Raw genomic sequence first — 56,523 nt, 5'->3', positions numbered from 1 at the left:
CGGCGGGCCAAGCGCACCAACCAGCTGGTGATCGTGTCGATCTTCGTGAACCCGCTGCAGTTCGGCGCCGGCGAGGACCTGGACAAGTACCCGCGCACCCTGGACGCCGACGTGGAGTTGCTGCGCGCCGAGGGTGTCGAGATCGTGTTCGCGCCCAGCGCATCCGAGATGTACCCGGACGGTCCGCGCACCACCGTGCAGCCGGGCCCGCTGGGCGCCGAACTCGAAGGCGCCGTTCGACCGGGGCATTTCGCGGGCATGCTGACCGTGGTCGCCAAGCTGCTGCAGATCGCGCAGCCGCACGAGGCGTTCTTCGGCGAAAAGGATTACCAGCAGCTGACTTTGATCCGTCAGATGGTGCGGGACCTGAACTTCGACGTCGATATCGTTCCGGTCGCCACGGTCCGCGAACCCGACGGGTTGGCGCTGTCGTCGCGCAACCGCTACCTGGGCCCGGAGCAGCGGGAGCTGTCCACGGTGCTGTCCGCGGCCCTGGTGGCCGGCCGGCACGCCGGCGGTCTGGGCCCCGACGGTGTGCTCGCCGCCGCGCGCGCGGTGCTGTCCGCGGCGCCCGACATCGACGTCGACTACCTGGAGCTGCGCGCCTCGGACCTGGGTCCGGTGCGTCCCGACGGCGGCAACGCCCGCCTGCTGATCGCGGCCCGTGTCGGCAGCACCCGCCTGATCGACAATATGGCGATCTCCCTGGCCTCCGGCATCCCCGGCCATCCGACCACTCCCGATACCGCCGCTACCGCGGTCGATTCCCGTTCCGCCGCCACCGCGGCCGACAGCCAGTAGAGGTGACGCGATGTTTCGCACCATGATGAAGTCGAAGATCCACCGCGCCACGGTGACCCACGCGGATCTGCACTACGTCGGCTCGGTCACGGTCGACCAGGATCTGCTCGACGCCGCCGACCTGCTCGAGGGCGAGCAGGTGTGCATCGTCGACATCGACAACGGCGCCCGGCTCGAGACCTATGTCATCGCCGGCGAGCGTGGTTCCGGTGTGATCGGGATCAACGGTGCCGCAGCACATCTCGTGCACCCGGGCGACCTGGTGATCCTGATCGCCTACGGCATGATGAACGAGGCCGAGGTGGCCGCCTACGAGCCGAAGGTCGTGTTCGTCGACGAGGCCAACCGGCCGATCCAGTTGGGCGCGGATCCGGCGCACGCGCCGGAGGGCTCCGGACTGACCTCGCCGCGTAACCTGCGCGCGACCGCCTGAGCCCGCGATGCTGCTGACCATCGACGTCCGCAACACGAGCATCGATCTGGGCCTGTTCAGTGGCAGCGGCACGAACGCCACGCTGGAGCAGACCTGGCGGATCCACACCAATCCGCTGCTGACCGCCGACGAATTCGCCATGCAGGTGCGGGGTTTGGTGGGTGAGCGGCTGGAACAGGTGGTCGGCGTCTCGGCCTTGTCGACGGTGCCGCCGGTGCTGCGTGAGCTGCGCACCATGCTGGGCCGGTACTGGTCCGCGGTACCGCACGTGCTGGTGGAACCCGGTGTGCGGACCGGGATTCCGCTGCTGGTCGACAATCCCAAGGAGGTGGGTGCGGACCGGATCGTCAACTGCCTGGCCGCTTTCCACCGTTTCGCCGCGCCGTCGATCGTGGTCGACTTCGGGACCGCGATCTGTGTGGACCTGGTATCGGCCAAGGGCGAGTTCCTCGGCGGCATCATCGCGCCCGGTGTGGAGATCTCCACCGAGGCGCTGGTCGAGCGCAGTGCGCTGCGTCGCGCCGAGCTGGCCCGGCCGCGATCGGTGGTCGGCAAGAACAGCATGGAATGCATGCAGTCGGGCGCGGTCTACGGTTTCGCCGGGCTCGTCGACGGCCTGATCGACCGGATCCGCGACGAGATGTCCGCCTTCGCCGGCGACGACGTGGTGGTGGTGGCGACCGGTGCGACCGCGCCGCTGATCGTGCCGGAGTCGGAGACCATCGACCAGCACGAACCGCATCTGACCCTGGACGGCCTGCGGCTGGTCTACGAGCGCAACCAGCAGCGCCGTCGCTGACGTTTCGTGTGGCGCGCGCAACAGTGGGTTGTGCGCGCCGCGCTCTTTGCTAGACTTTCCGCGTGTCCTTCCGTGTGAGCACCCAGGAGTGTTGTCGAGGCTGATTCGCCTCGGCTGTTCGAGGCATACGTTCTGCCCTCGACCGATTCACTTCTCCTGGAGTCTCGCTCATGCGTACTTCCGTTCTTTCCCCTTCCGTTGCCGCCGCGCCGTCGCCTGTGCGCCTGCCGCTCGAATTGACCGAGCGCGCAACGGCTTCCGCGCTGCCGACCCGGTTGCGGCCGGCCGATCTGCTGCGGCTCACCGACGAGGGTGCCGAGGACGTGCTGTCCGGCCGCTACGACCATCTGCTGCCCGCGGGCGGCCGCTGGCCGGTCGACGAGCGCTGGCACGTGCGGTTGCACGCGGACGACGAGGTCGACATCTGGCTGATCAGCTGGGTCGCCGAGGCCGCCACCGACCTGCACGACCACGCCGGATCGCTGGGCGCGCTCACCGTGCTCAGCGGTGCGCTGACCGAGTCGCGCTGGAACGGGACCCGCTTACGAAATCGCACGCTGCTCGCGGGTGATCAGGCCGCATTTCCGCTCGGCTGGGTGCACGACGTCGTGCGCGCACCCGATTCGGCCGTGCATCTGGCCGGACCACTGGATCCGACGCTTTCCGTGCATGCCTATTCACCACCACTGACAGCCATGTCCTATTACGAAGTGAGCGGGCAGGGAACGCTGCGGCGGACCCGGACCGTGCTCACCGACGAGCCCGAAGGCGCCGCGAAATGACTCACATGACGATCGACCGCATGCTCGACGACGCCCGTTCGCGGTTGCGCCGCGTCTATACCTTCGAATTGCCGGAGGCGATCGCGCGCGGTGCGCTGCTGGTCGATATCCGGCCGCAGGCGCAACGGCAGCGGGAGGGCACCCTGCCCGGCGCGTTGGTGATCGAACGCAATGTTCTGGAATGGCGGCTGGATCCGTCGAGTTCCGCGCGGATCGCGCTGGCCGTGGATCACGACGTGGAATGGATCGTGGTCTGCTCGGAGGGTTATACCTCCAGTTTGGCGGCGGCCTCGTTGCAGCAGCTGGGCCTGCACCGGGCGACGGATCTGGTCGGTGGATATCAGGCGGTGAAGGCGGCCGGACTGCTGTCGGTGGCGGCGTCGGCTCCGCACCTGATTCGCGAGGTGGCGGCGCTCGCGTCGCTGTGATCGCCCAGGCGCCGGCGTGCCGTTACGCCGCGCTAGGGTAGTACTCCGTGAGTACACCGAAACCCTCTTCGCCCGCCGCCCCGGAGACCGATCTCCCCGAGCAGATGCGGATTCGCCGGGAGAAGCGGGAACGGCTGCTCGAACAGGGGCAGGAAGCGTATCCGGTGGTGGTGCCCCGGACGCATACGCTCGCCGAGATTCGCGCCACGTATCCGGACCTGGCGGCCGGTACCGAGACCGGTGTGCAAGCCGGTGTCGCCGGCCGGGTCATTTTCTTCCGCAACACCGGCAAGTTGTGTTTCGCGACGCTGCAGGAGGGTGACGGCACCAAGCTGCAGGCGATGATCAGCCTGAACGGTGTCGGCGCGGACGCGCTGGCGGCGTGGAAGGCCGATGTCGACCTCGGCGACTTCGTCTACGTGCACGGTGAGGTGATCGCTTCGCGCACCGGCGAATTGAGCATCATGGCGGATTCGTGGTCGATGGCCGCGAAGTCGTTGCGGCCGCTGCCGGTGGCGCACAAGGAGATGAGCGAGGAGTCGCGGGTCCGGCAGCGTTATGTCGACCTGGTGGTGCGGCCGGAGGCCCGGGAAATGGCGCGCACGCGCGTGGCCGCAGTGCGTGCGCTGCGAAATGCCTTGGAACGCAGGGGATTTCTCGAAGTCGAAACCCCCATGTTGCAGACTCTGCACGGTGGTGCCGCGGCCCGGCCGTTCGTCACGCACTCCAACTCGCTCGACATGGACCTGTTCCTGCGCATTGCGCCGGAGCTGTTCCTGAAGCGTTGTGTTGTCGGCGGGATCGAGAAGGTCTTCGAGATCAACCGAAACTTCCGAAACGAAGGGTCCGACTCGACACATTCGCCCGAGTTCGCGATGTTGGAAACGTATGAGGCCTACGGCACGTACGACGACTCGGCCACAATGATGCGCGAATTGATCCAGGAGGTCGCGCAGGAGGTCTACGGCACCCTCGTGGTAACCCTCGCCGATGGTACGGAATACGACCTGAGTGGCGAGTGGAACACCGTCGAGATGTATCCGTCGCTGTCGGAGTCGATCGGTGTCGAGGTCACACCCGAAACGACGGTCGCCGAATTGCTGGCGCTGGCCGACCGGGTCGGGCTGGAAATTCCGCAGGACAAGGGCTACGGCCACGGCAAGCTGGTCGAGGAGCTGTGGGAGCACATGTACGGCGACAAGCTGTACGCACCTACTTTCGTTCGGGACTTCCCGGTGGAGACCTCGCCGCTGACCCGCCAGCACCGCAGCAAACCCGGGGTCACCGAGAAGTGGGATCTGTACGTGCGCGGCTTCGAGCTGGCTACCGGATATTCCGAACTCGTGGACCCGGTCATTCAGCGGGAACGGTTCGTCGATCAGGCCCGGCTCGCGGCGGCCGGCGACGACGAGGCGATGCGCCTGGACGAGGACTTCTTGGCCGCCATGGAACACGGTATGCCGCCGACCACGGGTACCGGTATGGGAATCGACCGCTTGCTGATGGCACTCACCGGTCACGGAATCCGGGAAACGATACTCTTCCCAATTGTGCGCCCGACCACTCGCTGACTGCGGAGCTGATTGATTTCTTCCGCCCCCCGGTGTTGGAAATCCCGCAATTGGGGGTACTCTCGTGGCGGAACAGGCGTGGTGTGCGCTGAGCAGGAAATATTTTCGAGAGGACGTTCATCTCATGGCGAAGAAGGTCACCGTCAGCCTGATCGACGATGTCGACGGTGAGTCCATCGCGGTCGAGACCATCGAGTTCGCTCTCGACGGTGTGTCGTACGAGATCGACCTGTCGGCCGCAAATGCCGCCAAGCTGCGGGACGGCCTCGAGGAATGGGTGTCGAGCGCTCGTAAGCTGAGCGGCCGGCGCCGCGGCGGTAAGCCGGGAATCGCGGGCACCACGGCCCCCAAGGCGCGCGTCGCGGTCGACCGCGAGCAGACCGCCGCAATTCGGGAATGGGCGCGGCGCAAGGGGCACAAGGTCTCGGCGCGTGGCCGTATCTCGTCCGACATCACCGAGGCGTACAACAAGGAAGTCGGCCGCGCCGACTAGTTTCACCTGTGAATGCGACTGCCGCCGGATTTCGACCGAATCCGGCGGCGGTGGTGCATTTAGGACCCGGTCGTGTTGCTCGGTCGGCGGGTGACACGGCACGATGGACCGGTGCGAGCAATGTCACTGAGACCCGGGGTATCAGCGCAGTGACCGGATTTCGCGGATCGTTCCTGCGATTCACCGACCAGGCGGGTCGCCAGCAGGAATTCCTGCTGATCGCGGATCGGCAGCGGGTCACCGTGGGCCGTTCGCCGCAGGCCGATCTGTCGCTGCCCTGGGACGCGGAGGTCTCGCGGCTGCACGCGGCGATCGAGCATTTCGGCGCGCAGTGGACGATCGTGGACGACGGCCTGTCCCGCAACGGCACCTTCGTCAACGGCGAACGTTTGGTCGGACGCCGGCGGCTGCATCCGGGCGACCGGATCCGGATGGGTACCTCGGTGGTGTCGTTCCACGATTTCTCCGGTGCTCCCGACGACGCCACCCGCACCTCGTCGGCGGTGCTGCCGCCGCTGCGCGCGCTGACCGATACCCAGCGGTCGGTCCTGATCGCGCTGTGCCGCCCGTACAAGAACGGCGCCGGGTTCGCGACGCCGGCTTCCAATCAGGCCATCGCCGAGGAGCTGTTCCTGTCCGTCGACGCGGTCAAGACACATCTGCGGACCCTGTTCTCGAAGTTCGGGGTGGAGGATCTGCCGCAGAATCAGAAGCGGGTGCGGCTGGCCGCGCTGGCGCTGCAGAGCGGGATCGTCTCCGACCGGGACCTCTGAGCCGCAACGGACTGTTCGGTCTGGTGCTGCCGGTTCCGCCCCGGACTGGAACACGTTCTGGTTACCCTCCTGGAACAGGTTACATTTCGGGAGGGTTCATGCGTCGGGTGCTGCATCGGTGGCCGGGAGTCGTCGTGGTCGCGGCCGCGTTGTCCGCACTGTGGATCGGGGCGGGACCGGCGACGGCCGACTACGTGGCCGCGCCGTCGCGCGCCGATCTGCCGGTCGACTACAACTTCTTCAGCGGGATCCCGGGCGAGCTCACCCACCCGGGTGGTTCGCTGCCCGGCTCCAACGACTGGAACTGCCGGCCCACCGCCGAGCACCCGAATCCCGTCGTGCTGGTGCACGGCACCGGCGGCGGCGCCCAGACCAACTGGGGTGTCCAGGTTCCGCTACTGGCGAACGAGGGGTACTGCGTGTACGCCCTGACCTACGGCGCGCTCGACCTGCCCTGGCCGATCTCGGCGATCGGCGGCATGGGCCCGATCGAGCAGAGCGCCCAGCAGGTGTCGGACTTCGTCGACCGCGTGCTGGCCGCCACCGGCGCCGAACGCGTGGACCTGATCGCCCACTCCCAGGGCAACCTGGTCGGCAACTACTTCGTCAAGCGGCTCGGCGGCGACACCAAGGTCGACAAGTTCGTCGCCCTCGCCGCCCCCTGGCTGGGCACCTACGACTCCTCGATCGACCCGGCCCGCGCGTTCGCCCGGCAGCTGGGCGCCGAACCCGCGCTCGAGGGCCTGATCAGCGCCGGACTGTGCCGGTCGTGCTCGGCGATGTTCGGTACCTCCCGGTTCATCCGGGACCTGAACGCCGACGGCGTCTACGACCCGGCCGTCACCTACACCAATATCGAGACCCGCTACGACGAGGGCGTCGTGCCCTACAGCTCGGGGCTGGTGCCGGGCCCGGGCGTGACGAACATCCTGGTCCAGGACGGCTGTGCCGAGGACTACTCCGAGCACGCCGGCATCGTCGGCAGCGACCGGACGGCCGCCTTCACGCTCAACGCCCTCGACCCGGAGCATCCCCGGCCGGTGCCGTGCCATTTCATTCCCCCGTTCGTGGGCTGATTCCGTCGCTGCGGGAGGGCTGATTCACCGGTCTGTCGGACCTCTGGGCTACCGTCGAGGTATCGGGTTCCCCGGGTGCAATCGGCCCGGGTCCCGACGGCCGAGGGTCGCGACGATGCGGCCCCGACCGGGGACTGTTCGCTGTCGGCGTACGTCGTGGGGAAACCTGGGCCGCGTCGGACGCGTTATGACTGAATGACCAAGGTTGTCGCCGGTTCGCAATAGGGTGGACGGACGACGGCCGGGATCCTCGCCAACTAGAGTGGAAGGCGGGGGCATGCAACCCCAGGGCTTCAGGACACCCTGGCGCGCCGCGCGAGCGGCGAGCGGGATGTCGTGACAGCGGAGCAGGAAGTGAGGGAGCGATGTTCGAGAGGTTTACCGACCGTGCGCGGCGGGTCGTAGTTCTGGCTCAAGAAGAGGCCAGGATGCTCAACCACAACTACATCGGTACCGAGCACATCCTGCTGGGCCTGATCCACGAGGGAGAGGGCGTCGCCGCGAAGTCCCTTGAGTCCCTCGGGATTTCGCTCGAGGGTGTGCGCAGTCAGGTCGAGGAGATCATCGGGCAGGGCCAGCAGGCGCCGTCCGGTCACATCCCCTTCACCCCACGGGCCAAGAAGGTGCTCGAGCTGTCGCTGCGTGAGGCACTTCAGCTGGGCCACAACTACATCGGCACCGAGCACATCCTGCTCGGCCTGATCCGCGAGGGTGAGGGCGTCGCCGCCCAGGTCCTCGTGAAGCTGGGCGCCGACCTGAACCGGGTGCGGCAGCAGGTGATTCAGCTGCTGTCGGGTTACCAGGGCAAGGAGCCGGTGGAGCAGGGTTCGCGTGGCGAGTCCGGCACGCCGTCCACCTCGCTGGTGCTCGACCAGTTCGGCCGCAACCTGACCCAGGCCGCCCTCGAGGGCAAGCTCGACCCGGTCATCGGCCGCTCGAAGGAGATCGAGCGCGTCATGCAGGTGCTGAGCCGCCGCACCAAGAACAACCCGGTCCTGATCGGTGAGCCCGGTGTCGGTAAGACCGCCGTGGTCGAGGGCCTGGCACAGGCCATCGTCAACGGTGAGGTGCCGGAGACGCTCAAGGACAAGCAGCTCTACACGCTGGACCTGGGCTCTCTGGTCGCCGGTTCCCGCTACCGCGGTGACTTCGAAGAGCGCCTGAAGAAGGTGCTCAAGGAGATCAACACCCGCGGCGACATCATCCTGTTCATCGACGAGCTGCACACGCTGGTCGGTGCGGGTGCCGCCGAGGGCGCCATCGACGCGGCCTCGATCCTGAAGCCGAAGCTGGCCCGTGGCGAGCTGCAGACCATCGGCGCTACCACCCTCGACGAGTACCGCAAGTACATCGAGAAGGACGCCGCCCTGGAGCGCCGGTTCCAGCCGGTCCAGGTGGGCGAGCCGACCGTCGAGCACACCATCAACATCCTCAAGGGTCTGCGCGACCGGTACGAGGCGCACCACCGCGTGTCCATCACGGACTCCGCGCTGGTCGCCGCGGCCACCCTGGCCGACCGGTACATCAACGACCGCTTCCTGCCGGACAAGGCGATCGACCTGATCGACGAGGCCGGCGCCCGGATGCGCATCCGCCGGATGACCGCGCCGCCGGACCTGCGCGAGTTCGACGACAAGATCGCCGACGCCCGCCGCGAGAAGGAAAGCGCCATCGACGCGCAGGACTTCGAGAAGGCAGCGCGTCTGCGGGACAAGGAGAAGCAGCTCGTCGCCAAGCGCGCCGAGCGCGAGAAGCAGTGGCGTTCCGGTGACCTGGACGTCGTCGCGGAGGTCGACGACGAGCAGATCGCGGAGGTGCTGGCCAACTGGACCGGTATCCCGGTGTTCAAGCTCACCGAGGAGGAGACCACCCGTCTGCTCCGCATGGAGGACGAGCTGCACAAGCGGATCATCGGCCAGGAGGACGCCGTCAAGGCGGTCTCGAAGGCCATCCGCCGTACCCGTGCCGGCCTGAAGGACCCGAAGCGCCCGTCCGGCTCGTTCATCTTCGCCGGTCCGTCCGGTGTCGGTAAGACCGAGCTGTCCAAGGCGCTGGCGAACTTCCTGTTCGGCGACGACGACGCACTCATCCAGATCGACATGGGCGAGTTCCACGACCGCTTCACCGCCTCGCGTCTGTTCGGTGCCCCTCCGGGCTACGTGGGCTACGAGGAGGGCGGCCAGCTCACCGAGAAGGTGCGGCGCAAGCCGTTCTCGGTCGTGCTGTTCGACGAGATCGAGAAGGCCCACCAGGAGATCTACAACACCCTGTTGCAGGTCCTGGAGGACGGCCGCCTCACCGACGGTCAGGGTCGTACGGTCGACTTCAAGAACACCGTGCTGATCTTCACCTCGAACCTCGGTACCTCCGACATCTCGAAGGCGGTCGGCCTCGGCTTCGCCCCGAGCAATGCCGAGGGCTCGAACTACGAGCGGATGAAGCTGAAGGTCAACGACGAGCTGAAGAAGCACTTCCGCCCCGAGTTCCTCAACCGCATCGACGACGTGATCGTCTTCCACCAGCTGACGCAGGACCAGATCATCCAGATGGTGGACCTGATGATCGGCCGCGTCGCCCAGCAGCTGAAGAACAAGGACATGGAGATCGACCTGACCGACCAGGCCAAGGCCCTGCTCGCGAAGCGCGGTTTCGACCCGGTCCTGGGCGCCCGCCCGCTGCGTCGCACGATCCAGCGCGAGATCGAGGACCAGCTGTCGGAGAAGATCCTCTTCGGCGAACTCGGCCCCGGCCAGCACGTGCTGGTGGATGTCGAGGGCTGGGACGGCGAGGGCACCGGCGAGGACGCGAAGTTCACCTTCGCGGCCACCGACCGGCCCAAGGTCGAAGCCCCGGTCGAGGAGGTCGTGGTGGCGGCTGCCGAGAGCGGGCCGGCGTCCGCGGTCGGCGAGTAGTCAGTAGGTAGCGGAAAGCCCCGCTTCCCCGGGTTCGCCTGGGGGAGCGGGGCTTTTTGCTACGAGACCGCCCCGGTATGCGGGGAGAGTCGGTGGCCGGATCAGCCTGCGCACCGAGGTCGACGAAACCCCGACGCGGAGAGCGGTCGAGCTCGCGGCCCAGTTCGCCCTCCGCGGCTACGACGCCGTCCATTGCACGGCGACCGTTGGAAGATGGGGATCTCGTGGCGCGGCCGGTCCGGTACTTGGCGTCTGCGGTCCCCTGACGGCGGACCAGGGCCCAATATCGTTGAAACATGCTGCACGAGAAAAAGCTTCAGAGTTCAGCCCATCGCGCTGTTGCCGCCCCCGCCGATGACGTCGCCGCGGTAGTGGCCGAACTGCGCGACCGGGCCGAAATCGTCGATGCCCTCTACCGATTCGCGTTGGGGCAGGACACCGCGGACCGGGAGATGTTCGCCTCGGCGTTCGCCGAGGACGCCGAACTGGACTTTCGGCCGGCGGCCGCTCGCTGGGGCGGCAGCCCACCCGTGATGGCCGGGCGCGACACGATCGTCACCACCATCCTCACCATGTTCGCCGGCCGAGTGAAGACGACGCACCAGGTCACGAACGCGCGCATCACCATCGACGGCGACACTGCCCGAATGACCGCTCTGGTCGAAGCTCAGCATCTCCTCATCGCGGAACCGGCACGGCATGCTCTGTTGAAGAACCCGTACGAGCTCGACCTGGTGCGCGATGGTGACCGATGGTTGATTCGCCGGATGCGGATCGACAACACCTGGTACACAGGCGAACCGACCGCCATCTTCGGGCCCTGATACGCGGTGAACGGCTGACAGACGGAGATCCGATTGCCGGATCGGGTGACACTCGACTGCACGTAGCGTGGAAGCCGTTGCGGTGAGCGGTGGTGTCGGCGTGGGTGGGCGCTGTCGCGAGACCATTCCGCCAAAGCTGGACACTCGTTCAAATGGTGGATCATACACCCGTGATGAGAATGGTTGTCGTGGCCTGCTGCGTTGCGGTGCTCGGATTGTCGGCTCCGGGAATCGGTTCCGCGGAGCCCGCGGCCACCGCGGTGACCGTGCATCCGGCGCAGCGGACCGGGGTTATCCAGCCCGAGTTGGTGGGCAGCAACGAGCCGGTGGAGGAGCCGGACTCGGTCAAGGATGCGTCGGATCCGCTCATGCGGCAGTTGGCACCGTCGTGGGTTCGCACCTTCGCGCATTTCGATCTGAGCTTCGGCGGTCGTCCGAACTACGACTGCGCCTCGGGCGCTTGGGATTCCGGGCCGCTCGATCGGGAGAACGCGCATATCCGGGCCCAAGGTGCGCAGCCGGTCGTCGTGGTCGGGTACGCGCCGGCCTGCATCAACGGTGCGGGCCCGGGGCAGCCGGTGTTCGCCGCGTCACCGCTGGAGCATGCCGACAAGTGGAACTCGCTGGTCGCGACCATGGCGGTGCACGAGATCGCGGACGGGGTACGGACTTTCGAGATCTGGAACGAGCCGGACACCTCACTGGCCTTCTCGCCGATCACCTATCCACAGTTGTATGCCGACACGGTCGGGGTGCTCGAACATGTCGCTGCCGCCGCTGGGGTCCGCATCGAGGTCGGCGGCCCCGCGCTCGCGGTGGGCACCGACCCGCTGGTCGCGGAACCGTTCCTGGCTTCGGTGGCCGCCCTGGGCCTGCCGCTGGATTTTGTTTCCTGGCATTGGTATTCGGAACTGGTCTGCACGCCCTCGGGGTGTCCGGTACCGGACCCGCACACCTTCGCCGACCAGTCGCGCACGATGCGCGCGGCGGTGGCGAAATATGCCGGCCTGCACCCGAAGCTGTGGATATCGGAATGGAATCTCAGCTCCGCGGGCGACTCTCGGGCCGCCCAGCCGTACGGCGGCGCCTACGTGGCAACCGCGCTGATGGGAATGCAGCAAGCGGGGCTGGATCGTTCGTGCCTGTTCCTCACCGCGAACGACCCGGGATTCGCCCTGATCGAGGACGGCGGAACCCGACCTGGCCCGGAATATGCGGCCATGGCCTTCTGGCGGGCGCTGGCTCCGAATCAGGTCGCCGCCGACATCAGCAGCGGGCCAGCCGATCTCGCTACTATCGCCTCCACCGGTGACGACGGCCGGGTCACGGTGCTGCTGTCGAACTTCTCGGCGAACGGCACATCCGTCACGGGCCCGGTGACCGTACGGGTCCCCGGTGGCGACTACCAGTGGACCGAATCGGTCATCGACACCGCGCACACCGGCGAAGTCGCCGCCGGCGGAACGGGAGAAGCCGCGACAGTCGACTTGGCAGCCGAGACAACGGTCCTGCTCACCTTCACACCGCGGCGATAGCCCATGCCGAGGTTTCCGATTCCGTCCGGCCTGAGCGCACAATCGTGGCCGCTATCGGGCAATTTCTCACGGTAGGGGCCGAACATCGTGCATTGAGGCCGGGTCGCTTCACTCAGTTTTCCTGCGGCGCTCCGGAATCCGCGGCCATGTCGGCGAGCCAGCTCGTGCACAACCACCACGCGTTGATCGCGCCGAAGGTGTCGTTCGGGTCGATGCCGGTCACCTCGGTGAAGCGCTGCACCCGGTTGCGGACGGTGTTGGGGTGGACGAAGAGGCGCTCGGCGGCGGTGGCCGTTTCGCGGCCGGTCTCCAGCCAGGTGCGGACTGCGTGGGCCACCGGCTCGGCGTTGACGCCGAGCGCGGCACGGGCCGGCCGGTGTCGTTCCAGGAGCACGCCGGCGAGATCGCCGCGGTCGGCGGTAGCGGCGAGCACGGCGATATCGGCGACATGCACCAGTCCCGTCCGTCCGATCGCCTCGCCCGCCGTCAGCGCGGCGATCGCCAGCCGCCGCGTTGCGGCCAGTTCCTCCGGCTCGGCCGGTCCCGCCAAACCGGCGACGCCCGCCGAGCCCGCTGTGGTGTGTGTCGCGACCACGCGCGCGGATGGCCGGCGGGCCAGAGCGGCCACCAGCACGCCGTCCACATGCCCGGCCAGCGTCGGAACGTGATGGCGCAGAGCCTGTTCGAGGGCGGTGTTGCCGGGCCGGGCGACCAGGATCCAGAGCCCTTCGCCGACCGGCAATCCGGCTTCGGCGGCGGCGAGGGTCGCCGCGGTGCCGCCCTCCAGGAGGCGGCGCAGGATGGTCAGGTCCCGATCGCCTCGGCCCGCATGCTGTTCCGTATCCGCGGCGCGGTGGGCCCGGATGAGCCGGGTGCGGACCGCCTCGGCCCAATCGCCGTAGAGCTCGCGGGCGTCGAGCAGGAGTGCCGCGTCGATCTCGCCCGCGGCGACGGATTCGCGCGCCCGGGACCAGATCGCCCGTTCGGCAACATGAATCGCGGCCAGGACCGCCTCGACCGGCACGCCCTGCCGGGCTCGGGTCACGCCCAGCTCCTCGACGAAGGATAGTTCCGCCTCGGTCGGACCACGCCGAGCCGCCAGGGCGCGGGTGGCGGCGAACAGCAGTGCTCGGGTGTGGCCTGCGATGTCGGCGGGCGGCAGCACCGCGACCTCCCGGACGATCGCGCGCACGCCGGCGACCACCGACGGCAGCAGGTCGTCCTCGCCCACGACCCGTTCGATCAGGTCGACCACATCGGTCCAGTCGTCGTCACGCACGGCAGCATCCTCGCCCATGATTGTGGCGCGGCACAAGCAAGTGGTCGAATCACGTGGCCGAGTCCATGTTCACGCCCAGAATCGATCCCTAGCATTGGCTGCAGCTACAACGGCGATCGTCGCGAGGGAACAGGATCCAGCGGACGGAAAGCCCCGGGTCCGAGGAGAAGCAGCATGCACCCACCGCGCGTCGCCGTGATCGGCGCGGGAGCGGCCGGCCTGGCCGCCGTGAAGGAACTGCTGGCTGCGGGCGTCGCGGCTGTCGGCTATGAGCAGGGCGATCGGCCCGGCGGTCTGTGGGTGCGGGGCAACACCAGCGGCTTGTCCGCCGCTTACCCCTCGCTGCACCTGAACACCAGCAAGGGCCGCACCCAGTTCGCCGGCTTCCCGATGCCGCGGCACTGGCCGGACTACCCGTCCGCCGACCTGATCGCCTGGTATCTCGCCGACTACTGCGCGACCTTCGGGCTCACCGAGCACATCCGCTTCGGCACCACTGTCACCTCGGTGGAACGCACCGACGACGGGTGGGTGGTCACGGCCGGGGACGACGTGGACCGCTTCGACGCGGTGATCGTCGCCAACGGCCACAACTGGGACCCGCGGCTGCCCGAGCCTGGCTACCCGGGCGAGTTCACCGGCGAGCAGCTGCACGCCCACGACTACCGCGACCCGGAGGTCTTCCGGAATCGCCGCGTACTGGTCGTCGGCATGGGCAACTCGGCGATGGACATCGCGGTGGACGCCTCCTATGTATCGAACGGCCCGGTGCTGCTGTCGGCCCGCCGCGGGGTGCACATCGTGCCCAAGTACCTGTTCGGCCGTCCGGCCGATGCCACCGGTGGGGTGCTGGCCGCCCTGCCCTGGCGGCTGCGGCAGCGGCTCGCCGAGACCATGCTGAAGCTGGCTGTCGGCACCCCGCAGAGCTACGGGTTGCCCGCGCCGGCCGGAGGGCTGTTCCAGAATCACCCGACGATCAGCGACACCATCCTGCACCGACTCACCCACGGTGAGGTCGCGCCCCGCCCCGGCATCGACCGGCTGGACGGGGATCAGGTCGTATTCCGCGACGGCACAACGGAACTCGTGGACGTGATCGTGTGGGCGACCGGCTATCGGGTAACGATCCCGTTCCTGTCGCAGCGTTGGCTGGGCGCCGACCCGGAACAGTTGCCGCTGTACCAGCGGGTCTTCCACCTCGACGATCCGAGCCTCGCCTTCGTAGGGCTCATGCAGTCGACCGGGGCGGCGCTGCCCGTCGTCGAGGCGCAAGCGAAACTGGCCGCGGCCTACTACGCCGGCCGCTACGCCCTGCCCACCGCCGCCGAGCAGCGGCGGGCTGTCGACCGGGCGCTGCGTGCGGCACGGGAACGCTGGGGCGAGCATCGACCGGCGATGCGGATCGATTTCGACAGATACGTCGCCGAGGTGCCGCGCGAGATCACGGCCGGGCGGGCCCGGTTCCGGCGCGGTGCGCGCCCGTTCGCCTCGCACGACCGAACCGATTCCGCCACAACCGAATCGGGCCGGCTCTCCGGTCCGGACCAGGACAGGAGCAACGCATGACCGCCGCCACCGGTAAGGGGCTCCGCGATCCCCACGGCCTGCGCGTCCTGGTGACCGGCGCCTCCGGCACCTTCGGCCGCGCGATCTGCGGCCGGCTGGCGGCGATGGGCGCCCACGTCGTCGGCCTGGATGTGGCGCCGCGCCCCGACGACCCAGTCGAGGTCCTCGCCTGCGACCTCACCGACGACATCGATGTTCCGCGCGCGGTCGCGGCCGCCGTCGAACGGCTCGGTGGTCTCGACCTGCTGATCAACAATGCCGGGATCGGAGGTCCCGCTCCCGCCGCGCTGCCGCCGGGCGCCGAGGTGCGCCGTCAGCTCGACATCAACCTGCTCGGCGCCTGGCGGGTGACCGCTGCCTGCGTGGACGCATTGGTCGAGTCCCGCGGCCGGATCGTCATGGTCTCCTCGCGGATGGCCGTCATGCAGCTGCCGCTCGCCGCCGCTTACGGCGCGTCCAAGCGCGCGCTGGTCGCCTACGCGGACGCGCTGCGCCTGGAACTCGGCACCCACGTCGGCGTGACCTGCGTCTACCCGTCCGCGGTGCGCAGTCCGATCCACGATTCGACTGCCGCGGCAGGACTCTCGCTGGAGGGGATGAGCAGCTACGAGCCGCTGGACGGCGTGATCGACACGGTGCTGCGGGCCGGCTCGAGCAAGCGCGTGCACCGGGACCTGAGCACCACGCGGCGTGGCGCGGTGGAGTTCTTCCTGGCCCGCCACCTGCCGTGGGTGACCGATCGGATCATTGCCCGCACGCTGGCCGCTCGCGCGCGCAACGGTGCGTTCGAAGGCGCCGAACTTGCGGCCGGTGTCGTCCGGCGGCATCGAGACCGGCGGTGAGCGCCACACCGCAGACTTCGGTAGCCGAGACCGAACCTTCTTCCGCCGATCTGTGTCGCTACGGCGCCGGATCGGTCGGGATGGGGCTGTGGGTCACTGTCCCGGGCCTGCTTCTGCTCTACTTCCTCACCCAAATCCTCGGTGTCCCAGCCTTTCTGGCCGGGCTCACCCTACTGCTGCCGAAGCTCCTCGATGTGGTTGTCCATCCGTTGCTCGGGTCGCTCTCGGACCGACAGGCGCGCCGCAGCGGGCACCGGCGGGGCATGCTGTACTGGGGGCTGCTGTTGGCGGTCGCCTGGGTGGCCTTGTTCACCGTGCCGGGCGGCCTCACCGGGACGGGCGCGGCGCTGTGGGTGGGCGGCTGCTACGTCGCCGGCAACCTCCTGTTCGCCTGCTTCCAGGTGCCCTATCTGACCACCCCCTCCGACCTGCGCATCGACTATCACGAGCGCACAAGGGTTTTCACCTTCCGGATGGTCTTCCTGATGCTGGGCCTGCTCGGCGCGGGCGTCGCGGCGCCGGCGCTGGTGGCCGCGGGTGGCAGTGCCGCCTACGCGAGGATGGCGCTGTTGCTGGCCGGGGTGCTGGTGGTCTCGGCACTGCTCGGGCTCGTCGGTGTGCGGCGGCTGACCGAGCGCAGCGGCATCCGGTTGCCGGACGACCATCGGCACTCGGTGCTCGCGGATGTCCGTGCGGCCTGGCGTGATCGGGAGTTCCGGGCGCTGCTGCTCTCCTACCTGTGCACGAATACGACCACGCATCTCTTCCTGGCGGGGGTGCCGTTCTACGCCCGTTATGTGTTGCACGACAAGAGTTTCACCGCGCTGATGATGGGCGCGTTCCTGGTGCCCGCCACGCTGGCGGCGCCGATCTGGTTGCGGGTTTCCCGCCGGATCGGCAAGCAGCGCGGACTTCTACTGTGCCAGTTGGCATTCCTGGCCGGATCACTGACGTTGCCGGTCGGCGGCGTTGCCGGACCGGCCGTCACCGCTGCCGTGGTGGTCGTGATGGGTGCCGCGTTCGCCGGGCTGCAGCTGCTCGCCTTCTCGATGCTGCCCGACGCGGTGGCTGCCGCCGAGGCGCGCGGTGCCGCCCGGGCCGGTGCGTACACCGGCGTGTGGACCGCGACGGAGGCCACCGGCACCGCAGTCGGCCCGTATCTGTATGCGGCCGTCCTGGCTTCGGCCGGATTCGTGTCCACCACCGGTGACGCCGTGGTCGCGCAGTCCGGTACCGCACATGCCGCCTTGCTACTGGGCTTCACCGTGCTACCGGCCGGCCTCATGGCCGTCGCCTGGCTGTTCCAGCGTCGCTACCGGCTAGACCCGGTGGCCGCGTGATGGGGAACCTCGAACTGCTCGCGCTCGCCGGGGTATTGCTCGGCGCGCTGGCGCAATCGGCGACCGGTATGGGCTTCTCGCTGATCGCCGCGCCCGCGATGATCCTCTGGCGCGGACCGCACGAGGGTGTCGCCCTGACCCTGACGCTCGCCACGCTGTGTTCGCTGGTGCCGTTGCTGCGCGACGGCCGGTATGCCCGTCCGGGTGAGGTAGCGCGGCTGCTGGTTCCGACCCTGCTCTGCACCCCTCTGGTCGCCCTCGCGCTGCGCGGAGTGGACGCGCGGTGGCTGGCCCCGGCCGCCGGGATCGGCGTGATCGCCGCTGTCGCGGTACTCGCTTCGGGCGTCCGCTGGACCTGGCTGCGCCGGCCGTCGGGTGCCTTGGCTGCCGGCGCCGCGAGCGCGCTGCTCAACGTGGTGGGCGGCGTCGGCGGACCGCCGATCGGCCTCTACGCCGCCAACGCCGACTGGCCACCCGAGACCACTCGCGGCAACCTGTACGCCTTCTTCGTCCTGCAGAACCTCGTCACTGCCTTCGCCGTCGGTCTCGTCCTCCCCTCGCCGCCGGAGCTGGCCGCCCTCGCCCTCGGCACCGCCGGGATGCTGCTGGCGCCGCGCCTGCCGGCGAAGGCCGCGCGGACCGCGGTGCTCGCCGTCTCGCTGCTGGGCGGAATCGGACTGCTCGGCGGAGCCGTGTAAGGCCGCGCCGCGCGCGAGAAGGAGACAGCGGCGCCGGAATCATGTTCTGCCGCATAGTCGAAGAACGCGGTCAGCAGTGCGCTGCGCGGGTGTCGAGCCGGGTATCGGGGTTCGGAGTAGGTTTCGTGCGGAAGGGAGTTCGCCCTTCGCGACGAGTCTTTCGAAAGGACTGTGATGGCAACACGTACCGCGCGCACCGCTTGGACCGGGGGGCTGCAGGACGGTTCCGGGCAGGTGGAGCTGGCCAGCTCCGGTGTCGGTAAGTACGACGTGTCGTTCCCGAAGCGGGCGGCCGACAACGCCGACGGGACCACCAGCCCGGAAGAGCTGGTCGCGGCGGCGCACTCCTCGTGCTACGCGATGGCGCTGTCGGCCGAGATCGGCAATGCCGGCGGTACGCCGCAGTCGCTGGACGTGACCGCGGACGTCACCCTGGGCCCGGACCCGGCCGGTGGATTCCGGATCAGCAAGATCGTGCTCACCGTGGTCGGGCGCGCCGACGGCATCGACGAGGCCGGTTTCCTGGCTGCCGCGGCCGCCGCGAAGGCCGGCTGCCCGATCAGCAAGGCGCTGGCCGGGGTCGACGTGATCGAGCTCGACGCGTCCTTCGCGGCCTGACGCTACGAAAATGGTCGCCTACCCGCGGAATCCGGGGGTAGACGACCATTTTTTCGTCCGCTGACCGTCGGAGCGGCCGACGGTCGCGGGTTTCAGTTCTCCGTGGCCTTTCCGGCCACGTCCAGCACGACCTCGAACTCCAGCAGCGACGCGCCGGTCGAGACGGGCTTGGGGTTGTGCTGCCCGGCGTGTGCCTCCTTAGCCGGGCCGTTGCGCCACGCGTCGAAGGATTCCTCGGAGTCCCACTGCGTGACCACGAAATAGCGGTTCTCGCCCGCGACCGGGCGGAGCAGCTGGAAGCCCAGGAATCCGGGCGAGTTCTCCACCGCGTGGGCGCGGTGCGCGAACCGCTTCTCCAGCTCGGGTCCGGCGCCCTCGGGCACCTCGATCGCATTGATCTTCACAACAGCCATGACCACAGGCTAGACCCCGCGCGGCCCGGGTCAGAGGCTGCCACCGATCTGACGCAGCAGGGTGACGTCGTCGAAGACCGCCGTGGCGTGGCAGATCTTGCCGTCCTGGCTCACCGACCCCGACACCGAACCGCCGGAGAACCGCGACCCGGCCCTGTTGAAACTGACCTTCATCGACCTCGTCGACGACAGCGACATACGCGCGTTCGCCGCGGCCCGGGCCGCCCAGCACCGCGCCTGGCTGGACGACTACCGCCAGCGCCGGGCCGCGCTCGACCCGGACGACCCCGCGGCCGCCGCCCGGCGCCGCGTGCTCGACCTCGGCGTCCGCTACGAACAGACGTACACCGATTTCTGGGAATCGGTAGTGTCCGAATAGGCGTGCGCGGAAAACGGCCGGGCGCGAGAAACAGCCGCGCATCCGATGCGCCGCGTACCCGAGAGGTGGTCGAGCAGGTGCTCCACGACGAGGGCGGCACCGGGGTGCCGATCCTGCTGCTGCACGGACTGATGGGCAGCGCCCGGACCTGGCGGTCGCAACTGGACTGGCTGCGCGACTTGGGGCACGTGTACACCTTCGACGCCGCCGGACACGGCCGCCCGGCCCCCGACGATCTCACCACCGAGGCGTTCGTCGACGACCTGGCCGCCGCCACCGCCACGATCACCGAACCGATGATCGTGATCGGCCACTCGATGGGCGGCCTGCACGGCTGGGTGCTCACCGCCCGCCACCCGGGTCGGGTGCGGGCGCTGGTGGTGGAGGACATGGCCCCCGACTTCCAGGGCCGCACCGCCGACGACTGGGCCACCCTGGTCGCCGGCTGGCCGCAGCCGTTCCCCGACGCAGACGCCGTCGTGGACTTCTTCGGCCCGGTCGCCGGCCGCTACTTCCTGAACTCGTTCACCCCCGGACCCGACGGCTACCGGCTGCACGGCGAGATCGAGACGTTCCGCCGGATCTCCGAGGAGTGGGGTACCCGCGACTTCTGGACCGAATGGCGTGCGGTGCGGGTGCCCGTCCTGCTGTTGGAGGGCGAACACACCATCACTCCCGCGGGCCAGATGCGGACCATGGGCGAATCGAGCCCGCACGCCCGCCACGTGGTGATCGCCGGGGCCGGGCATCTCGTCCACGACGACCGTCCACAGGAGTACCGGGTGGAGGTGGAGAAGTTCCTGCGCACGGTGACCGCCCCCGGTTCCGGCGCGTAACATTGCGCGCGCAGCCCACGACTCGGGGAGGCCGGGCATGATCGATTTCTCGATTTCCGCTGATTTGGCCGACATGCGCGATCGGATCCGGGAATTCGTGGTCGACCGGATCGTGCCCTACGAACGGGATCCACGCGTCACCGTCCACGGCCCCACCAGCGAACTGCGTCAGGAGCTGGTCGAGATCGCGCGCGGCGAGGGGCTGCTCACCATCCAGGCGCCCGAAGAGCTCGGCGGACTGGGCCTTTCGCACATCGAGCAGGCCGTGCTGTACGAGGCCGCGGGCTGGTCCACACTCGGCCCGGTCGCGATGAACTGCGCGGCACCCGACGAGGGCAACATGTTCCTGCTGTTCGAAGATCGCGGATCCCGACCAGGTCGAGGCACATCTGACCCCGTTGGTCAACGGCCGTCGCCGCTCGGTGTTCGCCATGACCGAACCCGGGGGGGCCGGCTCGGACCCGGCTCAGCTCGCCACCGAGGCGGTCTTCGACGGCGAGACCTTCACGATCAACGGCCGCAAATGGCTGATCACCGGCGCCGACGGTGCGCTGACCTGGATCGTCATGGCCCGGCTGGCCCCGAATCCGTTCCTGCCCGCGGGCCCGACCCTGTTCCTCGCTGAGGGCGACGCGCCCGGCATCGTGATCGAGCGCGTCATGAACACCATGGACCGCAACTATGTGGGCGGGCACGCCGTGGTCCGCTTCGAGAACCTGCGGCTGCCGGCGTCGGCCCTGCTCGGCGAGGCCGGTGCGGCGCTGCGCTACGCCCAGCTGCGGCTGGCGCCCGCCCGACTCACACACTGCATGCGCTGGCTGGGGGCCGCCGGGCGCGCCCAGCACATCGCCACCGAATACGCCAAGACCCGAACGGCTTTCGGCAAGACGCTGGGCGAGCACGAGGGTGTGTCGTTCCTGTTGGCGGACAACGAGATCGCGTTGCACCACTGCCGGCTCGGCATCTGGCACGCCTGCTGGCTGCTGGACAACGGTGAACGGGCCCGGCACGAGAGCTCGATCGCGAAGTCGTTCGTCTCCGAGGAACTGTTCAAGGTCGCCGACCGGTGTGTGCAGATTCTCGGGGGCATCGGGATCAGCGACGAAACCGTCGTCGAGATGATCTTCCGCGATATGCGGGCGTTCCGGTTGTACGACGGCCCGACCGAGGTCCACAAGTGGGCGATCGGGCGCGAGGTGCTGCGCTAGATCCGGGGATGTCGGCGGCGGGTCGGCTTCGAAGCTAGGATTCCGACGTATGAGTTCGGAACTGCACGTCGACGTCTCCGGCGGGATCGCTGTGCTCACCCTCAACCGGCCGGCGCAGCAGAACGCCTTCACCCCGGTGATGGCGGCCGAACTCGGCGCCGCACTGCGCCGCTGCGATACCGAGGACACGATCCGCGCCGTGGTGATCACCGGAACCCCGCCCGCGTTCTGTGCCGGCGCCGACCTGTCGCTGCCCGTCGGTGAGGTCACCGGCGAGGTGGAACCGCCGCCGTGGCAGGTCCGCAAACCGGTGATCGCGGCCGTCAACGGGCATGCGGTCGGGATCGGGCTGGCGCTCGCGTTGCAGTGCGACCTGCGATACATGGCCACCGACGCGGTGTACGGCCTGAACCAGGTGCGGCGGTCGGCGGTGGCCGGCGGGTACGCGCACTGGACGCTGCCGCGGCTGATCGGGATGGCCAATGCCGCCGATATCCTGCTGACCGGCCGCACCTTCGACGGCGAGGAGGCGCAGGCGATGGGCCTGGCCAATGCCGCGCTGCCCTCCTCGGAGGTGCTGCCGACCGCGCTGGCCGTCGCACACGACATCGCCGGCGGTTCGGCGCCGCTTCCCGTCGCGCTGTCCAAGCGGATGCTGTGGGAGGGGCTGGACATGAGCGCCGCCGCGGTCGGCCGCCTCGAACGCGACCTCACCGGCTATGTGGCGGAGAGCGTGGACGGCCGGGAAGGCATGGCCGCGCTACGTGACCGCCGCCCGCCGAAGTGGACCGGCAGCGTCGCGCAGGAGTGGCCCGCGTGGGGTCTCGCGGGCGATCAGGCCGTCACCGACACCGAACGGCCGGTGCTCGACTGATCGTTCAGCGGTGCTCGACTGACCGTTCAGCGGTACTCGACTGACCGTTCAGCGGTACTCGACTGACCGTTCAGCGATGCTCGGCCGGTCCGTTCAGCGGTGCGAGCACCCCATCAGCAGGTACAGCCCGGCGATCGCGACCATCAGGCAGGTGCCGATGATGCCGAGGATGTAACCCGTCATTACCTGGGAGCGCCCACCGTACGCGCCGCCGGACCGCTCGATCTCGTCGAGCGCCCGGCGACCCATCACCCAGGCGACGGGACCCAGTGCGCCACAACAGAACAGGCTCAATGCGCCCACGAGCAACACGGTCGTCGCGTGCGGGTGCTCGATCGGCTGACCGATCGGCTCGTCGTTCAGCGCTTCGAAGTACTCGGGGAACATATCCCGAATTGTAAGGCGATCCGGACGCCGAACGTCGTTGACGCGCAGCGAAAGCCGCGATCACGGGCAACACTCCGAGCGGATCGCCGTAGTGCTTCGGGCGCGTGCGCGTTCCGCGGCGAGCGGTGGTGCGGTGAACGCTCCGAACGCGGCGCCGAGGTCGTTGCCCGCGGCGCCGCGTTGTGGGTCAGCGACGCTGGCGGGCGATGTCGGCGAGCACCACGCCCGCCGCCACCGACGCGTTCAGCGACTCCACCGGTCCGGCCATCGGAATGCTCAGGATGCTGTCGCAGGTCTCGCGCACCAGCCGCGACAGGCCCTTGCCCTCGGAGCCGACGACGATGACCGTCGGTGCGGTGCCGTCGAATTCGTCCAGGCTGGTGTCGCCGCCGGCGTCGAGGCCGACGATCTGCATCCCGGCGTTCGCCCAATCCTTCAGTGTGCGAGTCAAATTCGTGGCACGCGCGACCGGCAGCCGGGCGGCCGCGCCGGCGCTGGTCCGCCAGGCCACCGCGGTGACGCTCGCACTGCGCCGCTGCGGGATCACCACACCGTGCCCGCCGAACGCCGCCACGGAACGGATCACCGCGCCGAGGTTGCGCGGGTCGGTGATGTGGTCCATCGCGACCAGCAGCGCCGGATTCGGTGCCCGCCGAGCGGCTTCCAACAGATCGTCCGGGTGCTCGTAGCGATACGGCGGCACCTGCAGGGCCACGCCCTGGTGCATGCCGTTGGTGCTCATCTTGTCCAGGTCGGTGCGCGGCACCTCCAGGATCGAGATGCCGAGGTCCGCGGCGCGCTGCACGGATTCGCTGAGCCGGTCGTCGTTCTCGGTGCCGACGGCCACGAACAGCGCGGTGGCCGGCACGCCGGCGCGCAGGCACTCCACGACCGGGTTGCGGCCGAGCACCAGCTCCGGGCCGTCCTCGGCGCGCCGGCTGGCTACTCGCGATCGCGAATTGCTTTGACTGGCAGCCGCTTTCGCGGCAGCCTTGGCCCGCTTGGCGGCCGGGTGGTACGGGCGGTCGGTCGCCTTGGGCGTGGCGCCCCGGCCCTCGAGCCCCTTGCGGCGCTGACCGCCGGAGCCGACGACCGCGCCCTTCTTGCCCCCGTTCTTCTTGCGGACGGCCCCTTTGCGCTGTGAGTTACCTGCCATCGGTCAGCCCTTTCCGCTCAGTGACCATTCCGGGCCGGCGGGGGTGTCGGTGACCTCGACCCCGGCCGTGTTCAGGCGGTCGCGGACGGCGTCGGCCGCCGTCCAATCCTTGTCCGCTCGCGCCTGTGCGCGCCGGTCGAGTTCGGCGCGGACCAGGACGTCGAGGGCGTTCGTGGCGGCCGCGGAGTCCCGGCCGCTCGCCCAGTGCGGGTCGAGCGGGTCGACGCCGAGGATCGCGAGCATGGCGCGGGTCCGGCCGGCCAGCTCCCGCGCGGTGTCGGCGTCGCCGGACTCGAGTGCCTTGTTGCCCTCGTGGACCACGCGGTGGATCTCGGCGAGGGCCCGCGGTACCGCGAGGTTGTCGTCGAGCGCCTCGGCGAACGTGTCGGTCCACTTGCCGACCGGAACGTCGCCGTGCCGGTCGGCGACCCGCTGCACGAACGCCTCGAGCCGCCGGTAGGTGGCGGCGGCGTCGGTGAGTGCCTGCTCGGAGTACTCCAGCATCGACGCGAAGTGCGCGCTGCCCAGGTAGTACCGAAGTTCCACGGCGCGAACGGTTTTCAGCATGTTCGGCACGGACAGGGTGTTGCCCAGCGACTTCGACATCTTCTCGCCGCCCAGTGTCACCCAGCCGTTGTGCAGCCAGTAGCGCGCGAAACTGTCGCCCGCCGCCTTGGACTGAGCGATCTCGTTCTCGTGGTGCGGGAACACCAGATCCACACCGCCGCAATGGATGTCGAACTCGGCGCCGAGGAAGTACTCGGCCATGGCCGAGCATTCCAGGTGCCAGCCGGGCCGGCCCGGGCCCCACGGCGACGGCCAGGTCGGCTCACCGGGCTTGGCGGCCTTCCACATGGTGAAGTCGCGCTGGTCGCGCTTGCCGGTGCCGGCGCCCTCACCCTGCTGCACGTCGTCGAGCTTCTGCCCGGACAGTTCGCCGTAGCTGGGGTAGCTGCGCACATCGAAGTAGACGTTGCCGTCGGCGGCGTAGGCGTGCCCGCGATCGATCAACCGCTGCATCAGCTCCACCATCTGGGTGATGAAGCCGGTCGCCCGCGGCTGCGCCGACGGCGGCAGCACCCCGAGCGCGTCGTAGGCGGCGTCGAAGGCGCGCTCGTGCGTGGCCGCCCACTCCCACCAGGGGCGGCCGGCCGCGGCGGCCTTGTTCAGGATCTTGTCGTCGATATCGGTGACGTTGCGGATGAAGGCCACATCGAAGCCGTTGGCGGCGAGCCAGCGCCGCAGCACGTCGAACGCGACGCCGCTGCGGACGTGGCCGATGTGCGGCTCACCCTGCACGGTGGCGCCACAGAGGTAAATCGATGCCTTGCCGGGGACCGACGGCGTGAAGTCACGCAGGGTCCGCGTCTCGGTATCGAACAGGCGCAGAGTCACGACCAGCCATCCTAGCTATCGGAAACGAGTGTGGTGAAAGTGGATGTGTGCAGCGTACGGGCCGTAGGGCCACGGTCCGTGGCGCACTTGGGAACTCACCGCGATCGGCGGACCGCGATGACACGCATCGGAGATGCGGGCGAGGGACGGATCCGCCCGGCCGGCTCAGCTACATCGGTAGAGCAGTGCGGTGGCCACGGCCGCCACACCCTCGCCGCGGCCGGTGAGCCCGAGCCCGTCGGTGGTGGTGCCGGAGACCGAGACGGGCGCGCCGAGCAGTTCGGTGAGCACCTGCTGGGCCTCGTCGCGGCGCGGGCCGATCTTGGGCCGGTTGCCGATGACCTGGACCGAGGCGTTGAGCACGAGGTAGCCGGATCCGGCCAGCAGGTCACGCACCTCGGACAGCATGGCGGCGCCGGTGATGCCGGCGCGTTCCGGGCGGCCGGTGCCGAAGATCTTGCCCAGGTCGCCCAGGCTCGCCGCCGACAGGAGCGCGTCGCACAGCGCGTGCACGGCGACGTCCCCGTCGGAGTGTCCGGCGCAGCCGTTCTCGCCCTCGAACAGCAGCCCGGCCATCCAGCAGGGGCGGCCCGCTTCGATCGGGTGGACGTCGGTGCCGTTGCCGACGCGCAAATTCCGCAGTTCGGCCGGGGCGAGGGTGGTGGGGGCAGTCATGGCCGCTCCATCATGCCTGCCGCGACCCGGTCGTCTGCGAGCAGGCTGGTGGCCAGGTGCAGGTCGAGTGGTGTGGTGATCTTGAAGGCGCGCGGGTCACCGGGCACGACGTGCACCTGCGCACCGAGCAACTCGACCAGACCGGCGTCGTCGGTGGCGGGCACGTCCAGGGCGTAGGCCGCGCGCAGCAGTTCGGCGTCGAAGCCCTGCGGGGTCTGGATCGCGCGCAGCGCGGCACGATCGGGGGTACCGGTGACCACGCCGGAAGCGTCGACCGACTTGATGGTGTCGGCCACCGGCAGGCCCGGCACGACGGCTCGGTGTCCGGCGCGCAGCGCGGCGACGACCTGGGCGACGAGCGCGGGCGGAGTCAGTGCCCGGGCGGCGTCGTGCACCAGGACCAGGGCGGCGTCGGGGGCGGCGGCGAGGCCGGCGCGCACCGAATCGGTGCGTTCGGACCCTCCGGCCACCACGGTGACCGGGATCTCGGGGGCTGCGCTGCTCTGGGCACGGTCGAGCAGGGCTGCGGTGGTCGATACGAGTTCGGCCGGGACCATGATCACCACGTGGTCCACGACCCCCGAGGCAATCAGGCCGTCGACGGCCAGAGTGAGCATGGGACTGCCGCCGACCGGGACGAACGCTTTGGGCATCGAAGCACCCAGACGCACGCCTTGGCCGGCGGCAGGGACCAGCGCGACGACTCGACCCGAGTCGTGCGTAGGCGTCACTGTCAGGAAGCCGCCGCGAGGACCTCGTCGAGCAGCGAGTCGGCGCGGACGTCGTCAGTTCCCTCGGCGAGCGCGAGCTCACCGACGAGGATCTGGCGGGCCTTGGCCAGCATGCGCTTCTCGCCCGCGGACAGGCCGCGGTCCTGTTCGCGACGCCAGAGGTCGCGCACGACCTCGGCAACCTTGTTCACGTCGCCGGAGGCCAACTTCTCGAGGTTGGCCTTGTAGCGACGAGACCAGTTGGTCGGTTCTTCGGTGTGAGGTGCGCGGAGCACCTGGAACACCCGGTCGAGACCTTCCTGGCCGACGACGTCGCGGACGCCGACATATTCCGCGTTCTCGGCGGGAACGCGGACCGTCAGGTCGCCCTGTGCGACCTTCAGGACCAGGTACTCCTTTTGAACTCCCTTGATGGTTCGGGTCTCGATAGCTTCGATCAGCGCCGCTCCGTGGTGGGGGTAAACGACGGTGTCTCCGACCTTAAAAATCATGTGTCCCGTGCCCCTTTCGATGCTCACAGTTTAACATGCGAGTCGGTAACAGTGCGATCAACGGTGCAGGTCAGGGCCACAGTTGGCGCACCCGAGGGCTTGACAGAACAGCAAGCGTGTGCATTCTGTTGTGCCCGAACGGGATTGCGCGCGGCGCAGATGTGCTAAAAGCAGCGCGGCGCGCGGTATGTGAGGCTCGAAGCGGGGACTCCAGGACCGCCGGAGCCGGGCGTGTCGTCCCATTGGTCCCAGTCTCCGCCGGGCGCGCCCCCGTCCGCGCGGCGCGCGAGCGCGGGAACGCGAGCGAAAAAGTCATACCCGACGCGGCGCGCGCATCCGCGACTACTACGCTGCGTAACAACTACTCTCCATCGTGGAGTGAACCCGGTCGACATGGAGGACAACCCGTGACTGCCCTGAATGCCACCACAGCGTCGAAGCGGCCCGTCGTGCGGCGTGCGCTCGCGGTTGCCGCACTCGCCGCCGGTGCGGCGCTCGCGCTGTCGGGATGCGGTGCCGGTCAGATCTCGCAGACCGCCTCGCAGCAGTCGGCAGTGAACGGCAATACCGCTGACATCGGCCAGCTCGCGCTGCGTGACGTCCGGATTCTGACCCCGCAGTCCGCCGACTACACCAACACCTCCGGCGGCAAGGCCGTGCTGGCGTTCACCGTCACCAACCAGAGCGGTTCGGTTGCCGACCAGCTGACCAGCATCAAGAGCGACCTGGGCGACGTCAAGCTCACCCCCGCCACCGTCGACGTGCCGCCGCTCAAGGCCGTCGTCGCCGCGGCGCCCGGCAAGGTCGCCGCCGACACCGGCTCCGGCGACGCCGTCGTCCTGGTGGAGATCAGCGGTCTGCACCGCGACGTCACCCCGGGCCTCACCTACCCGGTGACCTTCAACTTCAAGCAGAACGGCACCGTCGCGGTCAGCGCGCCGGTCGACGCGGGCTCGACACCGGCCAAGTCCTGATCCGTCCCGTGTGATGCCCCGATCCGCCGCGATCGGGGCATCGCCCTTTTCGGGGCGTCAAGTCCCCCTGCGACATGGCACACATCACTCCCCGCGGCGGCGTCTTCGCCGCCGTTGTCGGACCCGGTCTCTAGGCTGCGCTCGTGGCCAAGGTGAAGACTCTGTTCCGCTGCTCGGCGTGCTCGTACGAGGTCGCCAAGTGGGTCGGTCGCTGCCCGGACTGCGGCGCCTGGGGTTCGGTCGACGAGGTGGCGGCCGTCGCCGGACCGGCCGCCGCGGCGATGCCCGGCCGGCGCGCGCTGCTGCCCTCGACCGCGGCGACGCCGATTTCCGCCGTCGACTCGATGGTGACCAGGGCGCGGCCCACCGGCATCGACGAACTGGACCGGGTCCTCGGCGGCGGCCTGGTGCCCGGCTCGGTGGTCCTGCTGTCCGGGGAACCCGGCGTCGGCAAGTCGACCCTGCTGCTCGAGGTGGCCTACCGGTGGGCCCTCGCCCGCGAGGAGCGCTCGCTCTACGTGACCGCCGAGGAATCGGCCGGGCAGGTCCGGCTGCGGGCCGACCGCACCGGCGCGGTGCACGAACGGGTATATCTCGCAGCGGAATCCGATCTGGCCACCATCTTCGGTCACGTCGAGCAGGTGAAACCGACACTGCTCGTGGTCGACTCGGTGCAGACCATGCTCACCGCCGACGCCGACGGGGTGATCGGCGGGGTCACCCAGGTCCGCACCGTCACCGCCGCGCTGACCGCGCTCGCCAAGTCCAGCGGTATCGCGGTACTGCTCGTCGGGCACGTCACCAAGGACGGCGCGGTCGCCGGCCCGCGCACCCTGGAACACCTCGTGGACGTGGTGCTGCACTTCGAGGGCGACAAGCACACCACGCTGCGCATGGTGCGCGGGCTGAAGAACCGGTTCGGCGGCGTCGACGAGGTCGGCTGCTTCGAACTACAGGAGGACGGGATCGCCGGGGTCACCGATCCCTCCGGATTGTTCCTGCACCATCGGGGCGAACAGGTGCCGGGCACCGCGATCACCGTCGCCATGGACGGCAAGCGGCCGCTGCTCGGCGAGGTGCAGGGGCTGACCGTGCCCACTCCGATCCCCTCGCCGCGCCGGGCGGTCAGCGGGCTGGACTACAACCGGGTGGCGATGGTGCTGGCCGTGCTGCAGAGCCACGGCAACCTCCAGCTCGGCAAGTTCGACGTCTACGCGGCCACCGTCGGCGGCATGCGGCTCAGCGAGCCCGCCGCGGATCTCGCGGTGGCGCTGGCCATCGCCGGTTCGGTGCGCCAGGTGGCCTTGCCGCCGGGCATGGTGATCCTCGGCGAGGTGGGGCTGGCCGGCGAGGTGCGGGCCGTTACCGGGGTGCGGCGTCGACTCGCCGAGGCACAGCGGCTAGGTTTCACCCAGGCAGTGGTGCCCCGTGGCGTGGATCGCAGCGGGATCGAGATGAAGGTGCTCGAAGTGTCGGATGTTCGTGCGGCACTACGGCAATGTGTGCGCAAGGAAAGCAAGGCCGACTGAGCGGAGGCTGTCGATGAATGTCGCACGGCTGGTGCCCGGCACCGAACTGCGTGACGGCATCGACCGAATTCTCAAGGCTCGCACCGGAGCTCTGATCGTGCTGGGCTACGACGAAGCGGTGGAAGCGATCTGCGACGGCGGCTTCGAGCTCGACGTCGAATTCTCGGCCACCCGGCTACGGGAACTGTCGAAAATGGACGGGGCAGTGGTGCTCTCGGCCGACGGGTCCCGAATCCACCGCGCCTCGGTACATCTGGTGCCCGACCCCGCGCTACCGACCGGCGAATCCGGCACCCGGCACAAGGCCGCCGAGCGGACCGGGCGTCAGACCGGCCGCCCGGTGATCGCGGTGAGCCGCTCGACCGGCATCGTGACGGTGTTCGCCGGACCCGACCGGCGGGTGCTGCAGTCGTCGGAGACCATCCTGGCGCGGGTCAATCAGGCCCTGACCACCCTGGAGCGCTACCGGACCCGGCTGGACGCCACGGTGCGCCGGCTCACGGCCGTGGAACTGGCCGATGTCGCGACCCTGCGCGACGTGCTGACGGTGCTGCACTGCCTGGAACTGGTACACCGGCTCGCTCGCGAGATCGCCGGGGATATCGAGGAACTCGGGGTGGACGGGCGCCAGGTCGCGTTGCAGCTGGCCGAATTGGTCGGCGACACAGACGAACTACGGAAGCTCGTGGTCGCCGACTACTTGCGGGGCAACGCGACGAGCGACGGCTCGGCCCGGCTCGACGAGGACGTGACCGCGGCGCTGCACAGCCTCGGGGAGCTACCCGAGCTGGCACTGCTGGAATCGGCGAATCTGGCTGCGCCGCTGGGCTTCCCGGCCACCGTCGCCGCACTGGACACCGCCGTGGCGCCGCGCGGGCACCGGGTGCTCGCGGGCCTGCCCCGGGTGTCGCGCGCCCAGGCCCGGGCCCTGGTGACCGCATTCGGTGCCCTGCGGGCGCTGCGCGATGCCTCCACCGCCGAACTGGCCGCGGTCGACGGCGGTGACGCGCAGCTCGCGGCCCGGGTGCACGCCGGGCTGGCCGGGCTCGCCGCCGGCTGACGGACCGGCGACGGGTTCGCTAGAGCAGGTTGAACGGCTCCGGGTTGCTGCGCAGCGAACCGAACTGTGCCACAACGGCATACGGGCCCGCCGGCACCTGGACGCGGTCACCGGCGCAGTTGGGCTGCGAGCTGGTGCCCGACCAGGTCAGGGTGAACGCCGCCTGCTGGCCGCCGGTCAGGGCTCGGACGTCGGCGGGGGCGCCCTTGTCGCAGTCGGTGTTCGACCACAACCGGCGCTGACCGTCCAGCGACTGCACGATGACCTGCTGCAGGCCCGAACCCATGTCCCGCTGACAGGCCTGGGTGGAGATGTTGGTGATCACGATGTTGAACACCGGCTGGTCGCCGACCTTGTAGGAGGGCTGGCCGACGGTCACCTTCACCGCCAGGGACTGGTCCGGGCAGGCGACGTTCGCGCTCACCGCCGAGGCCGAGGCGGCCGCCGACGCCGACGGCGCCCCGCTGTCCGCGGCGCCGGTGGGGGTCACGCCGGCGGAGGACGAGACCGGCGCGGTCGAGGTGGCCGCGGCGGGCGTGGCCTTGTGGTCGTCGCCGCCGGTGAGCAGAATGCCCGCCCCGACCACCAGCACGATCGCCGCGGCGATCACACCGATCGCGAGCAGGCGTCGGCGCCAGTAGATTTCCGGCGGGAGAGGTCCGTTCGGTTCCAGCACGGCACCAACGGTAAGCGCATCGACGGCAGTACTCGGTCAGCGACTCGGTGTGTCGGCCGCGAAAATGCGGTGCCACCCGGTACATTTCGCCGCCTCCGGCCGGATCAGACCGTCTCGCCGAGATTTCCGACGGCGCGGTGCAGGACCACCCGGCCGTCCTCGAGCTTGTAGGTGACGCAGGCGATCGCGCATTCGCCGGTGGCGACGCGCTGCGAGATGATCATCGAGTGCTGCATGAGCATCCGCCCGGTCTCCACCACATGCCGGGCCTCGAGGTCGTCGATCTCGGTAAGCCCTTCCCGCCGGCCCAGCAGGATCGACGGGGTGACCCGCTCGACCAGGCTGCGGATGAATCCACCCGGCACCTCGCCGCCGTCGAGGGCGTTCACCGTGGCGGCGACCGCGCCGCAGCTGTCGTGCCCCAGGACCACGATCAGCGGGACATTGAGGATGTCGACGCCGTACTCGATGGAACCGAGGACCGACGAGTCGAGCACGTGACCCGCGGTGCGGACCACGAACATGTCACCGAGCCCCTGATCGAAGATGATCTCGGCCGCGACCCGGGAATCACCGCACCCGAAGAGAATGGCCCGGGGATGCTGGCCGCCGACGAGCTTGGCCCGGTCGCTGGCGCCCTGGCTAGGATGCTGCAGGGCGCCGCTGACGAACCGTTCGTTGCCCTCGCGCAGGGATTTCCAGGCGCTGACGGGATTGGTGTGAGGCATGGCTCCGATTGTGCACGGCCGACCGCAGTTCGTTGCGTCGGACCGGTTAAACCTCCGAAAAGCGATGCCCGCCGTGACGGCTTCGCGTCGGTGAGGTGCCGGTGATGATCGACACCGATGCCCTTCTCACCTGGTATTCAGCGGCCGCACGGGATCTGCCGTGGCGTCGGCCCGGAGTCAGCGGCTGGCAGATCCTGATCAGTGAGATCATGCTGCAGCAGACCCCGGTCGTGCGCGTGGAACCGATCTGGCGGGAGTGGGTGGCCCGCTGGCCGGTGCCGTCGGCGATGGCCGCCGCCAACCAGGGCGAGGTGCTGCGGGCCTGGGGCAAGCTCGGCTACCCGCGCCGCGCGCTGCGACTGCACGAATGCGCCCGGGTACTGGCCGCCGACCACGGCGATGTGGTGCCGGCCGACGTGGACGTGCTGCTCGGGCTGCCCGGGATCGGCGCCTACACCGCTCGGGCCGTCGCGTGCTTCGCCTACGGACAGCGGGTGCCGGTCGTCGACACCAATGTGCGCCGGGTGGTCGCGCGGGCGGTCCACGGCCGCGCCGAGGCCGGAAACCCGGCCGCCCGGGACCTGGCCGAGACCGAGTCCCTGCTGCCGCGGGACGTCGAACGCGCCTGCGGCGTATCCGCCGCGCTCATGGAACTGGGTGCCCTGGTGTGCACGGCCCGCACGCCGGGCTGCGACCGCTGCCCGCTGCCCGCGTGCGCGTGGGTGAGCGCCGGGCGGCCGCCCTCGGATGTGGTCCGGCGCACCCAGAAGTACGACGGCACCGACCGGCAGGCTCGCGGCCGACTGCTCGATGTGCTGCGCGGCGCGTCCGGGCCGGTGGAACGGGTGGCGTTGGACCTGGCCTGGCCCCGCGATCCGGGCCAGCGGGCCCGCGCGCTGGACTCGCTACTGGTCGACGGACTGGTCGAGCAGACGCGCGACGGATTGTTCGCACTGGCGGGGGAAGCCGGATCGGATCACGACGGCTGAACCGCCGGTCGAAGGACGGGTCGGGGTGAACGGTCGGCTGCGGCGCCGGGACTCGAACGCTTGCCGATCGGCGCTACAGCGGCTCGACACGTGAACTGTCCGGCCCGGCAGCTTCCTCGCCCCCGCAGGGGCCGGGTTTGCGACGAGTTGTCGGAGCACGGGACTCGAACGCTTGCCGATCGGCGCTACAACGGCTCGACTCGCGAACTGTCCGGCCGGGGAGCGTCCCCGCCCGCGCAGGCTTCGAGTCTGCGACGAGTTGTCGGATCGGCGGATCGTGCCCGATCAGGCCGCGATCGGTACCGACTGCTCGGCTGCTGCCGTGTCGCGGTGCCGGGTTCGGGTGCGGCGGCCGACGACTCGGCAGATCAGGTAGATGGTGAACGAGATCGCGGTGACGAAGGTGGAGATGGGGACGCCGGGGGCCAGCGACAGCAGAATGCCGCCGACGGCGGCGGTTTCGGCGAACACGATCGAGAGCACCGTCGCGCGGACCGGACTGGCGGTGAGCTGGGCGGCCGCGGCGGCCGGCGTGATCAGCAGGGACAGGACGAGCAGGGCGCCGACGATCTGGACGCCGAACGCCGCGGTGATGCCCAGTAGGACGGCGAACACGATGGACAGGGCACGGACCGGGACGCCGCGGGCGACCGCGACTTCCGGGTCGGTGCTGGCGAACAGCAGCGGCCGGTAGATCAGGGCCAGCATGGCCAGGACGCCGACCGTGCAGCCGGCCAGCAGGCCCAGCCCGGTGCCGCCGACGCTGACCACCTGACCGGTCAACAGCGAGAACTTCGATCCGGCGCGGGTGGGCCCCAGCCACAGGAACAGCACCGACAGGCCCAGGCCGAAGGACAGGACCGCGGCGATCACCGAATCCCGTTCGCGCGCTTTGGCGCCCAGCGCACCGAACAGCAGCGCCGCCACCACCGAGCCGGCGATGGCACCCACCTCGATGCTGATGCCGGCGAGCAGGGCGGCCGAGGCGCCGGTCAGCGACAGCTCGCTGGTGCCGTGCACCGCGAACGACATCTGCCGCGCCACGATCATCGGGCCGATCGCGCCCGCCAGCAGACCGAGCAGGGCGGCGGCGACCACCGCCTGCTGGACGAAGCCGTAGGACAGCAGGTCCGCGGTGGTGTGGAAGTCGAACATCTCGGTGACGACACCGGACAGTTTGGCGCCCATCAGGATTCTCCCTCGTCGCCGGTGCCCACGACGACCAGCCGGCCGCGCACGCGCAGTACGTCGACCTGGGTGCGATACAGCTCGGAGAGCACCTGCGAGGTCATCACCTCGTCGGGGGTGCCGATCCGGAAGCGGCCGTCGACCAGGTACAGCACCCGATCGACCAGCGGCAGAATCGGATTGATCTCGTGAGTGACGAAAAGTACTGCGGTGCCGTGGGATCGGCGGCGGGCGTCGATCAGTTCCGCCACCCGCTGCTGGTTGGCCAGGTCCAGGCTGAGCAGCGGCTCGTCGCACAGCAGCACTCGCGGATCGCCCACCAGGGCCTGTGCCACCCGCAGCCGCTGCTGTTCGCCGCCGGACATGGACTCCAGGGGCGCGCCGGCGTAGTGCTCGGCACCGACGGCGGCGATGGCCTCGGACACCTTGCGTCGCCGCTCCTTTCGCCCGCGCCAGCCGAATCCCCAACGGTGGCCGTCGACGCCGAGACCGACCAGGTCGACACCGCGCAACGGGGTCCCGGACTCGACGGTCTTCTGCTGCGGGATGTAGCCGACCGCCGGATTGCCCAGTCCCGGTGGGGCGCCGTCGATCTCGATGCTGCCTGCGGTCGGTGCGAGCTGACCCAGCAGCATGCGCAGGAGTGAGGTCTTGCCGGATCCGTTGGGGCCCAGCACCGCGATGAACTCGCCGGGCGCGACGGTCAGATTCAGGTCCGCCCAGAGCGTGCGGTTCCCGTAGGACAGCCGCGCATCGCGCAGGCGCACCGCCGGCACTTGCTGCCCGATTGCTCCTGACGCCGGATCCTGTCGAGCCGCACCACGCTCGGATCCGCCGGCCGTTCTGTGCCCGAGCGCGGGCACCGACTTGCCTGCCTGCGCGGTCCCGGTGGTTCTGCCGGTTGTGGTCGGGTCCCGGTCGAGGATGGAGGTGCCGAGACCGGGTGTGTCGGTGGTGTCCGCCGACGCGGGCCGCGGTGCGGACGGTGCGGTGGCGCACTGTTCGTCCGTGGTCATCGGTACCTCCTCGAGCTCGATCGGTGTGGCACTCAGTTCAGCGCTTTCGCCAGGGCCTGGGCGTTGTCGGTCTGCCACTGCAGATAGTCCAGGCCCTGAGGGAGGGTTTCGGCCACCTCGACCACGGCGACGCCGGCGGACTTCGCGACGGCCGCTATGTCCTTCGTGGTCTTGTCCTCGGTCTGCACGTTGTACACCAGGGCACGAACCTGCTTGGTGGTCAACATGTTCCGCACGGTCGCGACGTCGGCGGGCGCCGGGTCGGTGCCCTGCTCGATCGACTCCTCGAAGGCGTGCGGCGTGCGGTCGTCGGCGTCGGCGGCCTTCAGCAGGTAGTGGCCGATCGGTTCGGTCTGCAGGACCGGCGATTTCGGGTGGGCGGCGGCGATCGCGGCTGTGACGCTGCTGATCTCGTTCAGCTTCGCTCGGAAGTCGTTCGCGCGGTCGGTGTATGCCTGGGCGTGGGCGCTGTCGATGCGGCCGAGGTCGGTGGCGATCTCGGCGGCGACGGCGCCCACGGTGGCCGGGTCGTACCAGATGTGCTCGTTGTCGTCGTTCTTGTCGGCCCGCAGGTCGAAGGCGTCGATGCTGGGCTTGTCGCGATGTCCGGCGGCCTGTTCGGCGAACTGGTCGTATCGGCCGCCGTTGAAGATCACCAGGGCGGCGTCGTGGATGTGGGCCGCGTCGGCGGGGGTGGCGGTGTAGGAGTGCGGGTCGTCGGTCGGGCTGGTGATGATCGACTCGACCCGCATGTCCGGGCCCGCGACAGCGGTGGCGACGCTGCCCCACACGCTGGTGGAGGCGACGATGACCGGCTTGCCGGAGTCGTGCGGGCTGCCGCAGGCGCCGACGGTGGCCGCCACCGCGACTCCCAGGACGACGGCGAGACTACGGGAGGCACGGCGGGTTCTCACTGGTACTCCTACACCCAAAAAACGATAACGGAAACGATTTCCATTTACGGGAAAGGGTACGGCTATCTCCCCGGGCCGTCCAATGCGCTGATGTGCATACCTGCACGCCGACCCGCATCCGATGTCGCCGCAATGCGCCGGATCGGCTGAGCGGGTCGGCGGGACTGTCTGGGGACGATAGCGAGGTCTGGTGGCCCCGACGTATCCCCGTCCCGTCCGGCCGAGTGCTCGCCGCCCTTGTACCGCACACCATCCCACGGAGGCGTCGCACAACGACCGAGGGGCACCCGCACAGCACGGGTGCCCCTCGACCGTCGTCGTGGAATCAGTGCGCCAGCGCCGCCACCGGCTGGCTCAACAGCTGTGCGCAACGCAACAGGCCCAGATGGCTGTAGGCCTGCGGGTGGTTGCCCAGCGAGCGTTCGGCCACCGGGTCGTACTCCTCGCTCAGCAGGCCCGTCGGGCCCGCCACCGTGACCAGCTGCGTGAACAGCGCCTCCGCGTCCGACCGGCGGCCGATCAGCAGGTACGCCTCGACCAGCCAGGCCGCGCACAGATGGAACCCGCCCTCACCGCCGGGCAGGCCGTCGTCGTGGTGGTACCGATACACCGTGGAACCGCTGCGCAGCTCCGCCTCGGTCGCCACCACCGTCGCCTCGAACCGCGGATGCGTCGGATCGATCAGGCCGCTCAAGCCGATGTGCAGGGTGGCCGCGTCCAGGTCGGTGCCGTCGTAGGCCGCGGTGTAGGACTGCACCTGCTCGTTCCAGCCCTTGGTCTTCACCTCGGCGGCGATGGTCTCGCGCAACGGCTCCCACTCCGGGTCCGGGACGCGATCGAACCGCTTCGCCAGCGTGAGCGCCCGATCGACGGTCAGCCAGCCCATCACCTTCGAGTAGACGTGGTGCCGCGGGGCGCCACGCACCTCCCAGATGCCGTGGTCGGGCTCGTGCCAGCGGCGCTGCACCGCCGACACCATGGCCGTGACCAGCTCCCAGTCGCGGTCGGACAGCGCGACCCGGGGGTCGGTGCTGCCCTTGTCCTCGCGGGCGTGCGCGAGCGCCGAGATCAGGTCGACGATCGGGCCGAACACGTCGAGCTGCACCTGCATGTTCGCGGCGTTGCCGACGCGGACCGGGCGCGAACCGGCGTAGCCGGGCAGCTGGTCCAGGACGGCTTCCGGGGGCAGGGTCTCGCCGTAGAGCGTGTACAGCGGGTGCAGGCGCTCGGGTCCGGCCAGGGTCTCCAGCACCCGGTGCGTCCAGTCCAGGAACTCCTCGGCCTCGGACAGCGAGCCGAGCGCGACCAGTGCGTGCGCGGTGAGCGAGGCGTCACGCAGCCAGCAGTAGCGGTAGTCCCAGTTGCGGACGCCGCCGATGTCCTCGGGCAGCGACGTGGTGGCGGCCGCCAGGATCGAACCCGAGGGCGCGTGCACCAGGCCCCGCAGCGTGAGCGCCGAGCGCTTCATCAGGTCCGGCTTCAGCGGCGGCAGCGACAGCTGCTCGGCCCAGGTTCGCCAGTACCGTTCCGCCTCGTCCCGGCGCGCCGGTTCGCTGGTCATGGCAGGGGCCAGATCCGATGTACCGCAGCGCATCTCGAGCACGATCGGGCCCTCGGAGGGATCCACCACCGCGCGGGCGATGTGGTGGACGCCGTCCTCGGTGACGGTCCATTCGACGCCGGGGGAGCGCAGCACGATCGGGTCGTTCGTGCCGGTCACCGTGAGCCCGTTGGGTTCTCGGGTGATGCTCACCGGAACCTGGCCGAACTCCGGGCGGGGCGCGAAGGTCACCACGGCGCGGGCGTCACCGGTGATGACCCGGGTCAGGTCGGTGCGCTCGGCGGGGACGTCGTGCGGAAGATAGTCCAGCACTTGCAGACTCGCCCAGCGGGTCTCGACGGTCATGGTGCCGTCCACGTAGCGCTGCGACAGCGGCAGGCCCGCACGCTCGGGTTCGATCGAGAAGAACCCCGCGGCATGGCCGCCCAGCAGATGCGCGAACACCGCGGCCGAATCCGGTTCCGGGTGGCACAGCCAGGTGATGGTGGCGTCGGGGGTGACGAGGGCTTTGGAGCGGGGGCCGGCCAGCATGGTCAGCCGCTCGATTCGGGGGGCGGAGGCACCGGCCAGCCAGGTGCGCCGCTCTTCGAGCAGATACGCCAGGGCCCGGGCCACCTCCTCGGTGCTGGCCACTCGATGTTTGGCGAGACTGTCGCCGGGTCCCACTTTGATACCGACATCCGGGCCGGAGAGCCGGGCGAAGGCCTTCTCGTCGGTGACGTCGTCACCGATGAAGACCGCCGCCGACGCGCCTTCCTGGCGGCGGATGATGTCGAGGGCCGCGCCCTTGTCGGTCTGGATGACCGCCAGTTCGAGCACTTCCTTGCCCGCGGTCATCTGTACACCGACCCAGCTGGCCGGGCCTTGTTCGGCCTGGGTGAGCGCGCGCCGGCCCACCTCGGGCGTGGCATTGCGCACGTGCAGCGCGACGCTGGCCGGTTTGAGCTCGACGGTGGCGCCGGGGTTCTCCTCGGCGATGTGGGTCAGCGCGGTCTGGATTTCCCGCAGCAGCTGTTTGGCGTTGTTGTCGATTGCGTGGACGAACCCGACATCGAACTCCGAGCCGTGGCTGCCGACGAGTTGTACCTCGACCGGTAACCGGGACAGGGCCGCGAGATCTCGCAGCGCGCGACCGGAGATGACCGCCGCCGTCGTGGAGCTCAGTCCGGCGAGGGCCCGCATCGCGCTCACCGACTCGCGATGGGGGTAGGCCTTCGTCGGATCATTGACGATGGGCGCAATCGTTCCGTCGTAGTCCGAGGCGACGAGTAGCCGCGGAACACGGGCTACTGCCGCCAAGGCGCGGCGAAGTTCTTGGGGGAGATCCTGTGCGCTCACGCATCCGCCTAGTGATCGGGAGGATATTTTTCAGGGCGCGGCAAACTCTACTGGGTAGGGTTTGCTCGCATGTTCGCGCCGGGATACGAAACGTTTACGTTCGCACCGCGGCGCGCACCCTTCGATTGTGAACGTGGAGGTCGTGGGTTCGCCGGTCGGGCTGGGGGAACAGCGGGCGAACTCACTGGTCCTTGAGCAGCAGGTCGACGGTCAGTTCCAGGCGCTCGGTCACGTCGTTGGCCGATGCGCGCCGCGTGAGCCACGCCACCAGGTTCGACAGCCAGACGTCGCTGATCACGCGGGCGATCGCGAGTTCGTGGTCGCTCGGTTCGCCCTCGGCGATGGCCCGGGCGAACACCCGGTCCATGGCCTTGCCGACCGCGTCCACCTCGACCGCCGCGGAGGCGTCGGCGAACATGAACGCGCGGGTCATCGCCTCGGTGAGCAGCGGGTCGCGTTGCATGGCCCGGGTGACCTGTCCGAGCAGCAGGTGCATGCGTTCTCTGGAAGTTTGCCCGGGCACCGGTTTGCGCTTGGTGTCGAACTGGTCGAACTCCCGCGCCAGGGCGGAGACGAGCAGGTGGACCTTGGACGGGAAGTAGCGATAGAGGGTGCCTACCGCCACGTCGGCGCGCTCGGCGACCGCGCGCATCTGGACCGCGTCGTACCCGCCCTTGGAGGCGAGCGCGAGGGTCGCGTCGAGGATGCGCTTGCGTCGGTCGCGCTGTGCGGCGGAACTCAGGTCGTCCTCGCTCAGGGTCGGAATCGGGACCCCGCGCGGACGGCTTCCCGCGGTGGTCGGCGGCTCGGATGCCTGCCCTCGAGACGGACTGCCCATCTACGCATGTCCTTTCACAGCCTCTTGACTTCGACCCGACCGTCACATTAGAACATGTTCTAGGTTTCCAGTCACGCCGTCGAAAAACGCGGGCGCGGTGATCCCCATCGTCGTCGGTGGTGAACGCCCGTTCCCGCAGGTCGGCGGGTTACCGCAGACCCGTGCGGATTGTATTGGACTCGAAGTTGATTCGTAGCACGCAGACACCAACAGGTGATCGGAATCATTCACCTGTGGAGATCGGGGAAGAGTATGGACTTCTCGCCGGATGAGGGCAGGCAGGCCGTCGCGGCGGTCGTCGCCGATGTCCTCGATCGTCACGAAGAGCGGGACGAACGGCTGTGGCCGACCCTGCTCGCGGCCGGTTTGCCCGGACTCGCGGTGCCGGAGGAGTTCGGTGGCGACGGGATGGGCATCGGCGAGGTCGCCACGCTGCTGAGCGAACTCGCCGCCGGCGGCGCCCGCACGCAACTGCTGGCCACCCTCGGCTTCGGCGTGCTGCCCCTGCTGGCCGGACCGGCGCTGCCCGCCAAGCTGGCCGAACAGATCTTCCCTGCCGTGCTGGAAGGCGCAGTGCTCACCGCGGCCTGGCACGAACCCGGCCACCCGCTCACCCTCGAGCCCACCACCCGCGCCGAGGTCACCGGCGACCAGGTCCGTGTCACCGGCCGCAAGGTCGCGGTCCCGTACGCGGACACGGCCGCCTGGCTGCTGGTCCCCACCGGCGCGGGACTCGCGGTGATCCCCGCCGGCGCCCCCGGACTCGAGCTGCGGCCCAGCCCTAGCTCCACCGGCGCCCCCGAGTTCTCGCTGCACCTGGACGGCGTGAGCATCCCCGCCGAGAACCTGCTCGACGGCGACCTGGCCGCCCGGCAGCGCTACGCGACCGCCGCACTCGGCGCCACCGCCGAAGGCCTGCTGCGCGGCGCGCTGACCATCACGGCCGAGCACGTCGCCACCCGACGGCAGTTCGGCCGCCCGCTGGCCGAGTTCCAGGCCGTCGCGCAGCAGATCGCCGACGTCGACATCGCCGCCCGCACGGTGTCGGTCACCGCCACCTCGGCGGCCTGGGCGCTGGCCCAGGACGACCCGTCGCCGGAGCTGCTGGCTCGCATCGACGACGACCTCGCGGTGCTCGCCTATTGGGTCGCGGCGGAACTGTCGCCGGCCCTGCAGACCTGTCATCACCTGCACGGCGGTATCGGTGTGGACGTCACCCACGCCCTGACCCGCTACACCACGCAGGCCAAGGATCTCACTCGCTGGCTCGGCGGCGCCGCGCTGTGCCTCGACCGGCTGGGGGCCGCATGTACATCGATCTGACCCCGGAACAGCGCGCACTGCGCGATGAACTCCGTGCCTACTTCGCCGATCTGGTGACGCCGGAAGAGCACGCCGAAATGCTGGTGGACCGGCACGCCGACGCCTATCAGGCAGTCGTGCGCCGGATGGGCCGCGACGGCCGCCTCGGCGTCGGCTGGCCGAAGGAGTTCGGCGGCCAGGGCTTCGGCGCGGTCGAACAGCAGATCTTCTTCAACGAGGCGGTGCGCGCCGACATTCCGCTGCCGCTGGTCACCATCTTCACCGTCGGCCCGACCCTGCAGTCGTACGGCACCGAGGAGCAGAAGCAGAAGTTCCTGCCCGGAATCCTCGCCGGTGACGTCCATTTCGCGATCGGCTACTCCGAGCCCGAGGCGGGAACCGACCTCGCGGCGCTGCGGACCACCGCGGTCAAGGACGAGGCGACCGGCGACTGGATCGTCAACGGGCAGAAGGTGTTCACCACCGGTGCCCACCACGCCGACTACGTCTGGCTGGCCTGCCGGACCGGTACCACCGAGTCGCGGCACCGCGGGATCTCGATCCTGATCGTGGACACCAAGGACCCCGGCTACTCGTGGACCCCGATCATCACCATCGACGGCGCCCACCACACCAACGCCACCTACTTCGACAATGTGCGCGTCCCCGCGAACATGATGGTCGGCGCGGAGAACGGCGGCTGGAAGCTCATCACCACCCAGCTCAACCACGAGCGGGTCAGCCTCGGACCGGCCGGCAAGCTGGAGCAGCTGTACGACGCGGTCAAGGATTGGGCTGTCGCGCAAGGTGTCACGGGTGAGCCGCAGGTGCGTCGCGCGCTGGGCCGGCTGCACGCCATGGGCCGGGTGAACGAGCTGCTCAACTGGCAGGTCGCCGCCGCGGACACTCACGGGGACGCCGACCAGGGCCGGGTGATCGCCGATGCCGCCGCCACCAAGGTGTTCTCCACCGAGGCGCTGCAGGAGGCGGGCCGGCTGGCCGAGGAGATAGTCGGGCGCTTCGGCGATCCGGCCGACCCCGCGACCGCCGACCTGCTCGAATGGCTGGACCGCCGGACCAAGCAGAACCTGGTCCTCACCTTCGGTGGCGGTATCAACGAGGTGCTGCGCGAGCTGATCGCCTCGGCCGGTCTCAAACTGCCCCGCGTCCCGCGCTAGATTAAGGAAATCTCTTGTCGGAGAACATGACCGAGACCGATCTGGCTCTGCATGCCGAGCGGATCATGGCGGCGGGCGATTGTGCGCCGCGCGTGGCGCCGGACCCGGTGAACCAGCCGATGATCCGGCACTGGATCGAGGCGATCGGCGACGACAACCCCATCTACACCGATGCGGCCGCCGCGATCGCCGCCGGTCACCCCGGCGTCGTCGCGCCGCCGGCCATGGCCCAGGTGTGGACCATGTTCGGGCTCAAGGGTGTTCGACCGGCCGACGACCCGCTGAACCTGGTCAACGAGGCGTTCGACGCCGCCGGGTTCACCTCGGTCGTGGCCACCGACTGCGAGCAGACCTACCACCGGTACCTGCGGCTGGGCGAGACCGTCACGGTCCGCAGCCGGCTCGCCGAGGTGACCGGCCCGAAGCAGACCGGGCTGGGCCTGGGCTGGTTCGCCACCATGCAGACCACCTGGTCGGTGGGCGACGAGGTGGTCACCGAGATGCTGTTCAAGGTGCTGAAGTTCGCGCCCGGCACCGCCAAGAAGAAGGCCGACGCGGTCGACCCGGGCGACCGGGTGCTGCCGGTGATCTCGCGGGACACCGAATTCTTCTGGAACGGAACGGCTCTCGGTGAGCTGCGGATCCAGCAGCTGCCCGACGGCACGCTGCGCCACCCGCCGATTCCGGCGCTGTGGCAGGAGGTCGGCAAGGAGACCGACTACGTGGTCGCGGCGGGCACCGGCACGGTGTTCAGCTTCGTCGTCCATCACGCGCCGGCCGTGCCGGGTCGCAAGCGCCCGTTCGTGATCGCGCTCGTGGAGCTCGACGAGGGTGTGCGCGTGCTCGGTGAGCTGCGCGGCACCCCGCCGAGCGAGGTGCAGATCGGCCAGCCGGTGCGGGTGGCGTTCGAACAGCTCGACGGTGTGGCGCTGCCGTACTGGGTGCCGGCGGACGCGCCGCAGGAGGAGACCGCCCCGGCTCCGGTTGCGGCCGAGCCGGTTCCGGCTCCCGAGCCCGGTGCCCCGGTGCGGGTCGGGACGGTACTGCCCGAGCTGGTGATCGACGCGAGCGCGACGTTCATCGTCAGCACCGCCCTGGCCACCCGGGACTTCCAGGACGTGCACCACGACCGCGACCTCGCCCACCAGCGCGGGTCGGCGGACATCTTCGTCAACATCCTCACCGACACCGGTCTGATGCAGCGCTTCGTCACCGACTGGGCCGGGCCGAAGGCGCGGATCAAGTCGATCGCACTGCGGCTCGGTGTGCCGCTGTACGCGGGTGACACGCTGACCATCAACGGCAAGGTCACCGAGCTCGCCGACGGTGTGGCGCGCGTCGAGGTGATCGGGCGGGACTCACTCGGCGCCCACGTCAAGGCGAATGTTGTTGTCGCACTGGATGAAGAGAAGGTGGGCTGATGACCGGCATCAGTGGACAGGCCGCGATCGTCGGCATCGGCGCGACGGATTTCTCCAAGGACTCCGGGCGCAGTGAACTGCGGCTGGCCGCCGAGGCGGTCACGGCCGCCATCGCGGACGCCGGACTGACCCCGGCCGACGTGGACGGGCTCACCAGCTTCACCATGGACACCTCCACCGAGGCCGCGGTCGCCCGGGCGGCCGGGATCCCGTCGCTGAAGTTCTTCTCCCGCATCGGTTTCGGCGGTGGCGCGGCCTGCGGCACCATCCAGCAGGCCGCCATGGCGGTGGCCACCGGGGTCGCCGACGTCGTGGTCGCCTACCGGGCGTTCAACGAGCGCTCCGGGCAGCGGTTCGGGCAGTTCAACCCCACGCTGGCGTCGCTGGCGACCTCCTCGGGTACCGATACCGCGTGGTCGTACCCGCAGGGCCTGGGCACCCCGGCCGGCCAGGTCGCGCTGGTCGCCCGCCGGTACATGCACGAAACCGGCGCCACCAGTGAGGATTTCGGCCGCATCGCGGTGGTCGACCGCAAGCACGCGGCCACCAACCCGAAGGCCGCGTTCTACGGTCGCCCGATCACCCTGGAAGACCACCAGAATTCGCGCTGGATCGCCGAGCCGCTGCACCTGCTGGACTGCTGCCAGGAGACCGACGGCGGTGTCGCCCTGGTGATCACCAGCGCCGAGCGGGCCCGCGACCTGCCGCACCGGTCGGCCGTGATCGCCGCTGCCGCACAGGGTTCCGGTGAGGACCAGTATGTGATGACCAGCTACTACCGCGACCCGATGGCGAATCTGCCGGAGATGAGCCTGGTCGGCCGCCAGCTGTGGGAGCAGAGCGGACTGAGCCCGGCGGACATGCAGGCCGCCATCCTGTACGACCACTTCACCCCGTACGTGCTCATGCAGCTGGAGGAGCTCGGCTTCTGCGGCCGCGGTGAGGCCAAGGACTTCATCCGCGACGGCGCGCTGGAGATCGGCGGCCGCCTACCGATCAACACCCACGGCGGTCAGCTGGGTGAGGCCTACCTGCACGGCATGAACGGCATCTGCGAGGCGGTGCGGCAGATCCGCGGCGACTCGGTCAACCAGGTCGAGGGGTTGGACCGGATGTTGGTGACTGCCGGTACCGGTGTGCCGACGTCGGGCCTGGTGCTCGTGGGAGCCTGAGCGAGACAACCGAATACGACCAGCGGCACCCCGGAATCCCGGGGTGCCGCTGTCGTTGTGCGTGGCGCCGAACGCACTCGATGCCGCGGCCGGCATATCGACGGTCCGTGATACTTTCCCGCTATGACCAGTGGGCCGAAGAACCCGCACGACACGCTGTTTCGCCGCATCCTGTCCCGACCCGCGAATGCCGCAAGCGAATTGCAGGTCATCCTGCCCGAAGAAGTTGTGGGATGCATCGATTGGTCCACCTTGGAACTGATCCCCGGCGGGTTCGTCTCCGAGCAATTACGGGACCGGTTCACCGACCTGCTGTACCGGGCTCGCCTGATCGGTGGGGACGAGGAGGTCTATCTCTACCTGCTGATCGAGCACCAGGCGCGCGGCGACCGGTTCATGGCGCTACGGATGGCGGAATACGCGACCCAGTTCTGGCGCAAGTTCCTCGACGACTGCGCGGAAGCCAAGGGTATGAAGCAGCCCAAGCTGCTGCCTCCGTTCATCCCGATCGTCGTCCACACCGGACCCGATGGCACCATGTGGACCGACCCCACCGCCTTGGCGGATCTGATCGATCTGCGCATGTTGCCGACGGCGGCGCGAGACCGGCTTGCCCCCTATCTGCCGAACTTCCGGTTCCTCCTCGAGGACGTCGCCGCGATCGACCTCGAGGCGCTACGTCGGCGCCCGGTCCCCGACGTGGTACGGCTGCTGATGATCGTGGAACGAATCGCCTACCACAACCACCAGCTGCACATCGATCTCCGCACCGACATGGACCTGTTCCGCGACCTGACGCCGGGCGATCTGCTGGCGTTCATGGCGTACATTTTGAAGGTAGGTAATACGTCCGGGACCAGCCTCGAGCCGCTCGTAGGAGAGATCGGCCCGTCCGCCAAGGAGGCACTCATGACCGCCGCCGACGAACTCGTTGCGCAGGGTGTGAAGCAGGGCGTTGCGCAGGCTGAAGTCGATACGCTGCTGAAGCAATTGGTGAAGAGGTTCAAGGCGCCGGTTCCGCCCGATGCGGTCGCGACGATTCGCAGTGCGTCCCGGGAGCGGGTTCAGGGTTGGTTGGAAAGTATCTTCGACGCGGGCAGTATCGATGAGCTGCTTGCTTGCTGAGACAGGTCCGGAATTTGTGCGCGATGAGCCAGGACGGAGCCCTGCTTGAATATCGACGATGAGTTCGGTTCCTCGGACGAACTCCGCTATCTGCTCCGCTCATCGGTGAACGCGCAACGGCTCACCGTCGGGATCGCGCAGCTCGCGGCAGGTGAGGTCGTCGAGGTCGACATGGCGGTGCTTGCCACCAAGATCGCACGCTGAGGAGGTCGTGCCGGCGGGCTCGTCGGTCCGGGTCTTCGATCGCCTTGCAAGGTGCTGTGCCCGTGCGGAATCGGTGACGACTGCCTGTACATCCTTCTGATGCCTGTGTTCTCGGTCATGGTCGGCCTGCGCTCACCCGCTGATCCTCTATAAAAGTAGAGGAAGTCAGGAGGTGGGTCATGGAGGCCGGTGCGGTGGTTCTCGACCCGGCGCAGCAGGCGGCGGCGGAGCGGTTGGAGCGGCTGGCGGGGGAGTTGCGGCGGACTCGGTGGTTCGGGCGGACCGCGCCGCGCGGGGTGTACCTGCACGGGCGGGCGGGGCGCGGGAAGACGATGGTGATGGATCGGTTCTGCGCCGGGGTCGGGCGGATGAAGCGGTATCACTTCCACGATCTGCTGGCGCGGCTGCACGACGGGATCCGGGAGCACGGGTCGGTGCCGGCGGCGACCGAGGCGCTGCTGGGTGGGGCGCGGCTGTTGTGTATCGACGAGTTCCATGTGCACGACGTGGGAGACGGGGTGCTGTTGACGCGGCTGCTGGAGACGGTGTTCGCGGGGAAGGTCGCGCTGGTGGTGACCTCGAACTACCCGCCGGAGGGGTTGATGCCGAATCCGTTGTTCCACGACGGGTTCCTGCCCACGATCGCACTGATCCGGGCGAATCTGGACGTGGTCGCGGTGGACGGTCCGCTGGACTACCGCACCCGAGGCGTGGTGTCGGACAAGGGGTTTCGCGCGGGCCGGTACCTGGTCGAGCCCGCGCCGGCGCTCGTGGCGAATGCCGAGCTCGAAATCGGGCATCGAATGGTGCCGGTGGAGATCGACCATGACTGTGTCACCGTCGAATTCGAGGCACTGTGCATGAATCCCCTGGCTGCTTCGGACTTCCTGGCACCGGTGCGCGAATTCCGGCGCTGGACGATCACCGGCGTTCCGGAACTCGGTACGGTGCCGCCGGATGTCGTCATGCGGTGGGTGAATCTGATCGACGTGCTCTATGACGCCGACCGTGAAGTGGTCGTCTACGCGGATGTGCCGCCGGCGGACCAAGGCCGCTCGATTGCCCTGGTTCCGGACCTGTTCCGGACCGTGAGCCGGCTCGGTGAGCTGGCGCAGCCGCTGCCGCGAACTGGACGGGCGACTATGATTTGAGGCACGGGCGACGCGCCATACGCCTGTACCGACTGTGGCCATTTCGGACCTGACGAACCGTTCGGCATGTAACGATGTTGCTGGTTTTGCGGCAGTACCGAAGATTTGGGAGTACCCGGTGGCAGCGGTAGGAACAGTGTTACCGCGCGCGATCGGTTTGATCGCGCTGCTGGCTCTCGCTGTCCTCACCGTGCGGGGCTACATTCCCGGCACCGGCGGTCTCCACGCCACCGCGAATCCGACAATCCTCACCGTAGCCCTGATGCCGGTGTTGTGCTTGGTATCCATTGTGATTCTGCTGGCCGGCATCGTCACCAGCCAGCATCGGTTGCCGCTGGCCCTGCCGGTCGGCCAGGAGCGCACCGCGCGGCCGGTCGGCAGCAGCCGGGGTGCCCTGTTCGCGGTGATCGCGGTCGCCGCGGTCGCCGTCCTGACCGCCATCGGCTGGGCCGTCTACGGCATCTCCGGCAGCAACACCACGCCCCCCGCGCGGGTCCCGGCACCCACCTCGACGCCCACACCGACCGGTGAAGCACCGGTACCGACCCAGAATCCGCTGGCCGGAGCGCCCCCGCTGGCCGGTCAGGCACTGCTGATCGCGGGCGTGTCCGCGGCCGCGCTGATCCTGGTGGCGATCGCCGGGCTGGTCGTGGTCGCGGTGAGCACCCGCAAGGCCCCGGTGCCGGAGGTCGAGAGCGAACTGGTGCACCCCGAGGCCCCGACCACCCTGGCCGAGGTCGCGGAAATGGGCCTGGCGGCCATGATCGCCTCCGGCGACGACCCGCGCACCGCCATCATCGCCTGCTACGTCGCGGTCGAACGCGGTCTCTCGCAGATCCGCGCCACCGCGCCGCTGGTCTCCGACACCCCCGCCGAGGTCCTCGCGCGGGCCTTCGACCTGGGCGCGCTGCGCGACGGGTCCGCCCGCGAACTGGTCACCCTGTTCGAGGAAGCGCGGTTCAGCCCGCACTCCATCCTGGAATGGCAGCGGATGCGCGCGGAGCAGCTGCTTCGCATCGTGCTCGCCGACCTGCAGCAACGGGAGGCCCTCCGCGTATGAACCGGACTGCGATAGCGATCGGCGCGGTGGCGGTGGTCGGAGCGCTCGAATTCGCCGCCTTCGCCGCACGCCGCGAGCTGCTGCCGGTCGTCGCGGGTATCCCGGTCGCGGTCGCGCTGGTCACGCTGGTGTGGGCGCTGGCCTACCGGCCCGGCGTGCGGGACGACGACTACGGCGACAACGAGATCGACAACGGCCCGACCGAAATGCTGCACCGCTGGCATGCCCGGGCCGCCATGCTGGCCGACCGCGCCGACGGATCCCGGGCCGACTGGGACCGGCACCTGCGGCCGTTGCTGGCCAAGGAATTCGAGCTGTCCAGTGGACACCGGATCACCAAGGATCGCCGCGCCACCGAGGCGGCCGGCGTGCTGCAGTTCGGACCCGAACTGTGGAAGTGGGTCGATCCGGCCAATTCGCAACTGCGAGACCAGAGTACGCGTGCACCAGGCCGGGCAGCGTTGGAGGAGATTCTGCGCCGGCTGCAGGCCCTGTAGTGCTGCACCGCAGTAGTACCGGGATTGCGAGAACTGTCGAAGTGGGGAAGGTCGAGAGAGTGCGAGTTCAGTTATGACGTCACCGATGAGCGTGACCATCAAGCGCACCGAGGCGGTGTTGCGGGAGATCTCGCGGGTCGTCGTCGGTAAGCACGAAGAGCTGCAGCTGATCATGATCGCGGTGCTCGCCGGGGGACACATCCTCATCGAGGACCTACCGGGCCTGGGCAAGACGCTGATCGCGCGGTCGTTCGCGACCGCGCTCGGCCTGAACTTCACGCGCGTGCAGTTCACTCCGGACCTGCTGCCGGCCGACCTGATCGGCTCGACCATCTACGACATGTCCTCGGGCCGGTTCAATTTCCGGCGCGGCCCGGTGTTCACCAATGTCCTGCTGGCCGACGAGATCAACCGCACTCCGCCCAAGACCCAGGCTGCGCTGCTCGAGGCGATGGCCGAGGGCCAGGTCAGCATCGACGGCGAAACCTTCATGCTGCCCGACCCATTCATCGTGCTCGCTACCGACAACCCGATCGAGTACGAGGGCACCTACCCGCTGCCCGAGGCGCAGCTGGACCGGTTCGCGCTGCAGATGCGGCTGGGCTACCTGTCCGAGCAGGACGAGACGCACATGATCCGCCGGCGGCTGGAACGCGGCGCGGTCGCGCCGCAGGTCGGCCAGGTGGTGGACGCGCAGGGTCTGATCGAGATGCGGCAGTCCGTCGAATTCGTGACCGTGCACCCGGATGTGGTGTCGTACGTGGTCGCGATCGCGGCGGCCACCCGGAACCATCCGCAGGTGGAGGTCGGCGCCAGCCCGCGCGCCGAACTCGATCTGGTGCAGATGTCGCGAGCCCGTGCCATGTTGCTCGGCCGCGACTACGTGATCCCCGAGGACGTGAAGGCGCTCGCGGTTCCCGCTGTGGCGCACCGCATTACGCTGCGTCCGGAGATGTGGGTGCGGCGGATCCGCGGCGAGGACGTGGTCAACGAGCTGTTGCGGCGGCTGCCGGTACCGCGGGCCACCCCCGCGTGAACGGACACGTGTCCCCATGAAACATCGGGATACCTCGAAATCGACCGAAACCGAATTGCGGTGGCGGCCAGCGGCTCTGGTCTTCATGCTGGGGACCGTGGCGGCGCTGGCGCTCGGCGCGGCGATCCTGACCCAGCGTTGGCAGCTGCTGGTGTTCGCCGCGCCCATGATCGGCGTGCTGGCCACCGCGCCGCTGCAGGTTTCGCGGACCCGGATCGTCGTCGACAGCGCGGGTGAGTTGCGCTGCTTCGAATCCGAGGAAGTGATCGTCAGCGCCGCCGCGTCGGTGGAGTCCGGGCACGCGCTGCTGCGGATGAGCCCGGAACCGATGGCGGGCGTGGACATTCGGGTCGAGGAGACCGTCGATTCCGGGCTGACGCCCGCCGGTATGCAGGTGGTGGCCTCGACCGGGCGGTGGGGCCGCTATCCGTTGCGGACCCGGGTGACGGCGTTGAGTCCCGCGGGGCTGGCGGTCGCGTCGGCGAGCCTGCCCGCCGGTGAGGTGTACGTCTACCCGCTCGCGGATCCACAGCGAATGCGATTGCCGCGCACCGAACTTCCTGAACGCATCGGTACCCATCTGACCAACCGGCACGGGCCGGGTGTGGAGTACGCGGACATCCGCCCCTACACGGCGGGCGACCAGCTGCGCACGGTGAACTGGCCGGTGAGCGCGCGCCGCGGCCGGCTCTACGTGACCGAGCGGCTCACTCAGCGCGCCGCGGATGTCGTTGTGCTGGTGGACACTTCGATGCAGGCGCCCGGGCCGGCGTCCGATTCGCTGGAACTGTCGGTGCGTGGTGCCGCGCAGGTGGCGCAGTCGGCGCTGCAGGCCGGTGACCGGACGGCCATCGTCTGCCTCGGTGGCGAACCACGCTGGCTGCGGCCCGATATCGGTCGCCGCCAGTTCTATCGCATCGTCGACACCGTGCTGGCCGTCGGTGACGGGTACGTCTCGGCGCCGGGCACGCTGGCACCGCATTCGGCCGTGCCGCTGGGCGCGGTGGTGGTGGCGTTCTCGACGCTGCTGGACACCCAGTTCGCGCTGGCCCTCATCGATCTGCGCAAGCGCGGGCACGCGGTGGTCGTGGTGGACGTGCTGCGCGGCACCCCGTTCGTCGAGCAGTTGGATCCGACCATGGCCCGCATGTGGCAGCTGGAGCGAACCGCGATGTACCGCGACATGGGCGTGGTCGGGGTCGACGTGGTGGCGTGGCCGGAGGAGACCCGGCTGGACCAGACGATGCGGCTGATTCCGGAACGGCGGCGAATGATGCGGGTGCGGCGATGATCCGATTCCTCGCGGTGCTGTCCGGTCTGGTGCTGACCCTGGCCGTCGCGATCCTGTTGCCCTGGGCGGGGATTCCGGCGGCGGTGCTGGTGGTGCTGGGCTGGCGGTACCGGATCTGTGCGGTACTGGCGGTGCTGGTGGCGGTCGGCGTGCTGTCGTTCGTCGGCACCGGCGCCATGGAGGCCGCGGCGACCGGTCTGGTGGCGACCACCTATCTGCTCAACACCGCCACGGTGCACGCACCGGCCGGTGTGGTGCCGACCACGGTGCCGTCGGTGGTGGGTGCCGTGCTCTTCACCGGGGCGGCCGTCGCGGCCTCGGCGGCGCCGGCGCATTGGGCGTGGGCGCCGCTCGCCACGCCGATTCTGGTGATCGTGTTGTACGCGTGGGTGATTCGCGGGCTGGCATCCCCGGTGTCGGACGAGGAGACCGCCTGATCCGTCGTCCGGCTGCCCGGACGCAGCTCAGCGCGGCGAACCGATGTATACCAGCCGGTCCGCTCCGGTGATCCTCCCCACAGGGCTCGCCCGAGACGTACTACTGTTCGTAGTATCGGCCTCTATGACCTCCATGTGGATTATTCCGATCATCTCCATTGTCAGTTCGCTCGCCATCGCGGTGCTGTTCGCGACCGGGTTCCCGGCCGAGGACTGAGTACCGCACCGCGGTGAACAAGCACCGCGCTGAACCGACTACTGCCCGCGTGAGGACTCCTCACGGCGGGCAGTAGTCGTATACGGCGGGGCATACGGCAGGCTCGTCGACCTCGGGGCAGCGCCTACGCCGAAACGACACCGCCCGCGGTGAGGAATCCTCACCGCGGGCGGCTCCACGTTCACGGCAGGCTCACCAGCCGTGGGTCAGCACCACATCGCCGAGAACCGGGGCGTCGTCCCGATCCGGTGCGGTGGCGACCACGGTGATCTCACCGTCGCCCGCCCACATCCGCAGCCGCAGCGCCTCGCCCGGGTACAGCACACCGGCGAACCGGGCGCGGAAACCGGTGACCCGGCTCGGGTCCGCGTCGAGCAGCGTGTCGGTGACCGCCTTGCAGGTCAGGCCGTAGGTGCACAGCCCGTGCAGGATCGGCGCCGGGTAGCCGGCCCGCTGAGCGAACTCCGGGTCGGAGTGCAGCGGGTTGCGGTCGCCGAGCATCCGGTACAGCAGCGCCTGCTGCGGCAGCGTCGCCACGACCACGTCCGCGTCTGGCTCCCGCTCGGGCAGCTCGGTCTTGTTCGACGGGCCGCGCTCGCCACCGAAACCGCCCTCGCCCTTGGCGAAGATGGAAGACCTTGCGGTCCAAAGCTTTTCGCCCGACGCGTCGGTGAATGTGGTCTCCTGCACGATCACGGCGGCCGAGCCCTTGTCCCACAGCTCGGCGATCTTGCCGCTGCTGTGCACGGTGCCGTGCGCCGGGATCGGCCGGTGCAGGCGGATCTCCTGCGAGCCGTGCACGACCTTGGCCAGGTCGATGTCGATGCCGGTGAACTTCACCTTCGGCGCCTCGGTGTCGCCCAGGGTCGGCACGACGGTCGCGAAACTCGGCAGGGTGCCGGGCTTCTCGTCGTCGAGGTAGCCGAGCTCGCCGGCGTCGAGCGGGTCCTTCCCGGCACCCAGCGCCAGGTTGTAGAGCTGGATGTCGCTCGGGGTCCACGTGAAGTCGGCCTCGGGAAGGGCCGAGCCCAGCGCGATGGCGGGATCGATCACGGTGTCACTCCTGCGTGGTCGTGCCGGCGGTGGGCCGCTCGGCGATGTCGAGTACGGCCGGACGATAACCGCCGGGCCGGGTGTAGCGCCGGGGCCGTCCCATGGACCGGGCACCCGGCGCGGGGGTTCCTGCGTGGCCCGGCCCGCGGACATCCGCTCGGCCGGGCCGGGACCGGCCGGGCACCCGAAGGTGGTCTCCGGGCCGGTCCCGCTGCTGGGGCTCGCACATGTGCGGGGTACCCGTCGGCAGTGCGGGCATGTGCCCTACTCCGCCGTCGCCTTGCCGGCGGTGGCCCGCTCGGCGATGTCGAGGACGGCCAGGTAGCCGAAGGTGATCGCGGGGCCGATGGTCGCGCCGGGGCCGGCACATGGGCTGAGCGCCCATTCTCGGACGATCATGTGCCTACTCCTGCGTGGCCTTGCCGGCGGCGGCCCGCTCGGCGATGTCGAGGACGGCCAGGTAGCCGAAGGTGATCGCGGGGCCGATGGTCGCGCCGGGGCCTGCATAGGTGTGGCCCATCACCGGCGACGAGCAGTTACCGGAGGCGTAGAGACCCGGGATCACGCTGTCGTCCTCGCGCAGCACGCGCCCGACGGTGTCGGTGATCAGGCCGCCCTTGGTGCCCAGGTCGCCGGGGACCATCTTGGCCGCGTAGAACGGGCCCTGGACCAGCGCCGACAGGCACGGGTTGGGCTTGACGGTCGGGTCGCCGTAGTAGCGGTCGTAATGGCTCTTGCCGCGGCCGAAGTCGGCGTCCTCGCCGGCGTCGACGAAGGAGTTGAACCGGGTCACGGTCGCGGTCAGGTTCTCCGCGGGCACACCGATCTTGTCGGCGAGCTCGGCCACGGTCCCGGCCTTGACGATGTTGTCGTTCTCCATCCAGCGCGACGGGATCTTCTGGCCCGGCTGCAGACCGGCGAAGATGTAGCGGTCGCGGTAGCGCTGGTCGAACACCAGCCAGCACGGGATGTTCGCGCCCGGGCCGGGGCCCTGGCCGTACTCGCCGCCGTACATGGTGTGCACGGCCTCGACATAGGGCGCGGACTCGTTACCGAACCGCTTGCCCTCGGCGTTGACCATGATGCTGCCGGGCAGGTTGCGCTCGGCGAGCGCGAACCACGGCTTGCCGCCCTTGAAAATGGTCGGGCCCCACCAGGAGTCCTCCATGAAGCCGATCGCGCCGCCGGCCGCCATGCCCGCGACGATGCCGTCGCCGGTGTTGGCCGCGGCACCGGTGGTCCACTCGGTGGTGATCGGCTGGCGCTGGTACTTGGCGCGCATCTCGGCGTTGTGCTCGAAACCGCCGCTGCCCAGGACGACGCCGTAGCGGGCGCGGATGGTGACCGGCTTGCCTTCGTGCTCGGCCTCGACGCCGACGATGCGGTCGTTCTCCACGACCAGCCCGGTGAGCGGGGTGTTCAGCAGCACCGGGACGTTCGCGTCGAGCAGGCCCTTGCGCATGGCGGCGATGATCGCGCGGCCCATGACGAGCAGGTGCTGGCCGGTCCACTTGGCCTTGTAGGTGCGGGCGCCGACGCGCAGGGCGCGCAGCATGCCCTTGGGGTGGCGCTTGATCAGGTTGAGGCGGACGAAGTCGGCCTGCATGACCGCGACGTTGAGCGGGGCCTTGGCGTAGGGCGGTTCGAGGTTGGCGAGTTCGGCGCCGAGGATCTTGCCGTTGAACGGCTTGGGCTCGCAGGAGCGGCCTTCGGGCTTGCCGCCGGTGGCTTCCGGGTAGTAGTCGGAGTAGCCCTTGACCCAGGTCATCTTGAGCGGGCTGTGGTCGAGGACGAAGTCGAAGGCCTCGGCGCCGCGGTCGATGTAGGTGTCGATGCGCTCCTTGGGGACCACCGGTCCGATGATCTCGTGCAGGTAGGTGCGCGCCTGCTCGGTGTCGGCCTGGTCGCCGCGACCTGCGGCTTTGAGTGCCTTGTTGCCCGGGATCCAGACTCCGCCGCCGCTGCGGGCGGTGGACCCACCGTAGTGCGCGGCCTTCTCGATGAGCACAACGCTCAGGCCCTTGTGTGCGGCAGTCAGTGCCGCGGTCATCCCGGCAGCACCGCTGCCGACGACCACCACGTCGTATTCCCGATCAATCATGTAGAACACGTTATAGAATTCTGGGTGGTTGAACAATCGCTTTGGGGTCAACCTCTGGGTTTGTCGCAGGTGAACACCGGTGGTTGTGTCCAGTTTGGTGGGGATCCTCACGGTCCCTGCGGTGATATTTCTTCGGTGATAAGGTCCGCGTACCGGATTGGAACCGGTTACAGTTCTGTGGTGGATAGAGTGCTGGAGGAGTGCGCGTGCTGAGCGACGAGGTACGTAGCGAGCTGGCGGGTGAACTGGCCGCCGCCGAACGGGACCGGGTGCCGCTGGCGCCGCTGGTGAACCGGCATCCCGAGATCGACGTGGTCGATGCCTACGAGATCCAGCTCATCAACATCCGGCAGCGGCTCGCCGCCGGCGCGAAGGTCGTGGGCCACAAGGTCGGGCTGTCATCCAAGGCTATGCAGCAGATGATGGGCGTCGACGAACCCGACTACGGCCACCTGCTCGCCGACATGCAGGTCTTCGAGGACGTGCCGGTCGAAACGTCGAAGTACCTCTTCCCACGGGTCGAGGTCGAGGTCGGGTTCGTGCTCGGCAAGGACCTGCCGGGCGAGGACTGCACCGAGGAAGACGTGCTCGACGCCACCGTCGCCTACGCACCCTCCATCGAGCTGATCGACACCCGGATCAAGAACTGGAAGATCGCGCTCTGCGACACCATCGCCGACAACGCCTCCTCGGCCGGCTGGGTGCTGGGCCCGGAACGCGTCGCGCCCGGCGACATCGACATCAAGAAGATCGAGGCCGTGCTCACCCGCAACGGTGAGGTGATCGCCGAGGGCCGCAGCGACGCGGTCCTGGGCGACCCCACCATCGCGGTCGCGTGGCTGGCCCGCAAGGTCGCCTCGTTCGGGGTGCGGCTCAAGGCCGGCGACATCGTGCTCCCCGGGTCGTGCACGCGGGCGATCGACGCCCGCCCGGGTGACGAATTCCATGCCGAGTTCGCTGGACTCGGTTCTGTCCGTTTGAATTTCGGCTAGGAGAAACAAGTGACTGGCAACGGTAAAGTCACCGCCGCGATTGTCGGCTCCGGCAATATCTCGACGGATCTGCTGTACAAGCTGCTCCGCTCGGAGAAGATCGAACCGCGGTGGATGGTCGGGATCGACCCCGACAGTGAAGGTTTGAAGCGCGCGCGGG

The 56,523-nt window shown here is 69.2% G+C and carries 54 protein-coding genes and 3 pseudogenes (1 of these 57 only partly in view); 39 read left to right on the top strand and 18 right to left on the bottom strand.

Annotation, left to right across the window (positions count from 1 at the left end):
• From panC to EBN03_RS26290, 12 genes are all read left to right on the top strand, one after another.
• Positions 1-801, top strand: the 3' portion of a protein-coding gene (gene panC, locus EBN03_RS26345; protein ID WP_122190833.1) for a pantoate--beta-alanine ligase. The gene continues 168 nt to the left of window position 1, outside the view; 801 of the gene's 969 nt are visible here — the last part of the coding sequence; its start codon lies beyond the left edge, outside the window; it ends in the stop codon at positions 799-801.
• A 10-nt stretch (positions 802-811) separates the two neighbouring features.
• Positions 812-1,234, top strand: coding sequence for an aspartate 1-decarboxylase (gene panD, locus EBN03_RS26340; protein WP_122190832.1), 423 nt, complete (start codon positions 812-814; stop codon positions 1,232-1,234).
• A 7-nt stretch (positions 1,235-1,241) separates the two neighbouring features.
• Positions 1,242-2,033: a type III pantothenate kinase gene (locus tag EBN03_RS26335; RefSeq protein ID WP_122190831.1), complete on the top strand. Its 792-nt coding sequence runs from the start codon at positions 1,242-1,244 to the stop codon at positions 2,031-2,033.
• A gap of 170 nt (positions 2,034-2,203) precedes the next feature.
• Positions 2,204-2,815 carry a cysteine dioxygenase gene (locus tag EBN03_RS26330; RefSeq protein ID WP_122190830.1) on the top strand — a complete coding sequence of 204 codons (612 nt, stop codon included), beginning with the start codon at positions 2,204-2,206 and terminating at the stop codon, positions 2,813-2,815.
• A 5-nt stretch (positions 2,816-2,820) separates the two neighbouring features.
• Complete coding sequence (locus EBN03_RS26325; protein ID WP_122190829.1) at positions 2,821-3,243, top strand: rhodanese-like domain-containing protein; 423 nt, start codon at positions 2,821-2,823, stop codon at positions 3,241-3,243.
• A 104-nt stretch (positions 3,244-3,347) separates the two neighbouring features.
• Positions 3,348-4,814, top strand: a complete 1,467-nt coding sequence (gene lysS / locus EBN03_RS26320; protein ID WP_122190828.1) for a lysine--tRNA ligase — start codon at positions 3,348-3,350, stop codon at positions 4,812-4,814.
• A 124-nt stretch (positions 4,815-4,938) separates the two neighbouring features.
• Complete coding sequence (locus EBN03_RS26315; protein ID WP_122190827.1) at positions 4,939-5,307, top strand: histone-like nucleoid-structuring protein Lsr2; 369 nt, start codon at positions 4,939-4,941, stop codon at positions 5,305-5,307.
• Positions 5,308-5,456: 149 nt separating this feature from the next.
• Positions 5,457-6,080 carry an FHA domain-containing protein gene (locus EBN03_RS26310; protein WP_122190826.1) on the top strand — a complete coding sequence of 208 codons (624 nt, stop codon included), beginning with the start codon at positions 5,457-5,459 and terminating at the stop codon, positions 6,078-6,080.
• A 98-nt stretch (positions 6,081-6,178) separates the two neighbouring features.
• On the top strand, positions 6,179-7,156 hold the full coding sequence (locus EBN03_RS26305; protein ID WP_122190825.1) for an esterase/lipase family protein: 978 nt from the start codon (positions 6,179-6,181) through the stop codon (positions 7,154-7,156).
• Between the two features lie 365 nt (positions 7,157-7,521).
• Entirely contained in the window at positions 7,522-10,068 is a 2,547-nt protein-coding gene (locus EBN03_RS26300) for an ATP-dependent Clp protease ATP-binding subunit (RefSeq protein WP_122190824.1), read from the top strand.
• A gap of 296 nt (positions 10,069-10,364) precedes the next feature.
• Positions 10,365-10,892, top strand: coding sequence for a nuclear transport factor 2 family protein (locus EBN03_RS26295; RefSeq protein WP_122190823.1), 528 nt, complete (start codon positions 10,365-10,367; stop codon positions 10,890-10,892).
• A 173-nt stretch (positions 10,893-11,065) separates the two neighbouring features.
• The gene (locus tag EBN03_RS26290) at positions 11,066-12,427 is read left to right on the top strand and encodes a GH39 family glycosyl hydrolase (protein WP_158675747.1); all 1,362 of its coding nucleotides are present in this window, start codon (positions 11,066-11,068) and stop codon (positions 12,425-12,427) included.
• Between the two features lie 112 nt (positions 12,428-12,539).
• On the opposite strand, the gene EBN03_RS26285 is transcribed toward EBN03_RS26290, so the two are convergent.
• Positions 12,540-13,706, bottom strand: a complete 1,167-nt coding sequence (locus tag EBN03_RS26285; RefSeq protein WP_199742968.1) for a helix-turn-helix domain-containing protein — start codon at positions 13,704-13,706, stop codon at positions 12,540-12,542.
• Positions 13,707-13,880: 174 nt separating this feature from the next.
• Between EBN03_RS26285 and EBN03_RS26280 the strand changes: the two genes are divergently transcribed.
• The 5 genes from EBN03_RS26280 to EBN03_RS26260 all read left to right on the top strand — a co-directional run bounded on the left by EBN03_RS26280 (position 13,881) and on the right by EBN03_RS26260 (position 18,770).
• Positions 13,881-15,272, top strand: coding sequence for a flavin-containing monooxygenase (locus EBN03_RS26280; protein WP_122190820.1), 1,392 nt, complete (start codon positions 13,881-13,883; stop codon positions 15,270-15,272).
• Positions 15,269-16,114 (top strand): SDR family NAD(P)-dependent oxidoreductase, encoded by an 846-nt coding sequence (locus EBN03_RS26275; RefSeq protein WP_122190819.1) that lies wholly within the window; start codon positions 15,269-15,271, stop codon positions 16,112-16,114. Before EBN03_RS26280 ends, EBN03_RS26275 begins: the two co-directional genes overlap by 4 nt.
• The gene (locus EBN03_RS26270; RefSeq protein ID WP_325052094.1) at positions 16,000-17,454 is read left to right on the top strand and encodes an MFS transporter; all 1,455 of its coding nucleotides are present in this window, start codon (positions 16,000-16,002) and stop codon (positions 17,452-17,454) included. Before EBN03_RS26275 ends, EBN03_RS26270 begins: the two co-directional genes overlap by 115 nt.
• Positions 17,454-18,152, top strand: a complete 699-nt coding sequence (locus tag EBN03_RS26265) for a TSUP family transporter (protein ID WP_122190818.1) — start codon at positions 17,454-17,456, stop codon at positions 18,150-18,152. The genes EBN03_RS26270 and EBN03_RS26265 overlap by 1 nt, the downstream gene beginning before the upstream one ends.
• A 174-nt stretch (positions 18,153-18,326) precedes the next feature.
• Entirely contained in the window at positions 18,327-18,770 is a 444-nt protein-coding gene (locus EBN03_RS26260; RefSeq protein WP_122190817.1) for an OsmC family peroxiredoxin, read from the top strand.
• 92 nt (positions 18,771-18,862) lie between these two features.
• Here EBN03_RS26260 and mhuD read toward each other — a convergent pair whose 3' ends face one another.
• Positions 18,863-19,183: a mycobilin-forming heme oxygenase MhuD gene (gene mhuD / locus EBN03_RS26255; protein WP_122190816.1), complete on the bottom strand. Its 321-nt coding sequence runs from the start codon at positions 19,181-19,183 to the stop codon at positions 18,863-18,865.
• A 61-nt stretch (positions 19,184-19,244) separates the two neighbouring features.
• On the opposite strand from mhuD, the gene EBN03_RS26250 reads away from it, so the two are divergent.
• The 4 genes and pseudogenes from EBN03_RS26250 to EBN03_RS26235 all read left to right on the top strand — a co-directional run bounded on the left by EBN03_RS26250 (position 19,245) and on the right by EBN03_RS26235 (position 22,480).
• A complete protein-coding gene (locus EBN03_RS26250) occupies positions 19,245-19,562 on the top strand; it encodes a hypothetical protein (protein WP_122190815.1) in 318 nt (105 codons plus the stop codon).
• 77 nt (positions 19,563-19,639) lie between these two features.
• A complete protein-coding gene (locus tag EBN03_RS26245) occupies positions 19,640-20,398 on the top strand; it encodes an alpha/beta fold hydrolase (RefSeq protein WP_122190916.1) in 759 nt (252 codons plus the stop codon).
• Positions 20,399-20,435: 37 nt separating this feature from the next.
• Positions 20,436-21,606 (top strand): annotated as a pseudogene (locus tag EBN03_RS26240) (acyl-CoA dehydrogenase family protein).
• A gap of 49 nt (positions 21,607-21,655) precedes the next feature.
• Positions 21,656-22,480 (top strand): enoyl-CoA hydratase/isomerase family protein, encoded by an 825-nt coding sequence (locus tag EBN03_RS26235; RefSeq protein ID WP_122190814.1) that lies wholly within the window; start codon positions 21,656-21,658, stop codon positions 22,478-22,480.
• 93 nt (positions 22,481-22,573) lie between these two features.
• Here the strand turns inward: EBN03_RS26235 and EBN03_RS26230 are convergent, their stop codons facing one another.
• The 6 genes from EBN03_RS26230 to EBN03_RS26205 form a co-directional block, all read right to left on the bottom strand.
• Positions 22,574-22,867: a DUF4190 domain-containing protein gene (locus EBN03_RS26230; RefSeq protein WP_122190813.1), complete on the bottom strand. Its 294-nt coding sequence runs from the start codon at positions 22,865-22,867 to the stop codon at positions 22,574-22,576.
• 187 nt (positions 22,868-23,054) lie between these two features.
• Positions 23,055-24,023 carry a 23S rRNA (guanosine(2251)-2'-O)-methyltransferase RlmB gene (gene rlmB / locus EBN03_RS26225; RefSeq protein WP_122190812.1) on the bottom strand — a complete coding sequence of 323 codons (969 nt, stop codon included), beginning with the start codon at positions 24,021-24,023 and terminating at the stop codon, positions 23,055-23,057.
• A 3-nt stretch (positions 24,024-24,026) separates the two neighbouring features.
• Positions 24,027-25,418 carry a cysteine--tRNA ligase gene (gene cysS / locus EBN03_RS26220; protein WP_122190811.1) on the bottom strand — a complete coding sequence of 464 codons (1,392 nt, stop codon included), beginning with the start codon at positions 25,416-25,418 and terminating at the stop codon, positions 24,027-24,029.
• Between the two features lie 165 nt (positions 25,419-25,583).
• Entirely contained in the window at positions 25,584-26,051 is a 468-nt protein-coding gene (gene ispF / locus EBN03_RS26215; RefSeq protein WP_122190915.1) for a 2-C-methyl-D-erythritol 2,4-cyclodiphosphate synthase, read from the bottom strand.
• 38 nt (positions 26,052-26,089) lie between these two features.
• The gene (gene ispD / locus EBN03_RS26210) at positions 26,090-26,824 is read right to left on the bottom strand and encodes a 2-C-methyl-D-erythritol 4-phosphate cytidylyltransferase (RefSeq protein ID WP_122190810.1); all 735 of its coding nucleotides are present in this window, start codon (positions 26,822-26,824) and stop codon (positions 26,090-26,092) included.
• A 2-nt stretch (positions 26,825-26,826) separates the two neighbouring features.
• Positions 26,827-27,315, bottom strand: a complete 489-nt coding sequence (locus EBN03_RS26205) for a CarD family transcriptional regulator (protein WP_122190809.1) — start codon at positions 27,313-27,315, stop codon at positions 26,827-26,829.
• A gap of 407 nt (positions 27,316-27,722) precedes the next feature.
• Here EBN03_RS26205 and EBN03_RS26200 point away from each other — a divergent pair, with 407 nt between their 5' ends.
• From EBN03_RS26200 to disA, 3 genes are all read left to right on the top strand, one after another.
• Positions 27,723-28,289 (top strand): copper chaperone PCu(A)C, encoded by a 567-nt coding sequence (locus EBN03_RS26200; RefSeq protein WP_233608652.1) that lies wholly within the window; start codon positions 27,723-27,725, stop codon positions 28,287-28,289.
• A gap of 143 nt (positions 28,290-28,432) precedes the next feature.
• Positions 28,433-29,818 (top strand): DNA repair protein RadA, encoded by a 1,386-nt coding sequence (gene radA / locus EBN03_RS26195; RefSeq protein WP_122190807.1) that lies wholly within the window; start codon positions 28,433-28,435, stop codon positions 29,816-29,818.
• Positions 29,766-30,878, top strand: coding sequence for a DNA integrity scanning diadenylate cyclase DisA (gene disA / locus EBN03_RS26190; protein ID WP_122190806.1), 1,113 nt, complete (start codon positions 29,766-29,768; stop codon positions 30,876-30,878). The genes radA and disA overlap by 53 nt, the downstream gene beginning before the upstream one ends.
• A 19-nt stretch (positions 30,879-30,897) precedes the next feature.
• On the opposite strand, the gene EBN03_RS26185 is transcribed toward disA, so the two are convergent.
• Both EBN03_RS26185 and EBN03_RS26180 read right to left on the bottom strand, forming a co-directional pair.
• Positions 30,898-31,554 carry a hypothetical protein gene (locus EBN03_RS26185; protein ID WP_122190805.1) on the bottom strand — a complete coding sequence of 219 codons (657 nt, stop codon included), beginning with the start codon at positions 31,552-31,554 and terminating at the stop codon, positions 30,898-30,900.
• 104 nt (positions 31,555-31,658) lie between these two features.
• Entirely contained in the window at positions 31,659-32,282 is a 624-nt protein-coding gene (locus tag EBN03_RS26180; protein ID WP_122190804.1) for a carbonic anhydrase, read from the bottom strand.
• Positions 32,283-32,386: 104 nt separating this feature from the next.
• On the opposite strand from EBN03_RS26180, the gene EBN03_RS35620 reads away from it, so the two are divergent.
• Positions 32,387-33,271, top strand: a complete 885-nt coding sequence (locus EBN03_RS35620; protein ID WP_122190914.1) for an HhH-GPD family protein — start codon at positions 32,387-32,389, stop codon at positions 33,269-33,271.
• Positions 33,272-33,556: 285 nt separating this feature from the next.
• Here the strand turns inward: EBN03_RS35620 and EBN03_RS26170 are convergent, their stop codons facing one another.
• From EBN03_RS26170 to kstR, 5 genes are all read right to left on the bottom strand, one after another.
• A complete protein-coding gene (locus tag EBN03_RS26170; protein WP_122190803.1) occupies positions 33,557-34,459 on the bottom strand; it encodes a metal ABC transporter permease in 903 nt (300 codons plus the stop codon).
• Positions 34,459-35,235: a metal ABC transporter ATP-binding protein gene (locus EBN03_RS26165; protein ID WP_199742974.1), complete on the bottom strand. Its 777-nt coding sequence runs from the start codon at positions 35,233-35,235 to the stop codon at positions 34,459-34,461. The genes EBN03_RS26170 and EBN03_RS26165 overlap by 1 nt, the downstream gene beginning before the upstream one ends.
• A 272-nt stretch (positions 35,236-35,507) precedes the next feature.
• The gene (locus tag EBN03_RS26160) at positions 35,508-36,389 is read right to left on the bottom strand and encodes a metal ABC transporter solute-binding protein, Zn/Mn family (RefSeq protein ID WP_122190802.1); all 882 of its coding nucleotides are present in this window, start codon (positions 36,387-36,389) and stop codon (positions 35,508-35,510) included.
• Positions 36,390-36,714: 325 nt separating this feature from the next.
• Positions 36,715-39,288: a trehalose-phosphatase gene (gene otsB / locus EBN03_RS26155; RefSeq protein ID WP_122190801.1), complete on the bottom strand. Its 2,574-nt coding sequence runs from the start codon at positions 39,286-39,288 to the stop codon at positions 36,715-36,717.
• Positions 39,289-39,469: 181 nt separating this feature from the next.
• Positions 39,470-40,126, bottom strand: coding sequence for a cholesterol catabolism transcriptional regulator KstR (gene kstR, locus EBN03_RS26150; protein WP_122190800.1), 657 nt, complete (start codon positions 40,124-40,126; stop codon positions 39,470-39,472).
• Positions 40,127-40,378: 252 nt separating this feature from the next.
• On the opposite strand from kstR, the gene EBN03_RS26145 reads away from it, so the two are divergent.
• The 12 genes and pseudogenes from EBN03_RS26145 (at position 40,379) to EBN03_RS26095 (ending at position 52,000) form a co-directional block, all read left to right on the top strand.
• Complete coding sequence (locus tag EBN03_RS26145) at positions 40,379-41,449, top strand: acyl-CoA dehydrogenase family protein (protein WP_122190799.1); 1,071 nt, start codon at positions 40,379-40,381, stop codon at positions 41,447-41,449.
• Positions 41,434-42,606, top strand: a complete 1,173-nt coding sequence (locus EBN03_RS26140; protein ID WP_122190798.1) for an acyl-CoA dehydrogenase family protein — start codon at positions 41,434-41,436, stop codon at positions 42,604-42,606. Before EBN03_RS26145 ends, EBN03_RS26140 begins: the two co-directional genes overlap by 16 nt.
• 26 nt (positions 42,607-42,632) lie before the next feature.
• Positions 42,633-43,547, top strand: a pseudogene (locus EBN03_RS35250) (bifunctional MaoC family dehydratase N-terminal/OB-fold nucleic acid binding domain-containing protein); the annotation flags it as partial.
• 479 nt (positions 43,548-44,026) lie between these two features.
• Entirely contained in the window at positions 44,027-45,199 is a 1,173-nt protein-coding gene (locus EBN03_RS26130; protein ID WP_122190796.1) for a lipid-transfer protein, read from the top strand.
• 123 nt (positions 45,200-45,322) lie between these two features.
• Positions 45,323-46,324 (top strand): Rpn family recombination-promoting nuclease/putative transposase, encoded by a 1,002-nt coding sequence (locus EBN03_RS26125; RefSeq protein ID WP_122190795.1) that lies wholly within the window; start codon positions 45,323-45,325, stop codon positions 46,322-46,324.
• A gap of 45 nt (positions 46,325-46,369) precedes the next feature.
• Complete coding sequence (locus EBN03_RS34330) at positions 46,370-46,528, top strand: type II toxin-antitoxin system Phd/YefM family antitoxin (protein ID WP_158675745.1); 159 nt, start codon at positions 46,370-46,372, stop codon at positions 46,526-46,528.
• Between the two features lie 179 nt (positions 46,529-46,707).
• A complete protein-coding gene (gene zapE / locus EBN03_RS26120; RefSeq protein WP_122190794.1) occupies positions 46,708-47,679 on the top strand; it encodes a cell division protein ZapE in 972 nt (323 codons plus the stop codon).
• 118 nt (positions 47,680-47,797) lie between these two features.
• Entirely contained in the window at positions 47,798-48,739 is a 942-nt protein-coding gene (locus EBN03_RS26115) for a DUF4129 domain-containing protein (RefSeq protein ID WP_233608651.1), read from the top strand.
• Positions 48,736-49,236, top strand: coding sequence for a hypothetical protein (locus EBN03_RS26110; RefSeq protein ID WP_122190793.1), 501 nt, complete (start codon positions 48,736-48,738; stop codon positions 49,234-49,236). The genes EBN03_RS26115 and EBN03_RS26110 overlap by 4 nt, the downstream gene beginning before the upstream one ends.
• Before the next feature lie 73 nt (positions 49,237-49,309).
• Entirely contained in the window at positions 49,310-50,272 is a 963-nt protein-coding gene (locus EBN03_RS26105; protein WP_122190792.1) for an AAA family ATPase, read from the top strand.
• Positions 50,273-50,288: 16 nt separating this feature from the next.
• Entirely contained in the window at positions 50,289-51,563 is a 1,275-nt protein-coding gene (locus EBN03_RS26100; protein WP_122190791.1) for a DUF58 domain-containing protein, read from the top strand.
• Positions 51,560-52,000 carry a hypothetical protein gene (locus tag EBN03_RS26095; RefSeq protein WP_122190790.1) on the top strand — a complete coding sequence of 147 codons (441 nt, stop codon included), beginning with the start codon at positions 51,560-51,562 and terminating at the stop codon, positions 51,998-52,000. The genes EBN03_RS26100 and EBN03_RS26095 overlap by 4 nt, the downstream gene beginning before the upstream one ends.
• A gap of 409 nt (positions 52,001-52,409) precedes the next feature.
• Here EBN03_RS26095 and EBN03_RS26090 read toward each other — a convergent pair whose 3' ends face one another.
• The 3 genes from EBN03_RS26090 to kstD all read right to left on the bottom strand — a co-directional run bounded on the left by EBN03_RS26090 (position 52,410) and on the right by kstD (position 55,371).
• Positions 52,410-53,270, bottom strand: a complete 861-nt coding sequence (locus tag EBN03_RS26090) for a MaoC/PaaZ C-terminal domain-containing protein (protein ID WP_233608649.1) — start codon at positions 53,268-53,270, stop codon at positions 52,410-52,412.
• Between the two features lie 264 nt (positions 53,271-53,534).
• Positions 53,535-53,669 (bottom strand): hypothetical protein, encoded by a 135-nt coding sequence (locus EBN03_RS35615; protein WP_267899309.1) that lies wholly within the window; start codon positions 53,667-53,669, stop codon positions 53,535-53,537.
• A 4-nt stretch (positions 53,670-53,673) separates the two neighbouring features.
• On the bottom strand, positions 53,674-55,371 hold the full coding sequence (gene kstD, locus EBN03_RS26085) for a 3-oxosteroid 1-dehydrogenase (protein WP_122190911.1): 1,698 nt from the start codon (positions 55,369-55,371) through the stop codon (positions 53,674-53,676).
• Positions 55,372-55,577: 206 nt separating this feature from the next.
• Here kstD and EBN03_RS26080 point away from each other — a divergent pair, with 206 nt between their 5' ends.
• Together EBN03_RS26080 and EBN03_RS26075 are read left to right on the top strand one after the other, a co-directional pair.
• Positions 55,578-56,363 carry a 2-keto-4-pentenoate hydratase gene (locus EBN03_RS26080; protein ID WP_122190910.1) on the top strand — a complete coding sequence of 262 codons (786 nt, stop codon included), beginning with the start codon at positions 55,578-55,580 and terminating at the stop codon, positions 56,361-56,363.
• A 9-nt stretch (positions 56,364-56,372) separates the two neighbouring features.
• Positions 56,373-56,523: pseudogene (locus EBN03_RS26075) on the top strand (acetaldehyde dehydrogenase (acetylating)); the annotation flags it as partial.

This window comes from Nocardia stercoris, assembly GCF_003696265.1.
Lineage (GTDB): Bacteria > Actinomycetota > Actinomycetes > Mycobacteriales > Mycobacteriaceae > Nocardia > Nocardia stercoris.
The sequence above is the reverse complement of the archived record's forward strand: the minus strand, read 5'-3'. Positions and strand labels throughout refer to the sequence as shown.

Bases quoted from the DNA above. Each gene is read 5' to 3' on its own strand.
- EBN03_RS26125 (WP_122190795.1), top strand. From the start codon at position 45,323: ATGACCAGTGGGCCGAAGAACCCGCACGACACGCTGTTTCGCCGCATC.
- EBN03_RS26095 (WP_122190790.1), top strand. From the start codon at position 51,560: ATGATCCGATTCCTCGCGGTGCTGTCCGGTCTGGTGCTGACCCTGGCC.
- EBN03_RS26265 (WP_122190818.1), top strand. From the start codon at position 17,454: ATGGGGAACCTCGAACTGCTCGCGCTCGCCGGGGTATTGCTCGGCGCG.
- EBN03_RS26100 (WP_122190791.1), top strand. From the start codon at position 50,289: ATGAAACATCGGGATACCTCGAAATCGACCGAAACCGAATTGCGGTGG.
- EBN03_RS26105 (WP_122190792.1), top strand. From the start codon at position 49,310: ATGACGTCACCGATGAGCGTGACCATCAAGCGCACCGAGGCGGTGTTG.
- EBN03_RS26315 (WP_122190827.1), top strand. From the start codon at position 4,939: ATGGCGAAGAAGGTCACCGTCAGCCTGATCGACGATGTCGACGGTGAG.
- EBN03_RS26180 (WP_122190804.1), bottom strand. From the start codon at position 32,282: ATGCCTCACACCAATCCCGTCAGCGCCTGGAAATCCCTGCGCGAGGGC.
- EBN03_RS26295 (WP_122190823.1), top strand. From the start codon at position 10,365: ATGCTGCACGAGAAAAAGCTTCAGAGTTCAGCCCATCGCGCTGTTGCC.
- mhuD (WP_122190816.1), bottom strand. From the start codon at position 19,183: ATGGCTGTTGTGAAGATCAATGCGATCGAGGTGCCCGAGGGCGCCGGA.
- EBN03_RS26205 (WP_122190809.1), bottom strand. From the start codon at position 27,315: ATGATTTTTAAGGTCGGAGACACCGTCGTTTACCCCCACCACGGAGCG.
- lysS (WP_122190828.1), top strand. From the start codon at position 3,348: ATGCGGATTCGCCGGGAGAAGCGGGAACGGCTGCTCGAACAGGGGCAG.
- EBN03_RS26130 (WP_122190796.1), top strand. From the start codon at position 44,027: ATGACCGGCATCAGTGGACAGGCCGCGATCGTCGGCATCGGCGCGACG.
- EBN03_RS26300 (WP_122190824.1), top strand. From the start codon at position 7,522: ATGTTCGAGAGGTTTACCGACCGTGCGCGGCGGGTCGTAGTTCTGGCT.
- kstD (WP_122190911.1), bottom strand. From the start codon at position 55,371: ATGATTGATCGGGAATACGACGTGGTGGTCGTCGGCAGCGGTGCTGCC.
- EBN03_RS26260 (WP_122190817.1), top strand. From the start codon at position 18,327: ATGGCAACACGTACCGCGCGCACCGCTTGGACCGGGGGGCTGCAGGAC.
- panD (WP_122190832.1), top strand. From the start codon at position 812: ATGTTTCGCACCATGATGAAGTCGAAGATCCACCGCGCCACGGTGACC.
- EBN03_RS26305 (WP_122190825.1), top strand. From the start codon at position 6,179: ATGCGTCGGGTGCTGCATCGGTGGCCGGGAGTCGTCGTGGTCGCGGCC.
- disA (WP_122190806.1), top strand. From the start codon at position 29,766: ATGTTCGTGCGGCACTACGGCAATGTGTGCGCAAGGAAAGCAAGGCCG.
- EBN03_RS26110 (WP_122190793.1), top strand. From the start codon at position 48,736: ATGAACCGGACTGCGATAGCGATCGGCGCGGTGGCGGTGGTCGGAGCG.
- EBN03_RS26280 (WP_122190820.1), top strand. From the start codon at position 13,881: ATGCACCCACCGCGCGTCGCCGTGATCGGCGCGGGAGCGGCCGGCCTG.
- EBN03_RS26235 (WP_122190814.1), top strand. From the start codon at position 21,656: ATGAGTTCGGAACTGCACGTCGACGTCTCCGGCGGGATCGCTGTGCTC.
- rlmB (WP_122190812.1), bottom strand. From the start codon at position 24,023: ATGGCAGGTAACTCACAGCGCAAAGGGGCCGTCCGCAAGAAGAACGGG.
- EBN03_RS26170 (WP_122190803.1), bottom strand. From the start codon at position 34,459: ATGGGCGCCAAACTGTCCGGTGTCGTCACCGAGATGTTCGACTTCCAC.
- EBN03_RS26325 (WP_122190829.1), top strand. From the start codon at position 2,821: ATGACGATCGACCGCATGCTCGACGACGCCCGTTCGCGGTTGCGCCGC.
- zapE (WP_122190794.1), top strand. From the start codon at position 46,708: ATGGAGGCCGGTGCGGTGGTTCTCGACCCGGCGCAGCAGGCGGCGGCG.
- EBN03_RS26140 (WP_122190798.1), top strand. From the start codon at position 41,434: ATGTACATCGATCTGACCCCGGAACAGCGCGCACTGCGCGATGAACTC.
- EBN03_RS26275 (WP_122190819.1), top strand. From the start codon at position 15,269: ATGACCGCCGCCACCGGTAAGGGGCTCCGCGATCCCCACGGCCTGCGC.
- EBN03_RS26290 (WP_158675747.1), top strand. From the start codon at position 11,066: ATGAGAATGGTTGTCGTGGCCTGCTGCGTTGCGGTGCTCGGATTGTCG.
- EBN03_RS26335 (WP_122190831.1), top strand. From the start codon at position 1,242: ATGCTGCTGACCATCGACGTCCGCAACACGAGCATCGATCTGGGCCTG.
- EBN03_RS26145 (WP_122190799.1), top strand. From the start codon at position 40,379: ATGGACTTCTCGCCGGATGAGGGCAGGCAGGCCGTCGCGGCGGTCGTC.
- EBN03_RS26330 (WP_122190830.1), top strand. From the start codon at position 2,204: ATGCGTACTTCCGTTCTTTCCCCTTCCGTTGCCGCCGCGCCGTCGCCT.
- EBN03_RS26230 (WP_122190813.1), bottom strand. From the start codon at position 22,867: ATGTTCCCCGAGTACTTCGAAGCGCTGAACGACGAGCCGATCGGTCAG.
- EBN03_RS35615 (WP_267899309.1), bottom strand. From the start codon at position 53,669: ATGATCGTCCGAGAATGGGCGCTCAGCCCATGTGCCGGCCCCGGCGCG.
- kstR (WP_122190800.1), bottom strand. From the start codon at position 40,126: ATGGGCAGTCCGTCTCGAGGGCAGGCATCCGAGCCGCCGACCACCGCG.
- EBN03_RS35620 (WP_122190914.1), top strand. From the start codon at position 32,387: ATGATCGACACCGATGCCCTTCTCACCTGGTATTCAGCGGCCGCACGG.